This is a genomic window from Candidatus Kosakonia sp. 282A-S69 (assembly GCF_029433855.1).
Lineage (GTDB): Bacteria > Pseudomonadota > Gammaproteobacteria > Enterobacterales > Enterobacteriaceae > Kosakonia > Kosakonia cowanii_A.
This window is the reverse complement of record NZ_JAROAU010000005.1, coordinates 6,947-64,617: the sequence shown is the minus strand read 5'-3', so window position 1 is coordinate 64,617 and position 57,671 is coordinate 6,947. Positions and strand designations below refer to the sequence as shown.

54 protein-coding genes and 5 tRNA genes (1 of these 59 cut by a window edge) are annotated in these 57,671 nt (G+C 55.0%); 15 read left to right on the top strand and 44 right to left on the bottom strand.

Annotated features, from left to right (window positions below):
- Positions 1–738: the 5' portion of a phospholipase A gene (gene pldA / locus PU683_RS21115; RefSeq protein ID WP_277174555.1), read on the bottom strand. It extends 132 nt beyond the left edge of the window; 738 of the gene's 870 nt are visible here — the first part of the coding sequence; the start codon lies at positions 736–738; its stop codon lies off the left edge, out of view.
- A 159-nt stretch (positions 739–897) separates the two neighbouring features.
- On the opposite strand from pldA, the gene yigI reads away from it, so the two are divergent.
- From yigI to PU683_RS21095, 4 genes are read left to right on the top strand one after another with little or no spacing between them, the layout of a single operon-like run.
- Entirely contained in the window at positions 898–1,365 is a 468-nt protein-coding gene (gene yigI / locus PU683_RS21110) for an acyl-CoA thioesterase YigI (protein WP_277174554.1), read from the top strand.
- A 55-nt stretch (positions 1,366–1,420) separates the two neighbouring features.
- Entirely contained in the window at positions 1,421–2,317 is an 897-nt protein-coding gene (gene rarD, locus PU683_RS21105; protein WP_277174553.1) for an EamA family transporter RarD, read from the top strand.
- A gap of 58 nt (positions 2,318–2,375) precedes the next feature.
- Complete coding sequence (locus tag PU683_RS21100) at positions 2,376–2,852, top strand: hypothetical protein (protein ID WP_277174552.1); 477 nt, start codon at positions 2,376–2,378, stop codon at positions 2,850–2,852.
- 31 nt (positions 2,853–2,883) lie between these two features.
- Positions 2,884–3,276, top strand: a complete 393-nt coding sequence (locus tag PU683_RS21095) for a DUF2628 domain-containing protein (protein ID WP_277174551.1) — start codon at positions 2,884–2,886, stop codon at positions 3,274–3,276.
- 41 nt (positions 3,277–3,317) lie between these two features.
- Here PU683_RS21095 and corA read toward each other — a convergent pair whose 3' ends face one another.
- The 8 genes from corA to lptM all read right to left on the bottom strand — a co-directional run bounded on the left by corA (position 3,318) and on the right by lptM (position 10,308).
- Positions 3,318–4,268 carry a magnesium/cobalt transporter CorA gene (gene corA, locus PU683_RS21090; protein ID WP_023479615.1) on the bottom strand — a complete coding sequence of 317 codons (951 nt, stop codon included), beginning with the start codon at positions 4,266–4,268 and terminating at the stop codon, positions 3,318–3,320.
- 153 nt (positions 4,269–4,421) lie between these two features.
- Complete coding sequence (gene ysgD / locus PU683_RS22485) at positions 4,422–4,478, bottom strand: YsgD/CorL family protein (RefSeq protein ID WP_353656052.1); 57 nt, start codon at positions 4,476–4,478, stop codon at positions 4,422–4,424.
- Between the two features lie 148 nt (positions 4,479–4,626).
- Positions 4,627–6,789: a DNA helicase II gene (uvrD, locus tag PU683_RS21085; protein WP_277174550.1), complete on the bottom strand. Its 2,163-nt coding sequence runs from the start codon at positions 6,787–6,789 to the stop codon at positions 4,627–4,629.
- Between the two features lie 135 nt (positions 6,790–6,924).
- Positions 6,925–7,641 carry a 5-amino-6-(5-phospho-D-ribitylamino)uracil phosphatase YigB gene (yigB, locus tag PU683_RS21080; protein WP_277174549.1) on the bottom strand — a complete coding sequence of 239 codons (717 nt, stop codon included), beginning with the start codon at positions 7,639–7,641 and terminating at the stop codon, positions 6,925–6,927.
- Positions 7,641–8,543, bottom strand: a complete 903-nt coding sequence (gene xerC, locus PU683_RS21075) for a tyrosine recombinase XerC (protein ID WP_277174548.1) — start codon at positions 8,541–8,543, stop codon at positions 7,641–7,643. Before xerC ends, yigB begins: the two co-directional genes overlap by 1 nt.
- Positions 8,540–9,247: a DUF484 domain-containing protein gene (locus tag PU683_RS21070; RefSeq protein ID WP_042714298.1), complete on the bottom strand. Its 708-nt coding sequence runs from the start codon at positions 9,245–9,247 to the stop codon at positions 8,540–8,542. The genes xerC and PU683_RS21070 overlap by 4 nt, the downstream gene beginning before the upstream one ends.
- Entirely contained in the window at positions 9,244–10,068 is an 825-nt protein-coding gene (dapF, locus tag PU683_RS21065) for a diaminopimelate epimerase (protein WP_277174547.1), read from the bottom strand. Before dapF ends, PU683_RS21070 begins: the two co-directional genes overlap by 4 nt.
- Before the next feature lie 36 nt (positions 10,069–10,104).
- The gene (lptM, locus tag PU683_RS21060; RefSeq protein ID WP_187800552.1) at positions 10,105–10,308 is read right to left on the bottom strand and encodes an LPS translocon maturation chaperone LptM; all 204 of its coding nucleotides are present in this window, start codon (positions 10,306–10,308) and stop codon (positions 10,105–10,107) included.
- 136 nt (positions 10,309–10,444) lie between these two features.
- Between lptM and cyaY the strand changes: the two genes are divergently transcribed.
- Complete coding sequence (cyaY, locus tag PU683_RS21055; RefSeq protein ID WP_200135337.1) at positions 10,445–10,765, top strand: iron donor protein CyaY; 321 nt, start codon at positions 10,445–10,447, stop codon at positions 10,763–10,765.
- Between the two features lie 31 nt (positions 10,766–10,796).
- Here the strand turns inward: cyaY and cyaA are convergent, their stop codons facing one another.
- A complete protein-coding gene (gene cyaA, locus PU683_RS21050) occupies positions 10,797–13,340 on the bottom strand; it encodes a class I adenylate cyclase (RefSeq protein ID WP_277174546.1) in 2,544 nt (847 codons plus the stop codon).
- Positions 13,341–13,697: 357 nt separating this feature from the next.
- Between cyaA and hemC the strand changes: the two genes are divergently transcribed.
- The 4 genes from hemC to hemY are packed head-to-tail and all read left to right on the top strand — an operon-like array spanning position 13,698 to position 17,760.
- Complete coding sequence (gene hemC, locus PU683_RS21045; protein ID WP_277174545.1) at positions 13,698–14,639, top strand: hydroxymethylbilane synthase; 942 nt, start codon at positions 13,698–13,700, stop codon at positions 14,637–14,639.
- The gene (hemD, locus tag PU683_RS21040) at positions 14,636–15,376 is read left to right on the top strand and encodes a uroporphyrinogen-III synthase (protein WP_277174544.1); all 741 of its coding nucleotides are present in this window, start codon (positions 14,636–14,638) and stop codon (positions 15,374–15,376) included. The genes hemC and hemD overlap by 4 nt, the downstream gene beginning before the upstream one ends.
- Before the next feature lie 21 nt (positions 15,377–15,397).
- Positions 15,398–16,561, top strand: a complete 1,164-nt coding sequence (gene hemX, locus PU683_RS21035; RefSeq protein WP_277174543.1) for a uroporphyrinogen-III C-methyltransferase — start codon at positions 15,398–15,400, stop codon at positions 16,559–16,561.
- A gap of 2 nt (positions 16,562–16,563) precedes the next feature.
- Complete coding sequence (gene hemY, locus PU683_RS21030) at positions 16,564–17,760, top strand: protoheme IX biogenesis protein HemY (protein WP_277174542.1); 1,197 nt, start codon at positions 16,564–16,566, stop codon at positions 17,758–17,760.
- A 574-nt stretch (positions 17,761–18,334) separates the two neighbouring features.
- Here the strand turns inward: hemY and PU683_RS21025 are convergent.
- The 18 genes from PU683_RS21025 to trxA form a co-directional block, all read right to left on the bottom strand.
- Positions 18,335–18,411 (bottom strand) — tRNA-Pro (locus tag PU683_RS21025).
- 38 nt (positions 18,412–18,449) lie between these two features.
- Positions 18,450–18,536: transfer RNA gene (locus tag PU683_RS21020), tRNA-Leu, on the bottom strand.
- A 30-nt stretch (positions 18,537–18,566) separates the two neighbouring features.
- Positions 18,567–18,642: transfer RNA gene (locus tag PU683_RS21015), tRNA-His, on the bottom strand.
- 69 nt (positions 18,643–18,711) lie between these two features.
- A tRNA-Arg gene (locus tag PU683_RS21010) sits at positions 18,712–18,788 on the bottom strand.
- A gap of 103 nt (positions 18,789–18,891) precedes the next feature.
- A complete protein-coding gene (thrP, locus tag PU683_RS21005; RefSeq protein WP_277174541.1) occupies positions 18,892–20,277 on the bottom strand; it encodes a bifunctional threonine/serine APC transporter ThrP in 1,386 nt (461 codons plus the stop codon).
- Positions 20,278–20,533: 256 nt separating this feature from the next.
- Positions 20,534–21,274 (bottom strand): lipopolysaccharide N-acetylmannosaminouronosyltransferase, encoded by a 741-nt coding sequence (gene wecG / locus PU683_RS21000; RefSeq protein WP_277174540.1) that lies wholly within the window; start codon positions 21,272–21,274, stop codon positions 20,534–20,536.
- A gap of 12 nt (positions 21,275–21,286) precedes the next feature.
- Complete coding sequence (wzyE, locus tag PU683_RS20995; protein WP_277174539.1) at positions 21,287–22,639, bottom strand: ECA oligosaccharide polymerase; 1,353 nt, start codon at positions 22,637–22,639, stop codon at positions 21,287–21,289.
- Complete coding sequence (locus PU683_RS20990) at positions 22,636–23,715, bottom strand: TDP-N-acetylfucosamine:lipid II N-acetylfucosaminyltransferase (protein ID WP_277174538.1); 1,080 nt, start codon at positions 23,713–23,715, stop codon at positions 22,636–22,638. Before PU683_RS20990 ends, wzyE begins: the two co-directional genes overlap by 4 nt.
- Positions 23,712–24,962 carry a lipid III flippase WzxE gene (gene wzxE, locus PU683_RS20985; RefSeq protein WP_277174537.1) on the bottom strand — a complete coding sequence of 417 codons (1,251 nt, stop codon included), beginning with the start codon at positions 24,960–24,962 and terminating at the stop codon, positions 23,712–23,714. Before wzxE ends, PU683_RS20990 begins: the two co-directional genes overlap by 4 nt.
- A gap of 1 nt (position 24,963) precedes the next feature.
- Positions 24,964–26,094, bottom strand: coding sequence for a dTDP-4-amino-4,6-dideoxygalactose transaminase (rffA, locus tag PU683_RS20980; protein WP_277174536.1), 1,131 nt, complete (start codon positions 26,092–26,094; stop codon positions 24,964–24,966).
- A gap of 4 nt (positions 26,095–26,098) precedes the next feature.
- Positions 26,099–26,776, bottom strand: a complete 678-nt coding sequence (gene rffC / locus PU683_RS20975; protein ID WP_277174535.1) for a dTDP-4-amino-4,6-dideoxy-D-galactose acyltransferase — start codon at positions 26,774–26,776, stop codon at positions 26,099–26,101.
- Positions 26,777–26,785: 9 nt separating this feature from the next.
- Entirely contained in the window at positions 26,786–28,048 is a 1,263-nt protein-coding gene (gene wecC / locus PU683_RS20970) for a UDP-N-acetyl-D-mannosamine dehydrogenase (protein WP_277174534.1), read from the bottom strand.
- Positions 28,045–29,175, bottom strand: a complete 1,131-nt coding sequence (wecB, locus tag PU683_RS20965) for a non-hydrolyzing UDP-N-acetylglucosamine 2-epimerase (RefSeq protein WP_277174533.1) — start codon at positions 29,173–29,175, stop codon at positions 28,045–28,047. Before wecB ends, wecC begins: the two co-directional genes overlap by 4 nt.
- Before the next feature lie 55 nt (positions 29,176–29,230).
- Entirely contained in the window at positions 29,231–30,277 is a 1,047-nt protein-coding gene (wzzE, locus tag PU683_RS20960) for an ECA polysaccharide chain length modulation protein (RefSeq protein WP_277174532.1), read from the bottom strand.
- A gap of 13 nt (positions 30,278–30,290) precedes the next feature.
- Positions 30,291–31,394, bottom strand: a complete 1,104-nt coding sequence (gene wecA / locus PU683_RS20955; RefSeq protein WP_277174531.1) for a UDP-N-acetylglucosamine--undecaprenyl-phosphate N-acetylglucosaminephosphotransferase — start codon at positions 31,392–31,394, stop codon at positions 30,291–30,293.
- A 241-nt stretch (positions 31,395–31,635) separates the two neighbouring features.
- Complete coding sequence (rho, locus tag PU683_RS20950; protein WP_023479599.1) at positions 31,636–32,895, bottom strand: transcription termination factor Rho; 1,260 nt, start codon at positions 32,893–32,895, stop codon at positions 31,636–31,638.
- Positions 32,896–32,982: 87 nt separating this feature from the next.
- The gene (locus tag PU683_RS20945; RefSeq protein WP_277174691.1) at positions 32,983–33,093 is read right to left on the bottom strand and encodes a rho operon leader peptide; all 111 of its coding nucleotides are present in this window, start codon (positions 33,091–33,093) and stop codon (positions 32,983–32,985) included.
- A 148-nt stretch (positions 33,094–33,241) separates the two neighbouring features.
- Entirely contained in the window at positions 33,242–33,571 is a 330-nt protein-coding gene (gene trxA, locus PU683_RS20940; protein ID WP_277174530.1) for a thioredoxin TrxA, read from the bottom strand.
- 144 nt (positions 33,572–33,715) lie between these two features.
- Here trxA and rhlB point away from each other — a divergent pair, with 144 nt between their 5' ends.
- Positions 33,716–34,987, top strand: coding sequence for an ATP-dependent RNA helicase RhlB (gene rhlB / locus PU683_RS20935; RefSeq protein ID WP_277174529.1), 1,272 nt, complete (start codon positions 33,716–33,718; stop codon positions 34,985–34,987).
- A gap of 5 nt (positions 34,988–34,992) precedes the next feature.
- Positions 34,993–36,477, top strand: coding sequence for a guanosine-5'-triphosphate,3'-diphosphate diphosphatase (gene gppA, locus PU683_RS20930; RefSeq protein ID WP_277174528.1), 1,485 nt, complete (start codon positions 34,993–34,995; stop codon positions 36,475–36,477).
- Positions 36,478–36,536: 59 nt separating this feature from the next.
- On the opposite strand, the gene PU683_RS20925 is transcribed toward gppA, so the two are convergent.
- The 7 genes from PU683_RS20925 to rep form a co-directional block, all read right to left on the bottom strand.
- The gene (locus PU683_RS20925) at positions 36,537–38,165 is read right to left on the bottom strand and encodes a class I SAM-dependent methyltransferase family protein (RefSeq protein ID WP_277174527.1); all 1,629 of its coding nucleotides are present in this window, start codon (positions 38,163–38,165) and stop codon (positions 36,537–36,539) included.
- A 67-nt stretch (positions 38,166–38,232) separates the two neighbouring features.
- Positions 38,233–39,177, bottom strand: coding sequence for a hypothetical protein (locus tag PU683_RS20920; RefSeq protein ID WP_277174526.1), 945 nt, complete (start codon positions 39,175–39,177; stop codon positions 38,233–38,235).
- Positions 39,178–39,207: 30 nt separating this feature from the next.
- Positions 39,208–39,948: a 3-oxoacyl-ACP reductase FabG gene (gene fabG / locus PU683_RS20915; RefSeq protein ID WP_277174525.1), complete on the bottom strand. Its 741-nt coding sequence runs from the start codon at positions 39,946–39,948 to the stop codon at positions 39,208–39,210.
- Between the two features lie 12 nt (positions 39,949–39,960).
- Positions 39,961–40,737: a MaoC/PaaZ C-terminal domain-containing protein gene (locus tag PU683_RS20910; protein ID WP_277174524.1), complete on the bottom strand. Its 777-nt coding sequence runs from the start codon at positions 40,735–40,737 to the stop codon at positions 39,961–39,963.
- On the bottom strand, positions 40,734–42,008 hold the full coding sequence (locus PU683_RS20905; protein WP_277174523.1) for a beta-ketoacyl-[acyl-carrier-protein] synthase family protein: 1,275 nt from the start codon (positions 42,006–42,008) through the stop codon (positions 40,734–40,736). The genes PU683_RS20910 and PU683_RS20905 overlap by 4 nt, the downstream gene beginning before the upstream one ends.
- Position 42,009: 1 nt before the next feature.
- Entirely contained in the window at positions 42,010–42,261 is a 252-nt protein-coding gene (locus tag PU683_RS20900) for a hypothetical protein (protein ID WP_277174522.1), read from the bottom strand.
- Positions 42,262–42,540: 279 nt separating this feature from the next.
- Entirely contained in the window at positions 42,541–44,562 is a 2,022-nt protein-coding gene (gene rep / locus PU683_RS20895; RefSeq protein ID WP_277174521.1) for a DNA helicase Rep, read from the bottom strand.
- Positions 44,563–44,707: 145 nt separating this feature from the next.
- Between rep and ppiC the strand changes: the two genes are divergently transcribed.
- Positions 44,708–44,989 carry a peptidylprolyl isomerase PpiC gene (gene ppiC / locus PU683_RS20890; protein ID WP_001140255.1) on the top strand — a complete coding sequence of 94 codons (282 nt, stop codon included), beginning with the start codon at positions 44,708–44,710 and terminating at the stop codon, positions 44,987–44,989.
- A 57-nt stretch (positions 44,990–45,046) separates the two neighbouring features.
- Here ppiC and ilvC read toward each other — a convergent pair whose 3' ends face one another.
- Positions 45,047–46,522 (bottom strand): ketol-acid reductoisomerase, encoded by a 1,476-nt coding sequence (gene ilvC, locus PU683_RS20885; protein ID WP_277174520.1) that lies wholly within the window; start codon positions 46,520–46,522, stop codon positions 45,047–45,049.
- 153 nt (positions 46,523–46,675) lie between these two features.
- Here ilvC and ilvY point away from each other — a divergent pair, with 153 nt between their 5' ends.
- Complete coding sequence (gene ilvY / locus PU683_RS20880) at positions 46,676–47,566, top strand: HTH-type transcriptional activator IlvY (protein WP_277174519.1); 891 nt, start codon at positions 46,676–46,678, stop codon at positions 47,564–47,566.
- Here the strand turns inward: ilvY and ilvA are convergent.
- The 6 genes from ilvA to ilvL all read right to left on the bottom strand — a co-directional run bounded on the left by ilvA (position 47,563) and on the right by ilvL (position 54,243).
- The gene (ilvA, locus tag PU683_RS20875) at positions 47,563–49,107 is read right to left on the bottom strand and encodes a threonine ammonia-lyase, biosynthetic (RefSeq protein WP_277174690.1); all 1,545 of its coding nucleotides are present in this window, start codon (positions 49,105–49,107) and stop codon (positions 47,563–47,565) included. The genes ilvY and ilvA overlap by 4 nt on opposite strands.
- A 2-nt stretch (positions 49,108–49,109) precedes the next feature.
- On the bottom strand, positions 49,110–50,960 hold the full coding sequence (gene ilvD, locus PU683_RS20870) for a dihydroxy-acid dehydratase (RefSeq protein ID WP_277174518.1): 1,851 nt from the start codon (positions 50,958–50,960) through the stop codon (positions 49,110–49,112).
- A 186-nt stretch (positions 50,961–51,146) separates the two neighbouring features.
- Entirely contained in the window at positions 51,147–52,076 is a 930-nt protein-coding gene (locus PU683_RS20865) for a branched-chain amino acid transaminase (protein WP_076770438.1), read from the bottom strand.
- A gap of 17 nt (positions 52,077–52,093) precedes the next feature.
- Positions 52,094–52,363 (bottom strand): acetolactate synthase 2 small subunit, encoded by a 270-nt coding sequence (gene ilvM / locus PU683_RS20860; protein ID WP_023479554.1) that lies wholly within the window; start codon positions 52,361–52,363, stop codon positions 52,094–52,096.
- Positions 52,360–54,006, bottom strand: a complete 1,647-nt coding sequence (ilvG, locus tag PU683_RS20855; RefSeq protein WP_277174517.1) for an acetolactate synthase 2 catalytic subunit — start codon at positions 54,004–54,006, stop codon at positions 52,360–52,362. Before ilvG ends, ilvM begins: the two co-directional genes overlap by 4 nt.
- A gap of 138 nt (positions 54,007–54,144) precedes the next feature.
- Positions 54,145–54,243, bottom strand: coding sequence for an ilv operon leader peptide (gene ilvL / locus PU683_RS20850; protein WP_032229281.1), 99 nt, complete (start codon positions 54,241–54,243; stop codon positions 54,145–54,147).
- Between the two features lie 319 nt (positions 54,244–54,562).
- Between ilvL and PU683_RS20845 the strand changes: the two genes are divergently transcribed.
- On the top strand, positions 54,563–56,083 hold the full coding sequence (locus PU683_RS20845) for a YifB family Mg chelatase-like AAA ATPase (RefSeq protein WP_277174516.1): 1,521 nt from the start codon (positions 54,563–54,565) through the stop codon (positions 56,081–56,083).
- Between the two features lie 25 nt (positions 56,084–56,108).
- On the opposite strand, the gene PU683_RS20840 is transcribed toward PU683_RS20845, so the two are convergent.
- Entirely contained in the window at positions 56,109–56,447 is a 339-nt protein-coding gene (locus PU683_RS20840) for a MaoP family protein (protein ID WP_023479578.1), read from the bottom strand.
- 118 nt (positions 56,448–56,565) lie between these two features.
- Here PU683_RS20840 and hdfR point away from each other — a divergent pair, with 118 nt between their 5' ends.
- Entirely contained in the window at positions 56,566–57,387 is an 822-nt protein-coding gene (hdfR, locus tag PU683_RS20835; protein ID WP_277174515.1) for an HTH-type transcriptional regulator HdfR, read from the top strand.
- 124 nt (positions 57,388–57,511) lie between these two features.
- Here the strand turns inward: hdfR and PU683_RS20830 are convergent.
- Positions 57,512–57,587, bottom strand: a tRNA-Trp gene (locus tag PU683_RS20830).
- Positions 57,588–57,671 lie beyond the last annotated feature (84 nt).

Here is a 57,671-nt window from a genome sequence, read left to right as displayed (position 1 = left end):
GCCGATCTCTGCGCCGCCGTAGCCGGTATTCCAGTTGTACTGCCCTTTCGCGCTGAGGATCGCATCACCAATTTCGTAACCGATTTTCAGCTGGTAGTAACCCATATATTTGGTGATATCCGGGTTGTCATCGGTCGAGCCTACGACATACCAGGGCTTCACTTCCACCATCCAGTTACCGTTTTGCGCCATCAAGCGGGTGTAAGCGCGGTTCCAGCTGCGCGAGGTCGGATCGGAGCGGCCGTTTGAGTCATGGTTAAAACCAACCTCGATGTCGCGCAGCGTCCAGCCTGCAAATTTGTAATCCGTGGCGAAACCGAGGAACAGCTGCGGTTCATAGTTGGTTTCACGGAAGGGAGAAGACTCGCCGCTGTTGGAGAGCTGCCACCAGGATTTTTGCGTATAGGAGCCGCCTAATACCGAGTTTGGCCCCAGGATGCCGCGCCAGAAAGGGAAGGCCAGGCTTATCTGGAACTTCACTTCATCTTTACGCGCGTTGTCAGCCCAGTTGTAGGAGCGGATCGCTTCCTTATTCAGATCGCTGGTATCGGTATAGATCACGTAGTTGGATTCATACGGATAGAGCGTGAAGGGATTATCATGCTCCTGCAACATATTCGCGATGATGCTACCGCGCACGGCGGGCGCATCATGAACTTCTTTGATGGTTGCTTCTTGTGCGAGTGCCATGAACGGCAGTGCCAGCACTGCGAAAATATACCCCGGCCAGGTGCGCATCGGTTTAAGCTCCGAATTATTGTTGAGTTAGTTAATAGTCTTATCCGCACGTATTCTACATATTTCCTGCGCCGCTGCTCGTCTATCGCTCTTAAAGTAGCAATCAACAAACATTGAGCATAAAATTAACACTCCATTAACTCATCGGATCAGATTGATATGTCAGCCGTTCTTACCGCCGATCAGGCTCTGCAAATGGTGGGCGAAATTTTTGTCTATCACATGCCATACAACCGTGCGTTAGGCCTTGAGTTGGGGCGCTATGAAAAAGCATTCGCAGAACTCCATTTCACTAACCAGCCGATGATGGTCGGTAACTGGGCGCAAAGCATTCTGCATGGTGGCGTGATTGCTTCCGCGCTGGATGTCGCCGCAGGCCTGGTGTGCGTCGGCAGCACCCTGACCCGCCATGAAACCATCAGCGAAGAGGAGCTTCGCCAGCGACTGGCGCGTATGGGAACGATCGATTTACGTGTCGATTATCTGCGCCCGGGACGCGGCACGCGCTTTACTGCCAGCAGCAGTTTGCTGCGCGCCGGCAATAAGGTCGCCGTTGCGCGCGTGGAGCTGCATAACGAGGAGCAGGTGCATATCGCCAGCGCGACCGCTACCTATATGGTGGGGTGAGCAGGCCTGCGAAATCGGGTACCATGCGGTTACATTTTCGCAACGAGTCTTTCTGATGGATGCAAAGCAGACGCGGCTTGGCGTGTTACTTGCGCTCGCCGCTTATTTTATCTGGGGTATTGCGCCCGCCTATTTCAAAGTAATCTGGTATGTTCCCGCCGATGAGATCCTCACTCACCGCGTCATCTGGTCCTTCTTTTTTATGCTGGCGCTGATAAGCGTAAGCCGTCAGTGGAAGAGCGTGAAAGCGCTGCTGCAAACACCGAAGAAGATTTTACTGCTGGCGGTCTCGGCGGTGCTGGTGGGGGGCAACTGGCTGCTCTTTATCTGGGCGGTCAACCATAACCATTTGCTGGAAGCGAGCCTCGGCTACTTTATTAACCCGCTGGTGAATATTCTGCTGGGGATGCTTTTCCTGGGTGAGCGTTTCCGCCGCATGCAGTGGCTGGCGGTGATCCTCGCCGCGCTGGGCGTACTGGTGCAGCTCTGGACTTTTGGCTCGCTGCCGGTGATTGCCCTCGGCCTGGCCTTTAGCTTCGCCTTCTACGGCCTGCTGCGAAAGAAAATTGCCGTTGAGGCGCAAACCGGCATGCTGATAGAGACCTTATGGTTACTGCCAGTGGCGGCCATCTGGCTATTCGGCATTACCGATAGCCCGACCAGCCATATGTCGCAAAACAGCCTGTCGCTCAATCTACTGCTGATGGCGGCAGGGGTGATCACCACGGTGCCGCTGCTCTGCTTTACCGGGGCGGCAACGCGTCTGCGCCTCTCAACGCTCGGTTTCTTCCAGTACATCGGCCCGACGCTGATGTTCCTGCTGGCGGTGACCTTTTACGGCGAGCATCCCGGCGCGGATAAGATGGTGACCTTTGGTTTTATCTGGGTGGCGCTGGCGATCTTCGTAATGGATGCCCTCTATACCCAGCGTGCGTTGCGTAAAACACCCTAATTCCATTTAGGGAACAAATCAGGCGGGCGAACTCTTCGCTCGCCACCTACAAATATTCGTGGGTTATTCGATCACCGCATCGCATATTAATCTGCTGAATGGTATGTTCGCCGCTTTATTATTACGCTATTCAGGACGACCCGGAAAAATGATCCGCAGGATTTTTTGGCCAACAGGCAAGGCATGCCTCGCGCGTAAGCCCTATTTCCTTATTTTTATGCTTCTGCATATTCTTTTTTTAATTGCCATGGTTAGCGTGGCGAAGCTTCCCATACTGCCACTGCTCTGCCTGCTGGTTTACACATGGGTAAAAATCAATATCAATGCGCAGCGCTGCCGGGATAGTGGATTAAAGGGGCGTTATGTTGTCATTCTGTCGATCCTGGTTTATCTCATTTCGCCAGTGGTCTCGGCGGCCGGTTTCGTGCTGGATGATGAATATCTGCTGCTTGGCGCTCAGATCTATATTTGGTTCGACGGCCTGGTATTTTTTATGCTTATGTTCGCGCCAACGGAAGTAAAAACAGCTAATTAGTTTAAAAGACAGGGTTTTTCAGGAGAGGAAAATGAGCACTATCAACGACTATGACTACCAGAAAGATGAATCGCTGAGCGATAAGTGGAAGTATCGTTTCGCATTTTTTGAAAAGAATGGTTATCCCGGATTCTGGCGCCCTACTCCGGCGTGGAAACAAGCGTTTAAGCAAATGACATTTGGGGAGAAAGTAACAGTTAACCAAAACTTCTACGCACTCTTCTTCGGCTGTATTTATCTCTTTATCCTGGGCCTGTGGAAGAAAGCGCTGACCTCTATTGCGCTGAACGTACTGGGATTATTAGTCGCCGCTCTTATAGGTTTCCCTTTCCTCTCCTTTATCGTACCCATGCTTATCATGATGCGAACGAATGTCTGGTATCACGAATATAAGGTTAAAGGCATTCAGACCTGGGGCCTGTAAAGAAAAAAGGTTCAGCGCAGGCTGAACCTTTTTTTATGACGTCAAAGCCAGTTACGGCGTTTGAAGTAGAGGTAGGGAGCAAGGCCGGCGAGGATCATAAAGATAATCGCGCCGGGATAGCCGAAGCTCCAGTGCAGCTCGGGCATAAACTCAAAGTTCATCCCATAGCTTGATGCCACCAGCGTTGGCGGCAGGAACACCACCGAAACGACCGAGAAGATCTTGATGATTCGGTTCTGCTCGATATTGATAAAACCCATCGCCGCCTGCATCAGGAAGTTCACCTTCTGGAACAGGGATTCGTTATGCGGCAGCAGCGACTCGATATCGCGCAGGATCTCGCGCGCCTGCTCAAGCTGGCCCGCCGGTAAGCGCGCTTTGCGCACCAGGAAGTTCAGCGCGCGCTGGGTATCCATCAGACACAAACGCACTTTCCAGCCGATATCTTCCTGCTCCGCAAGCGTCGAGAGCGCTTCGTCATACTCATCGCCCTGCTGCCCTTCCATAATGACGCGGCTGAGCTTTTCCAGATCGCTGTAGATGTTCTCGATCTCATCCGCCAGCTGTTCGATTTTGGTTTCGAAGAGATCGAGCAGCAGCTCATAGGCGTTGCCATCGACCATCTCCTGGCTGCGGGCGCGCATACGGTAGAGGCGAAACGCGGGCAGCTCGCGCTCGCGCAGGGTAAAGAGACGCCCTTCGCGAATGGTGAATGCTACCGTTGAGTTGCCTGCGTGATCCTCCGCATCTTCATAAAAGAAGAAGGAGTGAATGTGCAGACCATCTTCGTCTTCGAAAAAACGCGCCGAGGCTTCGATGTCTTCCAGTTCAGGTCGCGTAGCCAGATTCTGGCCCAATTCCGTTTGCACGCGGGTACGTTCATCATCGTCCGGCTCGACTAAATCAACCCAAACCGAGCTGGCGAGGTGTTTGATTTCGTCAGCCTCAAGACGGCTTAAACGATTGTTTTCCAGTTGAAATGCGCTCAGCATGGCCGGGACTCCCAATGCAAAAAATATCGGACAGTTCGCAGGGCACACAAGAAACAATTGGGGTTTCAGACCATTAAACAGTCTGACTCAGCGCGACGGGGGATGAAGCGGGTCGCCGACAACCACTAAGGCCATCAGCGTGAGGAGAAAGCCTTAGGAGTTGTTCCTGAAATCCAGGAAATTGAGCCAGCATCTACTGGGTGTGTCCAAGGCGAATGTCCTCTTAGCGTGATCGTGCGCGCATGTTACGCCAGCACTCAGAAGGCGTCAACACGCAACGAAACGCTAAAGAGCAATATTTGCCCTTCAGCGTATAAGGCTAGCAGAATATTACAAAATGATGATATTTTTCTGAAGGTTACACGGTTTCGAGCTTCGCATAGGCGGCGACTAACCACTTAATGCCCTGCCCCTGGAACGCCACCTGCAAGCGGCTGTGCTCGCCGCTGCCTTCCATATTCACCACCGTGCCTTCGCCAAATTTGGCGTGGCGCACGCGCTGACCAAGCTTGTAGCCCGTATCGCTCTGCGCCACCGGGGTGCCCATCCGCTGATGGCTGACCGGGCGGCTGATGCTGGCGCGCAAACGCACCTCTTCAACGCACTCTTCCGGCAGTTCGCCGATAAAGCGCGAAGGGCGGTGATAGACCTCTTTACCATAGAGCCGACGCGTTTCCGCGTAGGTTAAGGTCAGCTTTTGCATCGCGCGCGTGACGCCGACATAGGCCAGACGACGCTCCTCCTCCAGACGACCACCCTCATCAAGGGACATCTGGCTTGGGAACATCCCCTCTTCCATACCGACAATAAATACCTGCGGGAACTCAAGCCCCTTCGCTGAGTGCATGGTCATTAACTGCACCGCGTCCTGCCAGGTATCCGCCTGCCCTTCGCCCGCTTCCAGCGCCGCATGGGAGAGAAACGCCTGCAGCGGCATTAAATCCTCTTCTTCTTCGTTGTAGCTGAACTGCCGCGTTGCGGTAACCAGCTCCTCTAAGTTTTCGATACGCGTCTGGCCTTTTTCGCCCTTCTCCTGCTCGTACATCGCGCGCAGGCCGGAATCGCTGATCACCCGGTCGGTTTGCACATGCAGCGGCATATCCGCCGTCTCCTGCGCCAGCGCGTCGATTAGCTCAAGGAAACGCTGTAGTGCGCCCGCCGCTCGTCCCGCCAGCGCTCTCTCCTGTAACAGCTCGCGGGTCGCCTGCCACAGCGTCAGCTGACGTTCACGGGAGGTCTGGCGAACAACGTCTAAAGTGCGATCGCCAATACCGCGCGTCGGCGTATTAACTACGCGCTCATATGCTGCGTCATCATTACGGTTAGCAATCAGGCGCAGATAGGCGAGCGCATCTTTGATCTCCTGACGTTCGAAGAAGCGCATGCCGCCATAGATGCGATACGGCATGCTCGCCTGCAGTAACGCCTCTTCCAGCACGCGCGACTGGGCGTTGCTGCGATAGAGAATGGCGCACTGCGTGAGCTGGCCGCCGTTGTCCTGCCAGGTTTTGATGCGATTGACGACAAAACGCGCCTCATCAAGCTCGTTAAACGCGCAGTAGAGGGAGATCGGCTCGCCGTCGGACCCTTCGGTCCACAGTTTTTTCCCCAGACGCCCATTGTTGTTCTCAATCAGGGCGTTAGCAGCGCTCAGAATATTGCTGGTGGAGCGGTAGTTCTGCTCCAGACGAATGGTTTGCGCACCGGGGAAATCGGTGAGAAAGCGCTGGATGTTCTCCACCTGCGCACCGCGCCAGCCGTAGATTGACTGGTCATCGTCGCCGACGATCATCACCTTGCCGGTATCGCCCGCCAGCAGGCGGATCCAAGCGTACTGAATGTTGTTGGTATCCTGGAACTCATCAACCAGGATATTGGTAAAGCGTTCGCGATAGTGCTGCAGAATATGCGGTTTGTTCAGCCACAGTTCATGGGCGCGCAGCAGCAGTTCAGCAAAATCGACCAGCCCGGCGCGATCGCACGCCTCCTGATAGGCCTGGTAGACCTTCTGCCAGGTCTGCTCCACCGGATTGCCGAAGCTTTGAATATGGTGCGGGCGAATGCCTTCATCCTTCTGACCGTTGATGTAGTACATCGCCTGGCGCGCCGGCCACTGCTTCTCATCGAGGTTCATCGCTTTGATCAGGCGCTTGAGAAGGCGCAGCTGATCTTCGCTATCGAGGATCTGGAAATCCTGCGGCAGTTTCGCATCCATATGGTGTGCGCGCAGCAGCCGGTGCGCCAGCCCATGGAAGGTACCGACCCACATGCCACCCTGGGTCGTACCCATCAGCTGGCCAATACGGTGGCGCATCTCCGCCGCCGCTTTGTTGGTAAAGGTGACCGCCATAATCGAGAAAGGCGAGCAGTTCTCAACGGTCATCAGCCACGCGATACGGTGCACCAGCACACGCGTCTTGCCGCTTCCCGCTCCCGCCAGCACCAGCATATTGCTGCGTGTCGCCGCTACGGCGTCGCGCTGTTTGTCATTGAGGCTGTCGAGCAGATAAGAAACGTCCATAGGTACCGTCGCGTAGTCATCAGGAATTGAACAAAACGCCGGGGGCGCTTCGCTTACCAGGGTTCGATTTGCGTGGACGCATTCGCGCCGCGCCCGCCACCAAAACCCTGGTATTTTATACAGAACAATGGGTGATTATATCAGCGTAGTGAGGGATGCCAACCGCGAAATTTCCATATGCGGCAACAGGCGGCTGTCGCTGGCTTGCAGGAGATCTGCGCCCTCGGGTTTGATCCAGCAAGCCTGCATGCCGCAGCGGATCGCGCCCGCTACGTCGGTCGTGAGATCGTCGCCAACGTGCAAGATGTTGCCAATCGGCACGCCAAGACGCTCAGCGGCGCGGTGATACATATCGCTGAAGGGTTTTGAGCGCCCGTCCGGCCCGGCGCGCAGAACGAATTTAAAATAGTCGCCGAGCCCGAAGAGCTCCGGCTGCGCATTGCCGTTAGTGATCGCCACCAGCGGCCACTTTTCCGCCAGCTTCGCCAGCGTGTCGTGGGTCTCGTCCGGCACATCAATGCGGCTGCGCCAGTGCGCAAAGTTGGCCATTGCGGCTTCTGCACCGGCCGCGGCCTCTGCTGCCGTCAGGCCGGCATCCAGCATGGCACGCTCGACGGCGCGTCGCCGCCACTCGGTGACATCGTGATAGATATCCGGCTCAGTTTCGCGCAGCGACTGGCGCAGACGCTTGAATTCGCTGTTCTCCAGGGTGCTGAGCGCCGGATGGTAGCCCTGCAAAAAGGCCAGCGACTCCTGCTCTGTTCGCTGGATCACCAGCCGGTTGTCATAAAGGGTATCGTCCAGGTCGAAGGTGATCGCAGAGATCTCGCCTGGTGGGCGGTAAAAACGCATTATTTCCCCCGTTTTGCGCGCGGATGCGCCGCATCGTAGACCGAAGCAAGGTGTTGAAAATCAAGATGGGTATAGATCTGGGTGGTGGAGAGATTGGCATGCCCGAGCAGCTCCTGCACGCCGCGCAGATCGCCGCTCGACTCCAGCATATGGGTGGCAAAGGAGTGGCGCAGTTTATGCGGATGCACATGGCTATTCAGCCCCTGCTTAATCCCCCATTCAGCAAACCGTTTCTGCACATTGCGCGCCGAGATGCGCTTGCCGAGCTTTGAGAGGAAGAGCGCATCGTCCTGCGCGCCAAACAGCTCGCGCAGATCGAGCCAGTGCTCAACCCAGCTCACCGCATTGCGGCCTATCGGCACGCGGCGCTCTTTGCTGCCTTTACCGAGCACCCACACTTCGCCGCTCTCCAGATCGAGGTGTTTGATATCGAGATTGACCAGTTCCGACAGACGCAGACCCGCGCCGTACATCACTTCCAGCATCGCGCGGTCGCGCACCGCCAGCGGATCGTTAATGTCGATCTCCAGCAGACGGTTTACATCATCGACATCGATATTTTTCGGCAGATGGCGCGCGGCTTTCGGCGCGGAGACCCCTTTCGCCGGGTTGGCAGGCAGCTCGCCCTGGCTCACCAGCCAGTCGAAGAAGCTGCGCAGGGCGGAGAGCCGTAGCGCGAGACTCGCCGCCCCCAGCCCTTTGCGACGGCTGCGGGTGGCAATCGAGCGCACCGTCGCAGCATCGCACTGTCGCCAGCTTTTGAGGCCAAGATCGTCTGCCATCGCCATAATGGTCTCCAGCTGACGCTGATAGTTGCGCAGGGTGATCGGGCTGAGCTGGCGCTCAACGCCCAGATAACGCAAAAAGCGGGTGACGAGCGGGAAAAGCGGCGAAGCGGTCATGCGCGCGCGATCCAGCGCTCAAGCAGATCCGGCAGCATCTGCGCGATCTCCTCCAGCAGCTGGGTGCCCTGGCCATGTTGATAATGGTGCGGATCGCGGCTGCTGAACAGCACCACGCCGAGCGAGCCATCTTGCCCCATCAGCGACATCGCGACTGAACCGATGGCTTTCGCCTCGGGCAACAGCAGCAGCAGCTCAGGCCCGTTGAGCGATCCCAGATAGTGATGCTGGTGACCAAGGCGCTGAATGCGCAGCGGCTCAAAGGCCTGCCGAGAGAGTGAGAGATGGGTATAGCGCGAAGGCGCGCCGAGACGCCAGCGATCCGGAAAGAGGCGCACCGTGGCGCCCGCCAGCCCCAAATCGCGCGCCCAGCGGTGCAGGCGGTTCAGCATCTCATCCAGGCTTGGCGCGGAAGCCAGCCGACTTTGCAGGCGCAGCAGGCGATAAAAGAGCCCTTCATTAGCGCTCGCCTGCTCCATCAGCAGCGTCATGTTCTCTTCCAGCGCGTTGATGTGGTTGCGCGAGCGCGCCATATGCCACTCCACCAGAGAAACCGTGTCGCGCACCGCATGCGGCACGCGCATCTGTTCCACCAGCCGCGCGTTACGGATAAAGAAGTCAGGATGGCGCACCAAATAGTCGGCGACGGTCTGATCTTCCAGTTCCGTCAGCGTCTCCTGCAATTCTTCCCCTGGTTGCTTCATAGATGAATAAACCCGTCATAGACATGTGCCGCCGGGCCAGTCATGTACAGCGGTTGGCCCGGGCCTTTCCAGGCGATATCAAGTCGACCACCCGGTAACTCCACACGAACGCTTTCCGCCAGCAAGCCTTGCTGAATGCCGACGGCAACGGCTGCGCAGGCACCGCTTCCGCACGCCTGCGTTTCACCTGCGCCGCGCTCGAAAACGCGCAGGCGGATATGATCGGTTTTGACGACCTGCATAAAGCCGATATTGGCGCGTTCAGGAAAGCGCTCATGGCTCTCCAGCACCGGCCCCAGCATCTCTACCGGCGCGTTTTCCACGCTATCTACCTGGATAACACAGTGCGGGTTGCCCATCGATACGACGCCGCAGAGCACGGTTTGTTCCGCCGCGCGCATAATATAGGTCTTCTCAGCTTTGTTGGCGCGAAACGGCACCTGCGACGGTTCGAAGTTCGGCTCACCCATATTGACGCGCACCAGTTCATCTTCCGTTACGCTCAATACCATACGCCCATTTGCCGTACTGACGCGAATGTCACGTTTATTGGTTAAACCTTTCAGACGCACAAAGCGGGCGAAACAGCGCGCGCCGTTGCCGCATTGCGCCACTTCGCTGCCGTCAGCATTAAAAATACGGTAGTGAAAATCGAGTTCAGGATCGTAAGGAGGCTCAACCACCAGCAGCTGGTCAAAGCCTACGCCAAGATGGCGATCCGCCAGACGACGGATCAACTCCGGGGAGAAAAAGAGATTCTGCGTCACCGCGTCGACGACCATAAAATCGTTGCCAAGGCCATGCATTTTTGAGAACTGCATTATCTACTCCATTTACGCGGGTACAGAGCGGTAACGTCAATAATTCACCTGGGTCGGCGAGCCGGTATCGCCCCGATCGTTACTATCCGGAATAGTAGGCTGAATCGTGCTCTCCTGCGTTTTGGTTGGCGGCGGCGCGGTTTTATCGGCCGGCGGGAAGTAGAGCGGCCCTTTCAGACCACAGCCCGTCAGGCTGAACAGAGTCAGCACTACGGCCAGCGTGCGAAACAGATCTTTCATTATCGTTGCCTGTGAGTTCATTCTTACTGCGCTCTATCATCGCAGGAGAAGACACAAAAGCAAGAGTTTGCACGTTTAGGGCAACGGGAAATGTTTCGCGTTATACTGCGGCCATCATAAAAAACAGGAAAGCAGAATGAACGATTCAGAATTTCATCGCCTCGCCGACGGCCTGTGGCTCACCATCGAAGAACGCCTGGATGACTGGGACGGCGATAGCGATATCGACTGTGAAATCAACGGCGGCGTCTTAACCCTCAGCTTTGAGAACGGCAGTAAGATCATCATTAACCGTCAGGAGCCGCTGCACCAGGTGTGGCTGGCGACAAAACAGGGCGGTTACCATTTTAATCTCAAAGGGGATGAGTGGGTCTGCGATCGCAGCGGCGAAACCTTCTGGGATCTGCTGGAGCAGGCGGCAAGCCAGCAAGCCGGCGAAAGCGTGACCTTCCGCTAAGACGCACTGCCCGGGAGACCGGGCAGCAGCATCAGGAGAAGTACTGCTGCAGCAGCGGTGCAGCGTTATCCTGATTGGCCGGCGATGCGGTGCTGATCGCCTGGTTGCGGAACGGGATCACCTGCGCGCGCCCTTCAATATTCACAATCTGGTAGAACTGCGGCAGGTTGAAGTTGATAAAGCTTGAGCCGTAGGTAAAACGATCGTGGGAGGAGGAGAAGAAGCGGCTTACGTCGCGTACCAGCTCCTCTTTGCTGCCTTCACAGTGGTGATACACTTCGGCGCGGTTGCTCTCATCCAGAATATAGATGTTGAAGCCCTCTTCCCCCGCCTCTTCAAAGAAGAACTGAATAATCCCTTCGCTGGCAAAACCATCCACCACTGCCGGTAATTCGACGTGGTTGGTCTCTACCTGCACCGACAAACCGTGCAGCTTGTTGTGGGAGATCGCGCCATAAAACTCGATGGCGTTTTCCAGCTTCTGCACCGAGACGTTCACGCGCTCGAAGAACAAGCCCCATGTTTGCCCCGCCACGCGCAGCGCTTTAAAGCGGCCGGTTTCGTGACGCGTCGTCGAGAGGCGCAGCTCAATACATTCAGAGACCAGCTGCTGCACACGAGTGCGGATCAGCCCACGCAGATGCTGGCTGTAACAGAAAACTTCGACGCTGTCCGGCGGCGCGGCATCCTGGTGCATTTTGCCGAGAATGGTTTTCAGCGCTTCAATCATCGCCTGCTCGCCGTTGAAGTGCAGGGTACGCACTTCGTTCCACGAGTTGCGATAGAGCAGATCGACGCTGCCCACCAGGCAGTTTTGCTGCTCGCCGAAGCTAAAGACATCAAGCTTACGGAAATCAAAGTGCACCACCTGATTGCGGAACGCCGCCGTCGGGTCGTACTCCAGGTTGACGATAATCGCCAGATGGCGGATCTCGCAGGGGCTGTAGAGCGCTTTCGGCGTCGGCGCAGGCAGGCGCAGCGGGAAGTGGTGCGAGACATCAGCAACCATCTCCTGCAGCTTCGGCAGATCGACAATGCCGTTGCCCTTAATAAACAGGCGCGTACGCGACGTCAGCAGGCCGTTAAACCACGCCCAGGCCACCAGCTTATTCAGGTAACGGTTATACTCCAGCGGCTGATGGCTGACGATGGAGTCCATGTTCGGCGCACGGTTGTAGAGATACCAACCGGTACGGTTGGCGCGACCCGGCGGCACATGTATAAAGGTTAAATTCGGTTCGGAGAGATCCGGTGAAATCTGCGGATTCACCAGCGTCACTTTGCCCGGCAGCGCTTCAAACGCCGCGTAGAGTTTACGGGTTAAGACCCCGATATCCTGCGGGCTGGCAGAGACGCTAAGGTTGTTACGGCGGGCAAAGCGGATCAGGTTGCGGTAGCTCTGCATCATCGCATCGAGCAGCTCATTGTGCGCTTCGCGCACCTGATCGATTTTCCAGTTGGCGCGGTTATCGAGCATCGCGAGGCGTGCTTCGTCCCAGCCCCACTCTTTCACTAACTGCGTGATCACTTCGCGACGCCAGCCGACGCAGGCGCGTTCGCGGCTCAGCTTTTCGCACACTTTTAAGTAGAAACATCGACGCACAAGGTCAAGACGCGTTGGATCGTCAATGGCTTCAAGATAGTGCGTTACGCGCTCAAGCATCATGCAGTAGTGATCGAGACCAAATGAGACGATCTCACCATCGTGCAGGCGCTGCTTGATATCTTTCGCCAGCAGGCGGGTATTAGGATATTCCCAGGAGTAGGCTTCGAGCAGCAGGGTTTTCAGCACCGCTTTATAGGGCGAGTCGATACTCTTATAGAGCTGCCACAGGCTGGCGCCAAAATACTCCTCCGCCGAGAGCGAGCTTAAGCCGCCCAGATCGAGCCACTCGTTTGGGGTCAGCACGCCCTGGGCATAGAGCGTCATGACGTAGTCGTCGTAATTCTCCTCTTCGTCGCCTGGCACCATATTCCACAGAATACGTTTACCAGCCAGACGTACGGCGGTGCGGTAGAACTCATCAAGCAATAAAATGTGCTGCGTTGAGCCGCAATCTTCGCCGCCGAGGCTGCCGCTTTCATTATGGCGGAAGCGGTTTTCATCAATCAGGAAGAAGCTCACTTCCACGCCAAGGGAGGCCGCCCAGCTCTCAAGCAGGCTGCATTTACGCTGTAGCAGCTGGCGCTCGTCGTTATCGAGCCAGGATTGGTGACAGACCCAGATATCCAGATCTGAAGAGCAGCTCTGCCCAACCGAAGAGGTGCTGCCCATGGAGTAGACGCCGGTGATCGGCAGCTCGCCGGTCGGCGCGTTCTGCGCTGGCAGGCCACGGTTCAGCTCAAGTTCGTTCAGGTAGTGGAGTTGGTTTTCATCAGGCGTGTAGAGGCAAATGCCATTGGGAACGTTACCGTCAAGGTAGCCAGGCATCAGCGGATGGTGATAGTGCAGTAATGTCGGCAGCAGACTGTAAACCTGCTGAAAAGCAGGGCCCATGGCAGCAAGCGCGCGATCCACACGCAGTTGATTAATGGCATCCAGTCGCTGTTTCAGCGTCTCAATATAGAGGTACAAGACATATCGCCTGATGTTTTATACACACCTTCATGCTGATGTTTTGTAGGCTGCAGCTTGAAAAGGGGTGCGTAGACAGAGAATCCAAAAGTAGCCGTTGCCCTTTTTTCGTCGTTATCGTTATGGGAGGACAGACGAAAAAATGGTCTAAAACGTGATCAATCTAACACCTTGCTCATTGACCGTAAAGAAAGATGCGCTACAAACCAGTTTAGCATTAAACGCACTCTGTAAATTCCGAATTACAGCCCGCGCTGCGCCTGTTGCGCGGGGCAGAGACCGCAATCGACCGTGAACACTGACACCCTAATGCAACAGTGTTAGGATGGTCAACGGACGAAATTGACGGTATCAAGCATGGTAGACAATGTTTTAAGAATTGCCACACGGCAAAGCCCGCTTGCGCTCTGGCAGGCACATTATGTAAAAGCGCGCCTTGAAGCGAGCCATCCAGGGTTAACAGTTGAACTGGTACCGATGGTCACGCGCGGCGATGTGATCCTTGATACGCCGCTGGCGAAAGTGGGCGGCAAAGGTCTGTTCGTCAAAGAGCTTGAGCGAGCGCTGCTCGAAAATTACGCCGACATTGCCGTGCATTCGATGAAAGATGTGCCGGTCGACTTTCCCGACGGACTCGGCCTGGTGACGATTTGCGAACGCGACGATCCGCGTGATGCCTTTGTATCTAACCGCTATACGTCGCTGGACGAACTGCCCGCAGGCAGCATTGTCGGCACCTCCAGTTTACGTCGCCAGTGTCAGCTGGCTGCACTGCGCCCCGATCTGGTGATCCGCTCGCTGCGCGGCAACGTGGGTACCCGCCTGAGCAAGCTCGATAACGGCGAATACGATGCAATTATCCTCGCCGTCGCCGGTCTTAACCGCCTGGGTCTTAGCGATCGCGTACGCTGGGCACTGCCGCCGGAAATCTCACTCCCGGCCGTAGGTCAGGGCGCGGTAGGCGTTGAGTGCCGCCTCGACGATGAGCATACCCGTGCACTGCTGCAGCCGCTGAATCATGATGAGACCGCGATTCGCGTCAACGCTGAGCGGGCGATGAATACCCGTCTTGAAGGCGGATGCCAGGTGCCGATCGGCAGCTATGCTGAACTGATTAACGGCGAACTCTGGTTACGCGGGCTGGTTGGTGCGCCGGATGGTTCGACGATGATACGCGGTGAGCGTCGCGGCCAGCCGGAAGATGCAGTAAAGATGGGCATCTCGCTGGCAGAAGAGCTGCTGGATAACGGCGCGCGTGCCATTCTTGCTGATATTTACAATGGAGAAGCCCCTGCATGAGTATCCTGGTCACCCGCCCCTCGCCCTCCGGGGAAGCATTAGTGAGCCGACTGCGCACGCTGGGTTTGGTGGCCTGGAGCTTTCCATTGATTGAATTCACGCCGGGTCGTGAGCTGCCTTCATTGCCTGAGCGGCTCGCCAGGCTCGGCGCGAATGACCTCGCGTTTGTCCTGTCACAGCAAGCTGTCTCCTTCGCGCACGCCCGTTTGCAGCAGGCGGGGATCGCCTTCCCAACAGAGCCTGCATGGTTTGCTATCGGGCGCACCACCGCGCTTGCGCTGCATACGGTTAGCGGCATTGATGTGCGCTACCCTCACGACCGGGAAATCAGCGAAGTGTTGCTACAATTACCTGAATTGCAAGATGTTCAGGGCAAGCATGCGCTAATCTTACGGGGCAACGGCGGGCGCGAACTGTTGGCGGAAACGTTGACCGCGCGCGGCGCACAGGTTGAATTTTGCGAGTGTTATCAACGCAATGCAAAATTTTATGACGGTGCAGAAGAAGCGATGCGCTGGCATACGCGGGGTGTCTCAACGCTGGTGGTTACCAGCGGCGAAATGCTGCAGCAACTTTTTTCACTTATTCCTCCCTGGTACCGGGAGAACTGGTTACTTCGTTGCCGCCTGGTGGTGGTAAGCGAACGTCTGGCGCACCTTGCCCGGGAACTGGGCTGGCAAGACATTCGGGTCGCTGACAATGCCGACAACGATGCGCTGCTTCGCGCATTACAATAACTCTCATAATGGGAAGCCATAATGACGGAACACGAAAACTCCTCCGCCGTGGTTGAAGAGACCAAAGCGGCTGACGGCGTAACGCCGCCGCCGGAGAAAGCAGAGAAGAAGAGACGCGCTACCAGGACCAGCCTCGCGCTAAGCGCGATCGCCATCGCTATTGCGCTGGCATCGGGCGCCGGGCTTTATGGCTGGGTGAAGCATCAAAATAAAACCCTGCAAACCACTAACGGCGAAATTGCTGACCAGCTGATCGCGCTGCAACAGACGCAGGATAAGCAGCGTACTGAGCTGGAAGGGGTGATTAAACAGCAAGCGGATGCGCTGGCAGCAGAAAAACGCCAGAGCGAAGCGCTGGCGAAGCAGCTTGATGAAGTGCAACAGAAAGTCGCGACCATCTCCGGCTCCGATGCCAAAACCTGGCAGCTGGCGCAGGCCGATTTCCTCGTCAAACTGGCGGGTCGTAAGCTGTGGAGCGATCAGGATGTCACCACTGCAGCCGCGTTGCTGAAAAGCGCTGACGCCAGTCTGGCGGATATGAACGATCCGAGCCTGATTACTGCGCGCCGCGCCATCACTGACGATATCGCCACTCTCTCATCCGTAACCCAGGTCGATTATGACGGGGCGATCCTTAAGCTGAACCAGCTCTCTAATCAGATCGATAACCTGCGGCTGGCTGACAACAACGATGATGATTCGCCGATGGATGCCGACAGCGGCGAACTCTCAAGCTCAATCAGCGAGTGGCGCGTCAATCTGCAGAAAAGCTGGCGGAATTTTATGGACAGCTTTATTACCATTCGCCGCCGCGATGAGACCGCCGTGCCGCTGTTAGCGCCGAATCAGGATGTCTATCTGCGTGAAAACATTCGTTCGCGCCTGCTGGTTGCGGCACAGGCCGTGCCGCGTCATCAGGAAGAGACCTACAAACAGGCGCTGGATAACGTGTCGACCTGGGTTCGCGCCTATTACGACACCGACGATGCGGCCACCAAAGCGTTTCTCGAAGAGGTGGATAAGCTCGGCCAGCAATCTATCGCCATGGAGCTACCTGAATCGCTCCAGAGCCAGCCTATTCTGGAAAAATTGATGCAGACCCGCGTGCGCAACCTGCTCGCGCAACCCGCTGTAACGTCTGATCAGGCGCCATCCGCGCCCGCCGATGCAGCGCAGGGAGAATAATTATGCTGAAAGTATTATTGCTCTTTGCACTGCTTCTTGCCGGTATTGTGCTTGGCCCAATGCTCGCAGGGCGCCAGGGCTATGTGCTGATCCAGACAGATAACTACAACATTGAAACCAGCGTGACGGGTCTGGCGATAATGCTGGTGCTGACGCTGGTCGTCTTCTTTGCACTTGAGTGGCTGCTGCGTCGGATCTTCCGTACCGGTGCGCATACCCGCGGCTGGTTTATGGGCCGTAAGCGTCGTCGTGCGCGCAAGCAGACAGAACAGGCGTTGCTGAAGCTGGCGGAAGGCGATTATCAGCAGGTTGAGAAGCTGATGTCGAAAAATGCCGATCACGCGGAGCAGCCGCTGGTTAACTATCTGCTGGCAGCGGAAGCCGCACAGCAGCGCGGCGATGAAATGCGCGCTAATCAGCATCTTCAGCGTGCCGCCGAGCTGGCAGAGAACGATCCGATCCCGGTCGAGATCACCCGCGTTCGCCTGCAACTGGCGCGCAATGAGAACCATGCTGCGCGTCACGGCGTCGATAAACTGCTGGAGATCGCGCCGCGCCATCCGGAAGTGCTGCGTCTGGCGGAACAGGCCTATATTCGCACCGGCGCGTGGACATCGCTGCTCGACATCATTCCTTCAATGGCGAAAGCCAACGTTGGCGATGAAGAGCACCGTGACATACTGCAACAGCAAGCGTGGATCGGCATTATGGATCAGGCTCGCGCCGATCAGGGCAGCGATGGTCTGAAGAGCTGGTGGAAGAATCAGAGCCGTAAAACGCGTCACCAGGTGGCGCTGCAGGTGGCAATGGCGGAGCACTTAATTGAGTGCGACGATCACGACACCGCGCAGGAGATCATCCTCGACGGTCTGAAACGGCAGTATGACGATCGTCTGGTGCTGGTGATCCCACGCCTGAAAACCAATAACCCGGAACAGGTTGAAAAAGTGCTGCGCCAGCAGATCAAAACGCAGGGCGATCGCCCGTTGCTATGGAGCACGCTTGGTCAGTCGCTGATGAAACATGGCGAGTGGCAGGAAGCGACAATTGCGTTTCGCGCCGCGCTGAAACAGCGCCCCGATGCGTTTGACTACGCGTGGCTCGCTGACTGCCTCGACCGTCTGCGCCAGCCTGAAGAGGCCGCAACGATGCGCCGCGACGGCCTGCTGCTCACCCTGCATAACAACCCGCCAGCTTAAGTCTTTTCCTTCGCGCTACAGAGCTTCTCTGTGGCGCGAAGCCTCTCTTCTCGCCATAAAAAAACGCCTGTCAGCATACACTGACAGGCGTTAAAACAGGTCTTTGACAACTAATGGGTGCTTCACTCAACGTTATGCCCATGGTGTTTGATGAGGCCGAAGCGACATCTCTCGGTGGACGATAAGCACCATAAAACGGCTCTGCGTCATTCCTGAGTTTATGAGGCCAGAAGGCGAACATAAGAGATGGAATGAGCATCTACGCGTTTATTATTGCACATAGCGTGCCAACCTTGCATTAAGAAATGTTACATCACGCAACCTTTTAAGAAACCTCTATATTCAGGCGGCTGGCGGACAGCGAATACGTCTCTTATGCCTCTGCGCAGATGCAGTGTGTCGCTGAAGGACGACACAACAATGGACTTTTAACTAAACCCTTTTGAATCATAAATTTAAGTGTAGCTGATAGGCGACAACGCATGATGAGAATGTCGCTGAAGAACAACAGAGGAGATCGGGAAAAAGCTGAACCGCAGAAAACAAAAAACCCCGCTTACGCGGGGTTCAAAATTGGTCGGCGAGAGAGGATTCGAACCTCCGACCCACTGGTCCCAAACCAGTTGCGCTACCAAGCTGCGCTACTCGCCGTTTTTACTGCTTTTTGACTTTTTGTTCAATCAAAGTTGTGGTGCGAGGGGGGGGACTTGAACCCCCACGTCCGTAAGGACACTAACACCTGAAGCTAGCGCGTCTACCAATTCCGCCACCTTCGCATCGCCACGAAACTTTTTACTGCTAAATAATGGGGTGGCTAATGGGACTCGAACCCACGACAACTGGAATCACAATCCAGGGCTCTACCAACTGAGCTATAGCCACCACTGTAAATTTGTTCACGCGGTATCGTGATAACTCACGAACCACCGCAGCTCAAGCGCCGGGTTAAAATGGCGCGCCCGACAGGATTCGAACCTGAGACCTCTGCCTCCGGAGGGCAGCGCTCTATCCAGCTGAGCTACGGGCGCGTAGCGCCGTTGCGGGGGTGGATAGTACGGACTTCGGGGGCAGCTGTCTAGTGCTTTTTTGAAGAAAAATGCGCGTTTGGTTATGCTTTGCGCACTTTGTCTCTTATTCACCCACCTGAGGCGTTGCTGCACGGCGATCGAAGCCAAAGACCTTATACACGAGAGCCACGGCAGCAAGGAAGATCACGCCGACAAACAGCGACATACGGGTGTCTTCATTGAATCCCATACCAATCAGCACGCACACCAGGAAGGCCATTGTGAGCCAGTTCGCCCATGGGAATAGCATCGAGCGGAACGGATGGCTGGCAATCGCCTCTTTGTGGGTCTTGCGAAAACGCAGCTGGCTAATCAGGATCACGAACCATGGCACCATACCCGGCAGCACACTGGCGCTATAGACATAGACAAACACGCGCTGCGGGTTAGGAATGATGTAGTTCAGGCACGAGCCGATCAGCAGGATGATAATCGAGAGTGTCACGCCCACCGCCGGTACGCCGTTTTTAGAGACTTTGGCTACCGCTGCCGGTAACTGACGGTTCTTCGCCAGCGCATAGAGCATACGGCCGCAGCTGTACATCCCGCTGTTACAGCCGGAGAGCGCCGCGGTCAGCACAACAAAGTTAATAATCCCTGCCGCCGCGGTAATACCGATTTTGGCGAAGGTCAGCACGAATGGGCTGCCGTTGGTACCAATTTCATTCCACGGGAAGATGGTGACGATAACGAAGATCGCGCCGACATAGAAAATCAGGATGCGCCAGAGCACCTTGCTTACCGCGCTACGCAGCGTGACCTGCGGGTTTTTCGCTTCACCCGCGGTAATGCCAATCAGCTCAACGCCCTGATAAGACGCGACCACAATACAGAGCGCGGTCAGGAACCCTTTCCAGCCGCCGGCGAAGAAGCCGCCGTGCTCAGTGAGATTGCTAAAGCCGATGGAGTGCCCGCCATTACCGAAGCCGAAGAAAATCACGCCCAGACCCACAACGATCATCACAATGATGGTGGTGACTTTGATCATGGCAAACCAGAACTCAATCTCGCCATACAGGCGCACCGCCGCGAGGTTCGCCAGCGCGACCAGCCCGACGGCAATCAGGGCCGGTATCCACTGAGCAAGATCCGGGAACCAGAACTGGACATAGACGCCAATGGCAGTGATTTCCGAAATCCCCACCGCCATCCACATAAACCAGTAAGACCAGGCGGTGAGATAACCAAAGAAGGGGCTCATGTAACGATGAGCGTAGACCGCGAACGACCCGGCGACAGGCTCGAGGAAGAGCATTTCGCCCATCGAACGCATAATAAAGAAGACGAAAAGACCGGCAATAATGTAGGCCAGCAGGACTGACGGGCCAGCCCACTTCAGGGTACTGGCGGCCCCCATAAACAGGCCAACGCCGATGGTGCCGCCAAGGGCAATTAATTCAATGTGACGAGACTCCAGCCCACGCTGAAGTTCGGGTTGTTTTTCGGCCATAAATCCTCTGTTGTATTTGCTTCTTGCTTCGCCCGCATCGCGGGTTATTGTTATGAGTTTCCCTCACCTCATAACAGGCCATACGGCTCTGCCCCACGAGAGGGAGGGCGCAAAAACCGCGCGGCGCTGCAATGAGAGAGCGAATGGTTTCTTAAATCGACGGAAATGGCAAACGATGTCTATAAAAAATCCGAACTGTGCGCAATAAAAGAGCAGCCGGAGGGGGAAAAGGCAGCGCATTGCGCCGCCGGAAGGATCAGAGTTTTCCGCTGTAGTGCCAGCGTAAATAACGTAGCAGACGAAGTTGGCGCTTCAGCCGCGAAGGCTGCGACAGCAGGCGGTATAGCCACTCCAGGCCGAGGTTCTGCCAGAATTTTGGCGCGCGCTTAACGTGCCCGGTAAAGACATCGTAGGTACCACCGACGCCCATATAGAGCGCATCGGGGTAAGTGAGGCGGCAGTCGCGCATAAAAATCTCCTGCCGCGGCGAGCCCATCGCCACGGTGACGATCTGCGCCCCGCTGTCGCGGATAGCGGCAAACAGTGCCTCGCGCTGCTCGGGTTTGAAGTAACCATCCTGGTGCCCGACCACATTTACCTGCCACCGATCACGCAGTTTCTGCACCGTTTGCGCCAGCACGTCCGGCTTACCGCCCACCAGGAAGACCGGCGTGCCCGTCTCCCCTGCCCGCGCCATTAACGCTTCCCACAAATCGGCACCCGCCACGCGGGAAACCTGCGCCTGAGGAAACTTTTTGCGTATTGAGCGCACGACGCTGATGCCATCAGCATATTTGAACTCCGCCGCGTCAATCAGAGCGCGAACTTCGCTATCATCTTCCAGCGTCAGCATCTTTTCGGCATTGATCGCCACCAGCGTGCCATGCTTTACGCTGCCGTTAGCGAAGAGATGACTCATCGCGTGGGGCATATCGCGCCAGCCAATCAACTTCAGCCCGCGCAGGTCATACAGCGGTGCCGCCGTCTTATCCGTCATGTTTGATCCTTTTTACAACTGGGAGAGCGGTTTGACCGCGCGCGTACCGCGACGCTGTATCAACCCGGCGCTATCGAATAGCCAGTACAACAGTTTCGCCGCCAGCAGGCAGAAAGCGAAAACGGCGAGGAAAAAGACCACACGAGAGGCGAATGCATCCAGCCCTTCACGCGCGAGCACGATCATGTTGAAGATCGCCCCGAAGCAGAAGCTGTGTAGGATTGCCGCCTTGTAGCGGTTTGTTTCCCGGTTACCCAGGGTATAAATCCAGTCGAACCATTTGATAATCAGTCCCACCGCTACCGCGCCCAGCGGAATAAACCACGCACCGCCCATTACTACTAACGAGCCAATCAGCGTCGGCGAAATCGCCAGCCCTGAGTGGTTATTCAGCACTTCCCAGGTAAAGTAGTTAGCCGTGTTAAGCACAACCCCCGGGCGCGATGACCAAAGCCAGGTGGGGATAAAGACGTAGAAGTCGCGCACGATCGGTGCCAGCCCCTGGAACTCAATCTTGTCGTAATTTTGTAGCAGCAATGCCAGGTTTTCCCACGGCGAGAAGGTGTCGCGCGTCAGGTAGAGGAAGGTATAAAACGCTTCATCACCGCGCACATCCAGCCCGTAGCGTTTCAGCGCCAGCCAGAACATCCCCACAATACCGAGCACGCCCGCCGCCGCCAGCATCCACAATGAGATCCAGCCGCGAATAATGCCGATAAACAGGAAGATGGCGAAGGCAATGATGATATTGGCGCGCGTACCGCCAACAATCATGTAGGTCAACAGGCCAAACGCCACGGTGCTAACCAAAAAGAAGAGCCAGGTCTGGGCACTCTGCCGCAGGAAGTAGACCACCAGCATCGCCGGGATAAAGAAATAGAAGAAGCGCTTCAGCGCCACGCCGGAGACTTCGCTGGAGAAGATCTGGCTATAGGAGTGCAGCCGGAAGAGTAAAAAACCGTTGTGCATAAAGAAGATGCCGACGCTTACCAGCGCGATGACCATCAGGATCACCCACGTCAGATGCGCCTCTACCCGGTTAATGGTGAAAAGCGGACGACGCGGCGTAAGCGACGACGATGCCCGCAGCCGCGTTTTATAGGTGACATAGTAGATGCCATAGAAGCCGGTCGCCGCCAGCAGCGTCTGCATCAGGATATCGGGCGGTGCAACGCCGACGTTGAAGCGGAACACCAGCACGCTGGTCAGCGGAAAACCGAAGAAGAAGGTCAGCAAAAAGAGCAGCGAGAAGAAGACGTTAAAGTTAAAACGTACGCGGCGAAATTCGAACCAGGTGAGCGTGCCGATAAACAGCGTCGCCAGCAACCAGATAACAAATAATCCGCAAAATTCGAGTGGGCTCATCCGTTGATCCCCGCAGCGTTAAGGAGCGCTTTGTGCCACAGCGTTTCATAGTTCGGGCTGAAAAAGGCGATAGCATTTTTATCCACCGCTAACAGCTGGCGGCGGGCCTCGCGGATCACCGCCTCATCCAGCGCATCGCCAGTAAAGAGGACGGGGATCCCTTCCGCCACCATATCACGCCAGAAAGGATTTTCACGGTTCAGCACACAAGGTACGCCCGCCTGAATCAGCAGACACATCGTGCCGATCCCCTGTTGACGGGCAAAAATGAAGTAACCCAGATCGCACTGCGCGAGCAGCGCCAGATAGGCATCAAAATCCATTTTCTCATCAAGAATACGCAGGTTGTCAGCGCTAAAGAGCGCCAGCCCGGCGCTGCGAACCGCGGCGATATAAGCGTCGTTATTTGCCGGGTAGCCCATCGGCACAATGATATTGACCGTATCGCCAAACTGGCGGTGGATCGCCTGCAGAGCAGCAATATGCTCATTGCTCGCATCGCCGGAGTTACCGACCAGAATCGTCAGCTTGCCCGCCTGCGGGCGTTCATGCGCCATTGTATTCAGCGCCGGATCCATACGCGTTGGAAAGTAGAGCAGTTCACCAGGCACGCCAGGATGACGTTCGGCAAACCACGCCAGATCGCCGCGGGTTGCGAAGAGACGACCAACGCGACGCTGCGCTAAGCGGCGCAGCGGATAAAAGAGACGGAATTTCAGGCTGCGTGAGACCTCATACAGATCGGCGCCCCAGGCGTGCCAGTAGAACTGTTCGCGCTTGATAGCCCCTTTGAGCAGCGCCAGCCAGAGGTTGAAATTAAACTGCCCGTGGAAGAAGAAGCGTTGCTGACGTTGCGCTTTCGCCCGGGCGATGACCGCCCTTGCCAGCGTCTTTTTGTCGGGATAAAAATGCAGCCTCAGCGCAGGATAGAGCGCCCGCTGCGCCTCGTCGCGCCCGACAACCATAAACTCGCGGGCATACTCTCCCGATGCCGCAAGATGGTCGTTAAAGAAGCGCAGCACAGTCTGGTTATGGTGTGGGATATCCGATCCCAATATGTGAATCAGTGCAGTCATGCCTTTTTACGCCAAATCAAAAAAACGCCGCAACATACAGCGAAATAGATAATGTAGGTGGCCATGTAGGCCTGCGCCGCCCCCGCTGCGCCGTGTGCCGGAATGAGCCAGCGTGCGAAGAGCGTCAGCAGCGCAAACTGGCTTATCTCAGCCAGAATATAGAATCGCAGCGAGGCCTTCGCGATGACTAAATAGCCAAAGACGTAAGCCCCCACTTTTAATACATCCCCGACCAGCTGCCAGGCGAAGAGATCGCGCATGGCGATAAACTTTTCGGAAAAGAGCAGCCAGATTGCCACATCGCGCAGCAGCCAGACGCCAAGGCTCACCGCCGCCACGGCGGGAAGAACAAAGCGCAACGACCGGCCGATTTCACGCGCAATCTCCTGCTTGGTCACCAGCCGCGACAGCGTCGGTAGCAGGTAGACGCTAAACGAGGCGGTAATAAACTGCAGGTAAGCATCGGAAATCGTACTTACACCCTGCCAAATCCCCACATCATCCCAGCTGTAGTGTGCGGCAAGCTGGTTTCGCATCATCACGTATGCCAGCGGCATCGTAAACGAGGTGATCAGCGCCATCAGGGTGAATTTACCCAACTGGCCTGCCAGCGCGCGATCCCACTGTGGCATAAAGAAACGCAGCGGTATCGCTTTGCGTCGTAGCAACATGCCCATCGCCGGGATAACCACCAGCGCGGGCACCAGTGCCAGCCCCAGCAGCGCACCCTGATAGCCGCCGATGCGATAGCAGAGATACCAGGCCAGCACGCCAATGATGCTGCCGATAATCAGCGATAGTGCATTTCCTGCCGCATCGCGGAACCCTTTCATTACCGCCAGCAGCAGGTTGGCCCAGGCGATGCCCATCTGCACCAGCGCGACTAAACGCACAAGGCTCTGATAGTGGGTGTGACCAAACAGCCCCTGGCTGATGGGCGCAGCGGCCAGCAGGAAGAGTAGCGCCAGCAGGGTTGAGAAACCGAGCACCATCGCCGATGAGGTACCAACCACTACCCGCAGACGGGCGGGATCGTCATGAGACTGCGCCACAAACTTCGTGACGCCGTTAAAGATCCCCGCGCCCGCCAGCACGCCTAATACGGTAATCAGCTGGCGGAAGTTCCCTGCCTGCCCGACGCCGGATGGCCCAAACGCCATTGCCAGCAGTTTGACCACCAGCAGACCCGCGCCGATTTTGACCAGCGTACTTGCGGCAGTCCAGAGCGATGCTTTTGCCAGCGACATATCAGCTGAAGTAGCTCAGAAGCGTGCTGATCACCGTTCGCTGATTGACCGACGCCAGGTTGTAGAATAGCGGCAGACGAAGCAACCGCTCACTCTCTTGCGTGGTGTAGCGATCTTCGCCGTGAAACGTGCCAAACCTCTCGCCGGCCGGGGAAGCATGCAGCGGAATGTAGTGGAACACCGCCATAATCTCCGCTTCCTTCAGGAAGGCGATCAGTTTGCTGCGATCCGCTTCGTCGCGCAGCTTAATGTAAAACATGTGCGCGTTGTGGCTGCACTCTGCCGGAATTGAGGGCAGCTCAATGCGTCCGGTTTTTGCCAGCGGGGAGAGCGCATCATAGTAGCTTTGCCACAAGGCCAGCCGCTGCTGGTTGATGCGCTCGGCTGCCTCCAGCTGCGCCCAAAGATAGGCGGCCTGCAAATCGGCCATCAAGTAGCTGGAACCGATATCGCGCCAGGTGTACTTATCGACCTGCCCGCGGAAGAACTGGCTGCGGTTGGTGCCCTTTTCGCGAATCACCTCGGCGCGTTCAACCAGCGCGCGGTCGTTAATCAGCGTCGCGCCGCCTTCACCGCCCGCGGTGTAGTTTTTGGTTTCGTGGAAACTGAAGCAGCCAATATGACCGATGGTGCCTAATGCCCGCCCTTTGTAGGTCGACATCACGCCCTGCGCGGCATCTTCCACCACAAACAACTTATGTTTTTGCGCGATCGCCATGATGGTGTCCATTTCACAGGCAACGCCTGCGTAATGCACCGGCACAATCGCGCGAGTTTTATCCGTAATCGCCGCTTCAATCCGCGTTTCGTCGATGTTCATCGTATCCGGGCGGATATCAACGAAGACAATCTTCGCGCCGCGCAGCACAAAGGCGTTCGCGGTGGAGACGAAGGTATAGCTCGGCATGATCACTTCATCGCCGGGCTGAATATCCAGCAGCAGCGCGGCCATCTCCAGCGATGCGGTGCATGAAGGCGTCAGCAGGACTTTGGCACTGCGAAAACGCTGCTCCATCCACTGCTGGCAGCGGCGGGTAAAACCGCCGTCGCCGCATAATTTCCCGCTGCCCATTGCCGACTGCATGTAGTCAATTTCCGTTCCTACTACCGGTGGTGCATTGAAAGGGATCATAGCGTTACCTGTATAGCCATAAGGCGGTGCTTTCTACGTTCGCGCCGCTCTGAATATATCGTTTAAGTGCGGCAGTATTCCCAAGTTGGGTCGCCACGCGCACGTGCGTTAACTGCCGCGCTCGCGCCCACTGGCACGCCGCCTGCATCAATTTCTCTCCCATGCCGCGTCCACCCAGCAGGCCAATACGCGCCTCATGCTCATTAAGCTGGCGGAGAGAGACAAAACCGCCGATCGCCTCATCCTGCGCACGGAAAAGCAGACACTGGTGGTCGAACAGGCCTTTTACCGCGTTTTCAATCCACTGTGCGTAGAAACGACCGCTCGCATCGGTTGCATACCAGGGCGCGCGAAAGCGGCTCTGGACAAACATTTCTGCTGCCATCATGCGCAGCGCGGGGATATCGCTTTCATCTGCCACACTGGCGACAGGGTCAATACCCTTTGCGGCAACCGGCAGTAGCAGATCGATTTCACCTTCGACCAGTTGAAAACCCTGCTGTTGCAGAGCATCAAGCTGATGGGTTTGCGACGCAGGCAATTTCACCTGCAGACGTTCCCACTGTGCAAAATCTGCGCCAGTGAGCGCAGGCGCGGAAGGATTCAGACGAATAATCGCGCTGCGCAGACCAAAAAAGGCGTTTTCCCATGCCAGCTCTTCAATTGTGCCGTGCACAGCCATGTTATGTCCTCAGCGCCAGACGCCTTTGGTGTCGACGACCCACGGCTGTGAAATGGTAGCGGCATCAACTGCTTTAAACTGCTTATGATCGACCAGCATCACCAGCACATCGGCCTGTGCCAGTGCATCCTGGGTATTAACCAGCGTGCTGTGCCCGGCCAGTTTCTCGGGCAGCGTGTCGATATTCGGTTCCACCACCAGCGTCTGGCCGCTGTGCCACTGCGCGATGTCGTGGGCAATTTCCATCGCCGGACTTTCACGCAGATCGTCAATGTTCGGTTTAAAGGCCAGCCCGAAGCAGGCAATCTTGACCTCGCTGGCGCGCTTACCGCTCGCGGTGAGGCAATCGGCGACGATGGCTTTCACCTGGTTCAACACCCAATGCGGTTTGTGATCGTTCACTTCACGTGCGGTGCGGATAAGCCTTGCCTGATCGGGGTTCTGCGCCACGATAAACCACGGGTCGACCGCAATGCAGTGACCGCCAACGCCCGGACCAGGTTGCAGAATATTGACGCGCGGATGGCGGTTCGCCAGGCGGATCAACTCCCACACGTTGATGCCCTGCTCGGCGCAAATCAGCGACAGTTCGTTCGCGAAGGCGATGTTAACGTCACGGAAGCTGTTTTCCGTCAGCTTGCACATCTCGGCTGTGCGGGCGTTAGTGACCACACACTCGCCTTCAAGGAAGATTTTATAAAGCTCGCTGGCGCGGGCAGAACAGATGGGTGTCATGCCGCCAATCACGCGGTCATTTTTAATCAGCTCCACCATCACCTGGCCCGGCAGTACACGCTCCGGGCAGTAGGCGACATTGACATCCGCATGTTCGCCAGCCTGCTGCGGAAAGGTGAGATCCGGGCGCGCCTCGGCGAGCCACTGCGCCATCTGCTCCGTCGCGCCGACCGGTGAGGTGGATTCGAGGATCACCAGTGCGCCTTTATGCAGCACGGGTGCAATCGATTTGGCTGCGGCTTCAACGTAGGCCATATCCGGCTCGTGATCGCCTTTAAACGGCGTCGGCACTGCAATCAGGTAGGCGTCTGCCGCAACAGGTTGGGTGCTGGCGCGAAGGTAACCGCCCTCCACCGCCGCTTTTACTACGCTATCCAGTTCCGGCTCAACGATGTGGATCTCACCACGGTTAATGGTCTCCACGGCCCGCGCGTTGATATCCACCCCCACGACCTGCTTCTGCCGGGAAGCAAAAGCCGCTGCGGTAGGCAGGCCAATATAGCCGAGGCCAATCACGGAAATGGTTGTAAAGCTCATAGTGTTACCTGATTGTGTTTAAGTGCGTGCAAAATTCGGCCACAAGCCTGCCCATCCCCGTAAGGGTTGTGCGCGCGGCTCATGGTCTGCCATGCTTCATTGTCATTAAGCAGGTGCGTGACCTCATCCACGATGCGCTGGCGATCGGTGCCCACCAGTTTCACGGTCCCGGCCTCTACGGCCTCCGGACGCTCGGTTGTATCACGCATCACCAGCACGGGTTTACCTAATGAAGGCGCTTCTTCCTGAATGCCGCCGGAGTCCGTCAGGATCAGCCAGGCGTGGTTCATCAACCACAGGAAGGGTAAATAATCCTGCGGCTCAATCAAAAAGACATTCTTAACCGGCCCAAGAATGCGGTTTACCGGTTCGCTAACGTTCGGATTGAGGTGCACGGGATAGACGATTTGGACATCGTCATGATGAGCAGCAATATCCGCCAGTGCGTGACAAATTTGTTCGAAGCCCTGGCCAAAGCTTTCCCGGCGGTGGCCGGTAACCAGCACCAGCTTCTTCTTTCCATCCAGAAAAGGGTAGCGGGCTGCCAGTGCCTCATACTGCGTGGGGTTGTTCATCACGCTATCGCGTACCCAGAAGAGGGCATCGATTACGGTATTGCCGGTAACGAAAATGCGCTCATCGGCAACATTTTCCCGGCGTAAATTTTGCCGGGAGTTCTCCGTCGGTGCGAAGTGGTACATCGCCAGGTGGCCTGTCAGCGTACGGTTAGCCTCTTCCGGCCAGGGCGAGGAGAGATCGCCGGTACGCAGCCCCGCTTCCACATGCCCAACGGGAATGCGTTGATAAAATGCAGCAAGGCTTGCAGCAACGGTGGTGGTGGTATCGCCGTGAACCAGCACGACATCGGGGCGGAACGCTTCAAGAATAGGTTTTAATCCCTGCAGGATACCGCATGTAATTTCAGTCAGTCCCTGTCCGGGACGCATAATATTTAGATCGTAATCCGGGACGATAGAAAAGAGGTTCAGCACCTGATCGAGCATCTCCCGATGCTGTGCAGTGACGCAAACTCTTGCCTCAAAGTCAGGATCCTTTGCCAGCGCATGAACCAGAGGAGCCATTTTGATGGCTTCTGGTCGCGTGCCGAATACGGTCAGTACTTTCACAACGATTCTCTTTATTTAGAGGATGGAGGCGCAACGCCCCCATCTCAGACGGCGTTTAGTTCGAACGGCGACGCGCTAACGCCACCCCAGCTCCGGTTAACGCACCGACAATTCCCCACATAATCATCAGGAAAGCACGACGCGGGCTGTCGCGTTTCACCGGCTCTTCCGGTGTACGCAGATATCGATAGGTCTGAAAACGCGGATCCAGCGTCGGGCCGACGTTGAGGGTATTCAACATCGCCCGGTTTTGATCATAGTCCAGATCGTATTGCGGCCCCACCGCCTGCAGGTTTTCAAGACGTGCCTGCAGCATCGGACGACCAAGCATAAAGAGTTCAGAGTCCGGCAGTTCATCCGTCGGAATATCGGTCTCATTGCGCGAGATATTGTGTTGCTCAGCGATTCTCAGCGCCTGCTCAACATTGTGCACACGCCGGTTGTAGATAGCTTTCGCGACCTCTTCCTGACGTTTCACCTGCGCTTTCATCTGAATGGTGCGAGCAGCCCAGGCGCCTTTCAGCTCATCGTTCAGATGGCTGGCGGCGCGCTGGCTGGCGAAAGCAATGTATTGTCGCAGCAGATTATTCGCGTCCGGCGCAGTTTCGGCGATCAGTTTGACGTTGTCATTCTGGTTACGCACGACATCACCTGGCGTGTACTGGATATTATTGATGAGATCATCCAGCATCGCGGCATCCGCTTTGCTGTTGCCAACACGACGCTGCTTGTAATAGTCGGTTTGCAACCAGAAATCGCGACGCGTGTCCCATGCAGCAAGCTGCATGATGAACTCTTTATACGCCTCATCCATGACAGAAACTTGCTCTGCTGGCGCAAGGTTCGCTTTAACATCCAGGTTACGCAGAAATTGCTGCTGGGAGTAATACCCCCCAAGCATATTGACGGTAGGTCGGTCGGTAACAGCGGTTGCTCCCCACTCCTGGGGAGCAAAAAAGGTCCAGATAAGCGCCAGCAATGAGAAGAGCAGCGCTACGCCAGCAATCCAAAATTTTCCTGCCCACAAAGTACGAAACAAACCCCGAATATCCAGTTCATTTTCCGTCACCGCTGAAGGTGCTTCCGACGCTTGTTGAATCATCGCTTTCCCGATTTTACTTGGTTAGTGTTGATTTTTGACCTCTGCTACGGCGCATTCTGCGTTTGATCCGTTTAATAAAACGCGCCACTTTCCATGCGCGCTTAATACAGTAGCCATACAGAAAGAATGCTAGCAAGAAAAATGCCAACATTACCCATTCAGGGACCAAATGCAGGTATTCCGCAACGACACCAATCGTTGCGAGCAGTGCAGCGGCAAGAGTAATAAGAACAAATGCCTGACGAGAGGTAAAACCTGCGCGCATGATCAGGTGGTGAATGTGTTGGCGATCGGGGGAGAAGGGACTCATACCTTTGCGCAGGCGGCGGTACATAATCGCCACCATATCCATCAGCGGAATGGCGATTATCCATAGCGCCGTCACCGGGCTAATAGGGTGAGTTTTGCCCTGCGTAGTTTCCAGTAAAATCCAAATAACGGTAAAACCAATGAGCGTACTGCCGGCATCGCCCATAAAAACTTTATAGCGACGCCCAAGCACACCCAGGTTAAGCAGAATATAGGGCAGGATGGCGGCGATCATGGCGAAACACCACAGCGCGAGGCTGGATTGACCATCGAACCACAGAATGAAGCCAATCGCGGCAAACGACACGCAAGAGAGCCCACCAAGCAAACCGTCAATGCCGTCGACCATATTAAAGGCGTTGATCGCGGCCCACACAGCAAAGAGCGTAAGCAGGTAACCGAACGGGCCGAGCACCATCTCCCATGAGCCGAAGATATAGCCAAGGCTGCTGAGATAGAGTTTACCGACCACCATCATAACGACGGCGACCAGGGCCTGAACAGAAGCACGGAATTTAACGCTGATATCGAAGCGATCATCCAGCGCGCCAATTAACACCAGCGCGCCGGCACAAAGAAGATAGAGAGCGGCGTGAGGAATATAGTAGTTTGTGATCCCAAAGGTAAAGCAGATGCCCGCATAGACCGAGATGCCACCCACAAGCGGTATCAATCCCTGATGGCGTTTACGAAAGTTGGGCTTGTCAACCAGACCGATCCGTTTTGCTACTTTGCGCGCAACAAATAAGAAAAGCATAGTAAACAAAAAAATACTGAATAATTCAGTAAAAGCAGTGAGTAGATTCACAATGCATGCTCTCAGCTAATGTTTATCCTAACAGTATAACGACAGAGCTATGGCCCATAAAAGGAGAAAGCGAGCCTTACGCTGATATAATTTTTTTCTTTTCAACCAGGAGATATTTTGAAGATCAATAAGCTATCCGGTCTCGCCAACCCTGGATAATGCCTGTACCAGAGCCTATAGCGTATAACCCACCAATAAAAAACGCCACGTAAAAACGTGGCGCTTCGGGGGTTTATTTAAATTAAGAGCGCTTCATCATGTCAAAGAACTCATCATTGGTCTTCGTCATGGCCAGCTTGTTGATAAGGAATTCCATCGCGTCAATCTCACCCATCGGGTGAATGATTTTGCGCAGGATCCACATTTTCTGCAGCTCTTCCTGAGTGGTGAGCAGTTCTTCTTTACGGGTACCGGAGCGGTTGTAATCGATCGCCGGGAAGACGCGTTTTTCCGCGATCTTACGGGAGAGATGCAGCTCCATGTTACCGGTGCCTTTAAACTCTTCGTAAATCACTTCATCCATCTTCGAGCCGGTATCGATCAGCGCTGTCGCGATGATGGTCAGGCTACCCCCCTCTTCCACGTTACGCGCAGCACCGAAGAAACGCTTCGGACGGTGCAGGGCGTTCGCATCCACACCACCGGTCAACACTTTACCGGAAGCCGGAACAACGGTGTTGTATGCGCGCGCCAGACGGGTGATGGAGTCGAGAAGGATAATGACATCTTTCTTATGCTCAACCAGACGTTTCGCTTTTTCGATAACCATTTCAGCGACCTGCACATGGCGGGAAGCCGGTTCGTCGAAGGTTGACGCAACCACTTCACCTTTCACCAGGCGCTGCATTTCCGTCACTTCTTCCGGACGCTCATCAATCAGCAGCACCATCAGCACACAGTCAGGATGGTTGTAAGCGATGCTCTGCGCGATGTTCTGCAGCAGCATGGTTTTACCGGCTTTCGGCGGTGCCACAATCAGACCACGCTGACCACGACCAATTGGCGACGCCAGATCGAGAACGCGAGCAGTTAAATCTTCAGTAGAGCCGTTACCCCGTTCCATACGCAGACGAGAGTTCGCATGCAGCGGCGTTAAGTTCTCAAACAGAATCTTATTACGCGCATTTTCCGGTTTATCGTAGTTCACCTCGTTAACTTTCAGCAGTGCAAAGTAACGTTCACCTTCTTTAGGTGGGCGAATCTTACCTGAAATGGTGTCACCGGTGCGGAGGTTGAAACGGCGGATTTGGCTGGGGGATACGTAGATGTCGTCGGGGCCGGCAAGGTAGGAGCTGTCTGCGGAGCGGAGGAAACCAAATCCATCCTGCAGAATCTCCAGCACACCGTCGCCGAAGATGTCTTCGCCACTCTTTGCGTGCTGCTTCAGGATGGCGAAAATGATGTCCTGTTTGCGCATACGGGCCAGGTTTTCCAGCCCCATATTTTCGCCGAGAGTGATAAGCTCAGAAACCGGCGTATTCTTTAATTCGGTAAGATTCATAATGGTGTGGGTTCTTAAACTCGGGGTGATACTCGAACTTAATGTTGTGAATGGTATGGCAGGATCATCCATGCCTGTTAGCGGCCATCAACTCATGTCTAATCGGTGCCTGGTCACAGGAGAGTACGCAGAACTGAAACGATAAGACGGAATGAGCGACAAGCCCGGAATCTGTCTACTTCTTAACGCGGCTGAGATGCTCAGCGGGAAGTATTGGGGTAACGCAAGGTTCAAACAACTATAGATATGTTTAGAACGAAGTCAAAACTAAATTAGCACGGCTGGGGACGGGCGTCCAGCAATCCTGGCAATTTAGGAGAGCTGGCCGCACCGTGAGAGTCCGGGATTACGCCAGGTTAGCGTCCAGGAACTCTTTCAACTGACCTTTGGACAGTGCGCCCACTTTGGTCGCCGCCACTTCGCCGTTTTTGAACAGCAGCAGGGTCGGAATGCCACGGATACCATACTTCGGCGCGGTGCCTGGGTTCTGGTCGATATTCAGTTTCGCAATGGTCAACTTGCCTTCGTAATCACTAGCGATCTCATCCAGAATCGGGGCGATCATTTTGCACGGTCCACACCACTCTGCCCAGAAATCAACGAGCACAAGCCCGTCCGCTTTGAGTACATCCGTGTCAAAACTATCGTCAGTCAGGTGAATAATTTTATCGCTCATATATAACTCCACAGGAATAAGCCTGGCATGTTGGTGTAGCATAAAACAGCAACGTGTTGATGCCACAATAGCCAACTAAAGGTTGACTTTATTTCACCGGATACGCTTTCGTAAAGCAATAGTAAGCTGATATTCTACCACACTATGAGCAAAACACATTTAACAGAACAGAAGTTTTCCGACTTCGCCCTGCACCCAAAAGTGATAGAAGCCCTTGAAAAAAAAGGCTTTCATAATTGCACGCCTATTCAGGCTCTCGCCCTTCCGCTAACGCTGGCGGGTCGTGATGTTGCAGGTCAGGCGCAAACCGGTACGGGTAAAACGATGGCGTTTTTAACGTCAACGTTTCATTATCTCCTCTCTCACCCGGCAATCGAAGACCGTAAAGTTAACCAACCGCGCGCGATTATCATGGCGCCGACACGTGAACTGGCGGTGCAAATTCACGCTGATGCAGAGCCGCTGGCTCAGGCGACAGGCCTGAAGCTGGGTCTGGCTTATGGCGGTGATGGCTACGACAAACAGCTGAAAGTGCTGGAAAGCGGCGTCGATATCCTCATCGGCACCACCGGTCGTATGATCGATTACACCAAGCAGAACCACATTAACCTGAGCGCGATTCAGGTCGTGGTGCTGGACGAAGCCGATCGCATGTACGATCTGGGCTTTATTAAAGATATTCGCTGGCTGTTCCGCCGTATGCCGGCAACCGACCAGCGCCTCAATATGCTCTTCTCCGCCACGCTCTCTTACCGCGTACGTGAACTGGCGTTCGAGCAGATGAACAACGCAGAATATGTAGAAGTGGAACCGGAACAGAAAACCGGCCACCGCATTAAAGAAGAGCTTTTCTACCCGTCTAACGACGAGAAAATGCGTCTGCTGCAGACCCTGATTGAAGAAGAGTGGCCGGATCGCGCCATTGTTTTCGCCAATACTAAACACCGCTGTGAGCAGATCTGGGGCAGCCTGGCCGCCGATGGTCACCGCGTTGGCCTGCTGACGGGCGACGTGGCGCAGAAGAAACGCCTGCGTATTCTTGATGAGTTCACCCGTGGCGATCTCGATATCCTGGTTGCTACAGACGTCGCGGCGCGCGGTCTGCATATTCCTGCGGTTACCCACGTCTTTAACTACGATCTGCCGGATGATTGCGAAGATTACGTTCACCGTATCGGTCGTACCGGTCGCGCAGGTGCCAGCGGCAACTCAATCAGCCTGGCGTGTGAAGAGTACGCGCTGAACCTGCCGGCGATTGAGACCTATATTGGTCACTCTATTCCGGTGAGCAAATACAATCCGGATGCGCTGCTCAGCGAACTGCCGCCGCCGAAGCGCCTAACGCGTTCTCGCCCGGCTAATGGCCCGCGCCGAAGTGGTGGTGGCGCCCCGCGTAATCGTCGTCGTTCAGGTTAATCATTATGCTCGGTTCCGCCTCGCTCTACGCAGCTATTGATCTCGGTTCCAACAGTTTTCATATGCTGGTTGTGCGCGAGGTGGCTGGTAGTATCCAGACCCTGTCGCGCATTAAGCGCAAAGTTCGCCTGGCGGCGGGCCTGAGCCAGGATAATCGCCTCTCTCTGGAGGCGATGGAGCGCGGCTGGCAATGCCTGCGCCTCTTTTCCGAGCGTCTGCAGGATATTCCGCAACAGCAGATCCGCGTGGTGGCAACCGCCACGCTGCGTCTGGCCGTGAATGCGCATGAGTTTCTCGACAAAGCGCAGGAGATCCTCGGCTGCCCTGTACAGGTGATCAGCGGCGAAGAAGAAGCGCGTCTGATTTACCAGGGCGTTGCCCACACTACCGGCGGCGCGGATCAGCGCCTGGTGGTCGATATTGGCGGCGCAAGCACGGAACTCGTTACCGGCACCGGGGCGCAAACCACCTCGCTGTTCAGCCTGTCAATGGGCTGCGTTACCTGGCTGGAGCGCTACTTCACCGATCGTCATCTGGCGCAGGAAAATTTCGACACCGCAGAGCAGGCGGCACGCGAAGTGCTGCGCCCGGTCGCGGATGAGCTTCGCCGCCACGGCTGGAAAGTGTGTGTCGGCGCGTCAGGCACCGTGCAGGCGCTGCAAGAGATTATGATGGCGCAGGGCATGGATGAGCGTATCACGCTAGCTAAACTCCAGCAGCTTAAGCAGCGCGCGATACAGTGCGGGCGGCTTGAAGAGCTGGAGATCGAAGGGCTGACGCTTGAGCGCGCGCTAGTCTTTCCCAGCGGCCTCGCCATCCTGATCGCCATTTTCACTGAAATGAATATTGAGAGCATGACCCTCGCCGGCGGCGCGCTGCGCGAAGGGCTGGTTTACGGCATGCTTCATCTGGCAGTCGATCAGGATATTCGCAGCCGTACCCTGCGCAACATTCAGCGCCGGTTTATGGTTGATATCGATCAGTCCAGACGTGTCTCGATGCTGGCGGAACGATTCGCGCAAAGCGTAGCAACAAGCTGGGATTTAGACGCGTACAGCACTGAAATTTTGCATGTTGCCTGCGAACTGCACGAAATAGGGTTAAGTATTGAATTTAAGCAGGCGCCACTTCATGCCGCCTGGCTGGTGCGTAACCTTGATTTGCCGGGCTTTACTCCCGCGCAGAAAAAGCTGCTCGCCACGCTGCTGCTAAACCAGACTAATGCGGTCGATCTCTCCTCTTTGCATCAGCAAAATGCTGTTCCACCGCGCGTTGCGGAGCATCTCTGCCGCTTGCTGCGCCTGGCGATCATTTTCGCCAGCCGTCGTCGTGATGATTTGCTGCCGGAAATCTCGGTCACCGCGCAGGGTGAACAGCTCACGCTGTCGCTGCCGTCGGGATGGCTGGCAAGCCATCCGCTGGGCGCAGAGCTGATCGATCAGGAGAGCCAGTGGCAAAGCTACGTTCACTGGGCGCTGATTATTCGTTAAGAGCCTGAATCTATTGCCGCGAAACCCTCTCGCGGCAATAAATCAGCCTGTTATTGCCCTCATCTCACCTTTTTTGCCAGCGTAACGCTGAACAACCCCCAGCCATCTACCCGCTGAGTCACTTTGGTAAAACCGGCCCGCTTCACCAGCTGGTCGATCTCACGCTGCGAACGCCGACGTAGTAACCAGAACGCTCCTCTCTTGTGGCTGGGTAAAACGCGCGCCATCAGAGCCAGTTTTGGGTTCCACAGCTTTGTCGTATAGACCAGATACCCCCCTTTCTTCACCGCGTGGGCGAGGCCAGTTAGCGATGCCAGAATCAGGTTGTTATCGCTGAAGAGTTCATAGAACCCTGACACCACAGCCAGAGTACGATCTGCAGGTAAGGTCATGAGATCGACGGGCGAAAAAGCGTCACCCTGCTCGAAACGCGCGCGCTCATTCAACCCTCGCTGCAGCAGAAGACGGTTACCTTCCTCCACGTTGGCAGCATCAAAATCACGCAGCAGAAGGTGCTCTACCGGCGGCTCAATTTTTTCGATAGCATCGAGAATGTAGCGCCCCTGGCCTGCCGCGACATCCAGCAGCCTTACCCCCTGCCCCTGCTGCGTAAGGCGTGAGGCAGCCAGCGCAATGAGCATTTCAACATGCTGTTTGCGCTGCCGCGTACAGCGCCAGCCAAGCGTATTGAGGTAGTAGCGGTCAACTGCTCTGCCCACAGCGCCTCTACCCATCGGTTGATTTTGATAGACATACTCAAGTGAAGCGCCGGAATCGAAGCCGCTCTCCAGGCCGAGCCGGATACCGGAAGAGAGGTGCCCCATGGCGCGCAGCGCAAGATGCGCCAGCATCCAGTAGCCACGCCGTAACAGACGTTTTTCCGGCAAACGTAACGCCTCATACTCTTCCCATGTTGCTCCCTGCTGGTATGCATCAAACAGTGAAGGTACCGGGTGATGCTGAGAGAAGTGCAGCCGCAAAAAGGCACGTGTCTGGGCCTGCACCGCGCTGTCCCAGACCTGATCGGGGCAACCGAAGCCGCTATCCGGCATCATGTATACCGTTTTTGCGCTGCTACCCAGATTGGCATAAAAGGTCATCAGCGTACCCGCAGCGGCTTTGCGATCGGTTTGTGTAATCACGAGCTGCGTTGGCGTCGGCCAGGCAAATGCGCTGCGCAAAACACGCTGGCTGGTATAGCGCAGATCGCGCAGCGTGCCCCACGCCTTTGGCTTTTTGAGCAGCCCAAATAACAGATCGCGTTTGCGCAGCAAAAAGCGCGGCGAGAAGAGCGCCACGGAGCGGATATCCGGGGCGTAATCCACCATCCACGCGGCGATAACCACCGCGCACTCACGATGTGCTATCAGGGCAATATCCTGCGTTCGCAACCCGCACTTCGCGGTGATGTGTTCAATAAATTGCTGAAAATAATAGCTTTGTAGCAAGAGCGCCGATGCACCATCGGGGGCCTCTGCGTTAATCTTGCCGGGTGAGAAATCGACAGCGAAAAAGGTACACTCCGGCATCCCGAGCGCGGCAATTTTCTCACTGTGATCCTCGTTGCGATACAACAGCACAATGGCCGTCGCAGGTCCACTCTGCGAGCGTGCCGGAAAGAGCTGGTAAGGTATTTGCTGATTGTCATGGCTGACAAAGTGCTGCATCTGACTGATCTGCGTCATCATCACTTTTCTGCGTGTTATCGCTGATGCCCAACGCGCGTCAGGCATCAGCGAGAGTAGAACGTTACCCTCAGGCACCTGCGCGAATACGCTGCGCGATCTTCTCTAACAAACGCGGCTCCCACTCGTTGTCCCAGCGTTCGACCAGCGATTTGCGGCGAGCCAGGATCTCCGGCTCTCTGGCATTGAACCCCTCAACAATATATTTTTTCGCCATCTGCTCGCGATACTGATAGGCAACGCTGTGGGTGATCTGCTCAACGGTTAGCTCCTGGTTAAGCATTCTGGCGACATGCAGGGTTGACAGCAGAACCTGGCTGGCGAGCAGGTCGCGGCTGTAGATATGTTGATCGACTAAGGCGCGGGTCCACACTTTCTCCTGATAAATGGTTTCGAACGCTTCAATCGACACGCAGCAGTGTTCCATCTCTTCTGTATAGTGATAGCCCAGTAAGTAGAGCACGCCGAGATTGCCAGACAAATTACTTACCAGTTCAAAGCGGCCGTTTTCGAAAAGGTTTTCAAAGAACGAGAGCCCGGTCATACACACCTGGCTTTCAAATATCGCGATGCTGCGTACCGCCTCTTTAAAAAAAGCCCCCTCAGCTTTTTTGCCGTTGGCCTTATCGCGCTCAATGCCGCTAATAATTGGCTCGGCCATCTCTTTATAAGCGCCGTATAAAAAATCATAAACGCGGGGATGGAATTTCTCCCTGGCTGGTGGGGCGATACCTTTGGTAATAAAGTTATTTAATTTTCGGTGTGCCGCCGCGTGCCGTTTTTCTTGCGTCACAAACACGGCAAAGCGCTCATCCTTTTGCGGCGCCCCCTGAATAAATTCATCGTAGTAATCACCAATGCGCTCACCATAGAATTCGAAAAACTCCAGCACATAGGAGGTACCAAGGCCAATAAGTGAAGAGACGGGGTCGGGGTTCCATTGATAATTAAAATTCTCATTCAACTCCATCACGCCATACACTTCCTGCGGTACCGCTCTTAATTTGAGATCCATACTCTTTTCCTCTTCATTTGAACGTCCTGATCAAATGGACAAACCGCCGTCGATAACAAAGGTCTGTCCGGTGATATGCTTCCCGCCCTTGCCAAGCAGAAAGACAACCATGAGTGCCACATCTTCGGGCTGGCCCAGCTTCCTGAGCGGGGTCATTTTGACAAGCTGCGAAACGGCTTTTTCCGGGAGCGCCGAAAGCATGTCGGTCTTCACCGGGCCCGGGGCGATGCAGTTTACGCGAATATTAAAATTACCCACTTCCCGGGCCAGCGTTTTGGTAAAGCCATACTGCGCAGATTTTGATGCTGAATAGTTCGCCTGGCCGATATTGCCGCGTAAGCCAGCAACGGAATTAATATTAATAATGCAGCCATCCCTCTGCATTAACATGTCATTAAGCAGACAGTGGTTGAGATAAAAGAGAGAATTGAGGTTAGTATTAATTACATCCAGCCAGTCATCCAGGCTCATGGTAAAACTGAGCGCATCTTTGGTAATGCCAGCATTATTAATAATGGCATAGGGGGTGCCATGATTTTTACGTAATGTTTCGCTGAGCGCTTTCACCGACTCAACGTTCGCGACATCACAGTGGTAGCACCAGCAAACCTCATGATTAACGTTAAGCGAATGCATAAGCACGGCCGCAAGTGCGCTATTATTTTTGTAGGTGAAAACAACATGATAATCGTGCCGCACCAACTCTTTGACAATAGCAGCCCCAATGCCACGGCTGCCTGCCGTGACTAAAACCCATTTCTTATTACTCATTTTGTTAATCCTTTAACTGTCCTGCGTACGATCGTAGACTCTGGTTAAACAATCGATGGAGGACTGGAAAGTAATCTCATCATTCTCCAGAACATTAATAGTAAAGGTGTTGTAAGCGGAATCCTTATCGATATAGATATCTTTATCTTCAATCAGATATCTGAGTTCTGAATAATTTAATCTCCCTCCAGAAATTAACCGCTCGCTGATAAACACCTTATTCGCCACATGGTATGTCGTAATATTCTCTAAAGAGTGATGCGAAGCTATTTTCTCAGCCTGATTTATAAAGTAACCCTCTTTCTGATGATTAAAACAGATTGAAAAGAGCAAGGTATCAAGCATCACCCATGGGGTCGTGACGTGTGGGTAATAGAATTTCAGCTGTTCAAGATGAGCCTGGATAGTTTGCTCGCTGACCGCCACCGGCTGAGCGTCCAGTGGTGGATCCGGCGGTTTTTGCGGCAAAACCGCTGCCGTAATCGCGATATTCTGCGGATCATCACCCGCTTTAACCGCGACACTTCTCTTTCCCCCGGCACAGGTCATGCTCAACTCAACATCCCTGTCTATCGGCACCGGCTTCTTAATATAAAAATTGAGCATAGCGGTTTGGTCGAGGCTATCCGCCAGCAGTAACTTCGCATCAAGCAAAACCAGCATGCCCTGCACGATAATATCTTTCAGGCCATTTTTGATAGCAAAAGCTTTATCAAAGTGGACACGATTACGGTCGCCGGAAAATTGCGCCCATCGCTCGATATCCTGCGCGCCATAGCGTCTGATCATGCGGAATACCTCTTCAGCACCAGGCAGCTGTTTGCCCCACCAAAGCCGTAATTCACGTTCATGACGTGATCCAATTTTTGTCCGAAGAGATGGTTATTCGGCACATAGTTGAGATCGCATTTCGGGTCCGGCCGCTGAAGATTTATTGTCGCCGGGATCATCCGTTCGGCAATACTTTTCAGGCAGAAGATCGTTTCCGCCCCGCCAGCCGCGGCAATAAGATGCCCCGTATAGGACTTGGTGCTGGAAACCGGAATAGCATGCGCCCGCTCGCCAAACACCTCTTTCAGCACCAGCGTTTCGTTGTAATCATTCATCGGCGTCGAGGTGCCGTGGGCATTGATATAGTCAATCTCCTCAACCCTAAGCCCGGCATACGCCATCGCCCGCTGGATAGTGGTCACTCTGCCAACGAGGTCGGGCGCAGGCGCGGTGAGATTGACGTAAGCATCGCTGTGATTCGCATAGCCCACCACTTCACCATAGATGGTCGCATTACGCGCCAGCGCATCTTCAAGCCTCTCAAGGCAGACGGTTGCTGCGCCCTCGGAGAGGATGAACCCGCTTCTGTCGAGACTGAAAGGACAGCAGGCTTTAACGACATCCTGCTGCTCTTTCGACAAGGCTCCCAGAATATCGACAGACCAGACGGTGAAAGGCTGCATCAGGCTCTCGCCGCCGCCGGCAATCATCATGCGCGCTTTTCCGCTTTTGATAATTTCATAGGCATCTCCGATCGCAATATTGCCCGTGGCACAGGCGGCAACCGGGCTATTTTGATACCCCCTGAGCTTCCAGTTGACGGTGATAAGAGAGGTGCCGATGCTCGGCATTGAGTGAAAACAACTGTGTGCAGATGCGGTCAGCGAGTGGGGATCGGAATAGGCGTAATAGTTGATGGTTGAACAATCAAACCCTGCCCAGCCGGTACCAAAGATGACCCCGCAGTCGCGCGGATCGTAGTGAGAGAAGATATCTTGTTCATGACCGAAGGCCATGGTGATGGTTTCATCAGCGGCAATAAGACCAAACTCGGCAAAACGCGGCGCATTTTTCAGGACTTTTCTTGAGAAGCGAGAGAGATTAAGGGGAGAATTTACCCGACCGAAGAATTTAGCGCCGACACCTTTTCCCGGATCGTCCCATATTTCATAACCTGTTTTTTTATCGCGTACCGCTTGCCATATTTGTGCGCTATTCTCGCCTAGTGAGCAGATAGCGCCATAGCCCGTAATAACAACGCGTTGTTCATGATATGCGGCAGTAGCCATATTATTCCCCCCGAAAAAAAGTTTGTTGCAAATAGCGGAGTAAATCGCCGTACGTTTCGGGTTGTGACTCAGTTAAAGTATTTAAATCGATATCAATGCCAAGCACCGTTTTCGCTTCAACTTTAATAGTCACAAAGTCAAGACTAACCAGTTCCAGCGCCTCGAGGGGGGTGTCGTGATTAAGCTGTGCGATATCGTAATCTGTCAGCCTGTCAATTAACGACCGAAGAAAAAGATCGAGGTTTTCGCTCATATTCATATCCTTATAAACATGTTTGTATAAATAAATATAGATAAACGACATACAGCTGAGGTTGTCGTATAAATAAACTACAAGCGCTATTTTATAATGTCAAAGATCATCCGGGATATATCTCTCTATTTAACAGGAGTGAGAAGAGCATCACGATTAATAGCGGTGGGAATAAAGCATGCAATAATTATGCTTTATTGAAGAACAAAATTCCGAATAATATTTAAGGAAATAAATACAGAAGCTTCCTGATAATTATTCGGGAAGCTTCCGCTTATTTTATTGGCCCTTCGCTTTTGCCAGCATGGCACGAATATTGGCGACGTTGGCCTGGCCTTTGTGCATCCGCTCTTCAGCGCTGATGACTTTACGCTCCTGCTCCCAAATAAGATCGTCCTGCGGCAGTTCAAGCAAGAAGCGGCTCGGCTCCGGGCGCACCAGTTCACCATACTGGCGACGCTCTTTGCACAGGGTAAAGATAAGCTCTTTTTGCGCGCGGGTAATGCCCACATACGCCAGACGCCGCTCTTCGTCGACGTTATCCTCATCAATGCTGCTCTGGTGCGGTAACAGCCCCTCCTCCATGCCGACTAAAAAGACATAGGGGAATTCGAGGCCTTTCGAGGCGTGCAGCGTCATTAACTGCACCTGATCCGATTCATCATCGCTTTCGCCGCGCTCCATCATATCGCGCAGGGTAAAGCGCGTGACCACTTCAGCCAGCGTCATCGCTTCATCTAACTCGCTGCCTTCGAGCATCTCGGTCATCCAGCCAAACAGCGTATTGACGTTTTTCATCCGCATCTCAGCGGCTTTCGGGCTGGGTGAAGTTTCAAACAGCCAGGATTCGTAATCGATTCCGTGGATCAAATCGCGCACCGCGGCGATCGGTTCTCGCTCTGCCAGACGCTGGATCTCGCCGAGCCACTGGGTAAAGCGCGTTAACGCTTCATAACCGCGCCCGGTGAGCGTCTGGTTGAGACCGACATCAAAGCTGGCGGCAAACAGGCTTTTATTGCGCACCATCGCCCACTCGCCCAGCTTTTGCAGCGTGGCGGAACCAATCTCGCGCTTCGGCGTATTGACGATGCGCAGGAAGGCGCTGTCATCATCGCTGTTGGTAAGCACGCGCAGGTAAGCGAGCAGATCCTTAATCTCCGGCCGCGAGAAGAACGAGGTGCCACCGGAAATTTTGTAAGGAATACGGTTCTGCATCAGGAATTTTTCAAACACGCGCGACTGATGGTTCCCGCGATAGAGAATCGCATAATCCTTATATTGCGTTTTATTGATGAAGTGATGGGCGATTAGCTCGCCAGTAACGCGCTCCGCTTCATGCTCTTCATGGTTGGCGCTGAGCACTTTTAACTCGGTGCCGTAGCCAAGTTCCGAAAAGAGCCGCTTTTCGAAAACGTGCGGGTTATTAGCAATCAGGATGTTGGCCGCTTTCAGAATACGTCCGGAAGAGCGGTAGTTCTGCTCCAGCTTCACCACCTGCAGCGCAGGAAAATCCTGGCTTAACAGGACAAGGTTTTGTGGACGCGCGCCGCGCCAGGAGTAGATTGACTGATCGTCATCCCCTACCACCGTAAAACGCGCCCGCTGACCAACCAGCAGTTTTACCAGCTCATACTGGCTGGTGTTGGTGTCCTGATACTCATCCACCAGCAGGTAGCGGATTTTGTTCTGCCAGCGCTCGCGCACCTCTTCATTACGCTGTAACAGCAGCGTCGGGAGCAAAATAAGGTCGTCAAAATCAAGAACGTTACACGCCTTCATATGCGCGTCGTAGAGGCCATAGCAGTGCGCGAAAATGCGATCCCGCTCGCCCGCGGCCTGCGCGGCAGCCTGTTGCGGCGTCAGCAGATCGTTTTTCCAGTTGGAGATCGTTGAGATCAGCTGTTGCAGCACGACCTTATCGTCATCGATCACCCCCTCGGTAAGATCTTTGAGCAGCGCCACCTGATCGGTATCGTCAAACAGCGAGAAGTTGGCTTTCATGCCCAGCGCGGCATATTCGCGCTTGATGATGGTCAGGCCCAGCGTATGAAAGGTAGAGATCATCAGGCCGCGCGCCTCTTTACGCCCCAGCGTCTGCGCCACGCGCTCTTTCATTTCGCGCGCCGCTTTGTTGGTAAAGGTGACGGCGGCAATATGCTTTGCCTGATAGCCGCAGCCGCGGATCAGGTGGGCGATCTTATTGGTGATCACGCGTGTTTTACCGGATCCTGCGCCCGCAAGCACCAGGCAAGGTCCGGTGACAAATTCGACGGCTTGTTGTTGTCCGGGGTTTAAACGCATAAAGAAACATCACTCAATGAAAGTCAGGGAAAATACACCGATTCGGCAAGGCTACGACGGGCCAACAATGAGGCAGGTTGAAGGCCGAAGTGTATAAAGGCGTGGTAGTATAGCCAGCCTCAATAACCTCACTCAAGGCACGATCATGGCAAAAACCGCAGCTGCACTGCATATCCTTGTTAAAGAAGAGAAACTGGCGCTGGACCTGCTGGAGCAGATCAAAAACGGCGGCGATTTCGAGAAGCTGGCTAAAAAGCACTCTATCTGCCCGTCAGGCAAAAAGGGTGGTCACTTAGGTGAATTCCGTCAGGGCCAGATGGTTCCGGCGTTCGATAAAGTGGTCTTCTCCTGCCCGGTGCTGGAGCCAACCGGCCCGCTGCACACCCAGTTCGGTTACCACATCATCAAGGTGCTGTACCGCAACTAATAAAAAAGCCCGGTAGCATTTACCGGGCTTCTTTGACTGTTCTGCTATCCGCGGAAATTAGCCCGCGACAGCGATACGTTTCATATCTTTCATATATCCACGCAGTTTGTGACCCACTTTCTCAATCTCATGGCTACGAATCGCTTCGTTCACATCGCGCAGCTGCGCGTTATCCACCGCACCTTCAGCAATCGCTTTACCCAGATCGCCGGTCTGCAACGTGGTCATAAACTCTTTCAGCAGCGGCACGCAGGCGTATGAGAAGAGGTAGTTACCATACTCAGCGGTATCGGAGATCACCACGTTCATTTCGTACAGACGCTTACGCGCGATGGTATTGGCGATCAGCGGCAGCTCGTGCAGAGATTCGTAGTAAGCCGACTCTTCGATGATGCCGGAAGCAACCATGGTTTCGAATGCCAGTTCAACGCCCGCTTTCACCATCGCGATCATCAGTACGCCTTTATCGAAGTACTCCTGCTCGCTGATTTTGCCTTCGTACTGTGGCGCGGTTTCAAAGGCGGTTTTGCCGGTCTCTTCACGCCAGGTCAGCAGTTTCTTATCGTCGTTCGCCCAGTCTGCCATCATGCCGGAAGAGAATTCGCCGGAAATAATGTCATCCATATGCTTCTGGAACAACGGAGCCATAATGCCTTTCAGCTGCTCGGAAAGCGCGTAAGCACGCAGCTTCGCCGGGTTAGAGAGTCTGTCCATCATCAGCGTGATACCGCCCTGCTTCAGCGCTTCAGTGATGGTCTCCCAGCCGAACTGGATCAGTTTTTCCGCATAGGCCGGATCGGTGCCTTCTGCCACCAGCTTATCGAAGCAGAGCAGCGAACCCGCTTGCAGCATGCCGCAGAGGATGGTCTGCTCACCCATCAGGTCAGACTTCACTTCGGCAACGAAGGAGGATTCCAGCACGCCAGCGCGATGACCACCGGTCGCTGCGGCCCAGGCTTTGGCAATCGCCATACCTTCGCCTTTCGGATCGTTTTCCGGGTGAACCGCAATCAGCGTCGGGACGCCGAAACCACGCTTATACTCTTCGCGAACTTCGGTGCCCGGACATTTCGGTGCCACCATCACTACGGTGATATCTTTACGGATCTGCTCACCCACTTCGACGATGTTAAAACCGTGGGAGTAACCGAGCGCTGCGCCATCTTTCATCAGCGGCTGTACCGTACGCACAACGTCAGAGTGCTGTTTGTCCGGCGTCAGGTTCACAACCAAGTCCGCCTGCGGGATCAGCTCTTCATAAGTCCCAACTTTAAAACCGTTTTCAGTCGCTTTGCGCCAGGAGGCACGCTTCTCCGCGATCGCTTCCGCACGCAGGGCGTAAGCGATATCCAGACCGGAGTCACGCATATTCAGCCCCTGGTTGAGCCCTTGTGCGCCACAGCCGACGATGACCACTTTTTTACCCTGAAGGTAGCTTGCGCCATCAGCAAATTCTTCACGCGACATAAAGCGACATTTGCCCAGCTGCGCCAGCTGCTGGCGCAGGTTCAGTGTATTAAAGTAGTTAGCCATGGTGTACTCCGTAGATGTTGTGTCGTGCTTATTGTTCGATTCGCTGTTGCGCGAGGTTGAACCCACTATATGTCAGGAAATGCGTTGCTTAAATTGATATATTAACAATGTGACATTGCAATTTTTGCAATGTAATTTTGTGGAGCGGGTCTCATGGATTTACGCGATCTGAAAATGTTTCTGCACCTGGCGGAGAGCCGCCATTTTGGCCGCAGTGCGCGCGCCATGCACGTCAGCCCCTCGACTCTTTCGCGCCAGATCCAGCGGCTGGAAGAAGATCTCGGTCAACCGCTCTTTGTACGGGATAACCGCACCGTCACGCTGACTGAAGCGGGCGAAGAGCTGCGGGTTTTTGCCCAGCAGACGTTATTGCAGTATCAGCAGCTGCGACACACCCTCGATCAGCAGGGCCCATCGCTCTCCGGCGAACTCCATCTCTTCTGCTCGGTGACCGCGGCGTACAGCCATTTACCGCCGATTCTCGATCGCTTTCGCGCGGAACACCCGTCGGTGGAGATTAAGCTCTCTACCGGGGATGCCGCCGATGCGATGGAAAAAGTGGTGACCGGCGAAGCGGATCTGGCGATTGCCGGCAAGCCGGAGACGCTGCCAGGCGCCGTGGCCTTTTCGATGCTGGAGAATCTCGCGGTCGTGCTGATTGCCCCTGCGCTGCCCTGCCCGGTGCGCAACCAGGTATCCCGGCCCGAGCCGGACTGGTCAACGGTGCCGTTTATTCTGCCGGATCAAGGGCCGGTGCGCCGCCGTATTGAACTCTGGTTCCGCCGCCATAAAATCAGCAATCCGTCGATTTATGCCACCGTCGGCGGTCACGAAGCGATGGTTTCCATGGTCGCTCTCGGCTGCGGCGTAGCATTAATCCCGGAAGTGGTGCTGGAGAATAGCCCTGAACCGGTGCGCAACCGCGTGATGATCCTTGAGCGCAGCGATGAAAAAACGCCGTTCGAGCTTGGCGTTTGCGCACAAAAAAAGCGGCTGCATGAGCCGCTTATTAACGCGTTCTGGCAGATCTTGCCGGGCCATTAACCGGCCAGGAAGAAGCGAAACGCCGGGTTATGGGTCTCATCGTGACACTCATAGCCCAGTTCATTGAGACGGGTTTCGAAATCCGGCTCATGCTCGCCCAGTTCAAATGCCGCCAGCACGCGCCCGTAATCGGTGCCGTGGCTGCGGTAGTGGAACAGCGAAATATTCCAGTGCGTGCCAAGCGTATGCAGGAATTTCAGTAGCGCGCCGGGCGACTCGGGGAATTCGAAGCTGTAAAGGCGCTCCTGCAACGGCTTAGAGGGTCGCCCGCCCACCATATAGCGCACGTGCAGTTTCGCCATCTCATCATCGGAGAGATCAACCACGCTGTAGCCGCCTTCATGCAGCAGAGCGAGGATCTCTTTGCGCTCTTCCAGCCCGCGGCTCAGGCGCACGCCGACAAAAATGCAGGCGTCTTTCGCATCTGCGAAACGGTAGTTAAATTCCGTGACCGAGCGGCCGCCAAGCAGCTGGCAGAATTTGAGGAAGCTGCCCTTCTCCTCCGGAATGGTGACCGCCAGCAGCGCTTCACGTTGTTCGCCCAGCTCGCAGCGCTCGGAGACATAGCGCAGACCGTGGAAGTTTACGTTCGCGCCGGAGAGCACATGCGCCAGGCGCTCGCCGCGAATGTTATGTTTGGCGATGTATTTCTTCATCCCCGCCAGCGCCAGCGCACCGGAGGGTTCCGCCACCGCACGAACATCCTCAAACAGATCTTTCATTGCCGCACAGATGGCATCGCTATCGACGGTGATGATGTCATCAAGATAAGTCTGGCAGAGGCGGAAGGTCTCATTGCCAATGCGTTTTACCGCTACGCCTTCGGCAAACAGACCCACACGCGGCAGGTCAACTGGATAACCGGCGTCCAGCGCTGCTTTCAGACAGGCGGAATCTTCCGCTTCAACAGCAATCACTTTGATTTGCGGCATCAGCTGCTTAATCAGCACCGCAACTCCGGCCGCCAGCCCGCCGCCGCCCACCGGCACAAAGATGCGGTCAATATGCGCATCCTGCTGCAACAGCTCCAGCGCCAGCGTACCCTGGCCGGCAATCACCATCGGGTGATCGAACGGCGGTACAAAGGTGTATCCCTGCTGCTGCGAGAGGGCAATTGCTTTGGCCTTCGCCTCGTCAAAGTTTGCCCCGTGGAGCAGCACTTCGCCGCCAAACGCACGTACCGCGTCGACTTTGATATCTGCCGTCGCCACCGGCATAACGATCAGCGATTTGATGCCGAGGCGCGTGGATGATAGCGCCACGCCCTGCGCATGATTACCCGCCGAAGCGGTGATCACCCCGTGGGCTTTCTGCTCTGCGCTCAGACCGGCGATCATTGCGTAAGCCCCACGCAGCTTAAAGCTGTGCACCGGCTGGCGATCTTCCCGCTTTACCAGCACAACGTTATCCAGCCGCGCAGAGATCTTCTCCATCTTCTGCAGCGGCGTCACCTGCGCTACTTCATAGACCGGCGCGCGCAGCACGGCGCGCAGATACTCCGCCCCTTCGGGGGCGGCAGAGAGGGGTTGGGCATCAGCCATCATTAACCTCCCAGTTTGGATTTGTCGCGTACTGCGCCTTTATCCGCACTGGTCGCGAGAGTGGCGTAAGCGCGCAGCGCAAAGGAGACCTGGCGCTCACGGTTGACCGGGGTCCAGGCTTTATCGCCACGGGCTTCCTGCGCTTCGCGGCGGGCCGCCAGATCGCGGTCGCTCAGCTGCAGCTGAATAGCGCGGTTAGGGATATCAATCGCGATGATGTCGCCATCTTCAATCAGACCGATATTGCCGCCGCTGGCGGCTTCCGGTGAAACGTGACCAATTGAGAGGCCAGAGGTGCCGCCGGAGAAACGACCGTCGGTGATCAGCGCGCACGCTTTGCCGAGGCCCATCGACTTCAGGAAGCTGGTCGGATAGAGCATCTCTTGCATGCCCGGCCCGCCTTTCGGCCCCTCATAACGAATAACCACTACATCGCCAGCGACCACTTTTCCACCGAGGATGGCTTCAACCGCTGCATCCTGGCTTTCATACACTTTCGCCGGACCGGTAAAGGTCAGGTTGCTGTCATCGACGCCTGCGGTCTTAACGATACAGCCGTTCTCTGCAAAGTTGCCGTACAGCACCGCCAGACCGCCCTCCTGGCTGTAAGCGTGCTCAAGCGAGCGGATACACCCTTCGGCGCGATCGTCATCCAGCGTATCCCAGCGGCAATTCTGCGAGAACGCCTGGGTGGTGCGAATACCTGCCGGGCCGGCGCGGAACATGGTTTTCACCGCCTCGTCCTGGGTCAGCATCACATCATATTTTTCCAGCGTCTGCGGCAGCGTCAGGCCAAGCACGTTTTTCACGTCGCGATTGAGCAGCCCGGCACGATCCAGCTCGCCCAGAATGCCCAGCACGCCGCCCGCGCGGTGAACATCTTCCATGTGGTACTTCTGCGTGCTCGGTGCCACTTTGCACAGCTGCGGCACATGGCGGGAGAGACGGTCAATATCACTCATGGTGAAATCAATTTCCGCTTCCTGCGCCGCTGCCAGCAGGTGCAGCACGGTATTGGTGGAGCCGCCCATGGCGATATCCAGCGTCATGGCGTTTTCAAAGGCGGCTTTGCTGGCAATAGCGCGCGGCAGCGCGGTTTCATCGTCCTGCTCGTAGTAACGTTTGGTCAGTTCAACAATCCGTTTACCGGCGTTGATAAAGAGCTCCTTGCGATCGGCATGGGTTGCCAGCAGCGAACCGTTACCCGGCTGCGACAGGCCGAGCGCTTCGGTCAGGCAGTTCATCGAGTTAGCGGTAAACATGCCAGAGCAGGAGCCGCAGGTCGGGCAGGCGGAGCGCTCAACCTGCTCGCTTTGATCGTCGGACACTTTCGGGTCGGCACCCTGAATCATCGCATCCACCAGATCGAGCTTGATGATCTGGTCGGAGAGTTTGGTTTTCCCGGCTTCCATCGGACCACCGGAGACAAAAATTACCGGAACGTTCAGGCGCAGAGAGGCCATTAACATCCCCGGGGTGATCTTGTCGCAGTTGGAGATGCACACCATCGCATCGGCGCAGTGGGCATTCACCATATATTCAACGGAGTCAGCAATCAGTTCGCGTGAAGGCAGAGAGTAAAGCATACCGCCGTGACCCATGGCGATGCCGTCATCCACGGCGATGGTATTAAACTCTTTCGCTACGCCGCCTGCGGCTTCGATTTGCTCTGCAACCAGCTTACCGAGATCGCGCAGATGGACGTGGCCTGGCACGAACTGGGTAAACGAGTTTACAACCGCAATAATCGGCTTGCCGAAATCATCGTCGGTCATCCCGGTGGCGCGCCACAGCGCGCGGGCACCCGCCATATTGCGCCCATGAGTGGTGGTAGCGGAACGGTACTTAGGCATGCTCTTTACTCCCGTCTGTCTTATCGATGGGGTGGTGCGTGCCATCCCATATCTATTTGCTATACCCCGAATAATTCAGGTTGCAGGAAGGCGGCAAGCGAGCGAATCCCCAGGAGCTTACATAAGTAAGTCACTGGGGTGAACGGGTGCAGCCAATACACTTACAACCTGAAGTATGGCGGTTATTTATGGATTAACTTGATCCAACCAGCCCCACTTATCTTCCGTTTCACCGGTGAAGAGGCCAAAGAATGCTTGCTGAATACGTTTGGTGACCGGGCCGCAACGACCTTCGCCAACCTGAATACCATCGACGCTGCGCACCGGCGTGATTTCAGCCGCAGTGCCGGACATAAAGACTTCGTCTGCCAGATAGAGTGATTCGCGAGACAGCACCTGTTCGCGCACTTCGATGCCGAGATCTTTTGCCAGCTTGATGATCGCGTCGCGGGTAATGCCCGGCAGCGCGGAGGAGGTGAACGGCGGTGTAAACAGAATGCCGTCTTTCACTTCAAACAGGTTTTCGCCAGCGCCTTCAGAGATATAACCGTGAACGTCCAGCGCGATACCTTCCTGATAACCATGGCGGCGCGCTTCGCTACCGACCAGCAGGGAGGAGAGATAGTTACCGCCCGCTTTCGCAGCAGTTGGAATGGTGTTCGGCGCCACGCGGTTCCAGGAGGAGACCATCGCATCAATGCCCTGATCCAGCGCTTCCGCGCCCAGATAGGCACCCCACGGGAACGCGGCGATGATGACATCGGTGGTGTAGTCTGCCGGTGGGTTAACGCCCATGCCGACATCACCGACAAACACCAGCGGACGGATATAAGCGCTGGTCAGATTATTTTTGCGGATCACCGCGCGGCACGCTTCCATCAGCTCATCGACGCTCTGGGAGACCGGGAAACGGTAGATTTTGGCGGAATCGCGCAGACGCTGCATATGTTCACGATGGCGGAAAACAACCGGGCCTTTATGGGAGTCGTAGCAGCGAATACCTTCAAATACAGACGTACCGTAGTGCAATGCGTGAGACATTACGTGAACTTTCGCGTCTTCCCAACGTACCATCTCGCCATTGGACCAAATGTAGTCTGCTTTTTTCGTCGTCATTATTCTTCCTTTTGCGCTTACGCGCGGATCTGTTGTGATGATGATGATGTAGCGCGCTGCCGGATATCGACCCTGGCAACGTCGACAAGTTTGCTCAACTGGCTAAACAGTAATTCGACAGGCCGCGGGCTGGCAACGGTCAATTCAATATTTATGTTGCGTGCATCGCAGGCCGTTTCCATATTCATGGCGCATACCTGAAAGCCACGATGGCGCACTACGCGCAGCACGCGTTCTAAGGTTTCCGGATTAAAGCGGGCTTCAACAGCGACGTCATGGTGCATCATGATAATTTCTCCAGCATTTGTGAGTTACTGGCACCGGGCGGCACCAGCGGCCAGACATTCTCGAGTTCGTCGATCGAGACATGAAGCAGATAGGGCCCTTTGCTTGAGAGCATTGCGTCGAGTGCCGCTTCAACCTGGTCTTTACGGGTAATGTGTTGGCCTGGAATGCCAAAGGCGTTGGCCAGCATGAGAAAATCGGGGTTATCGGTCAGGGTGGTTTCACTGTAACGTTCATTGAAGAACAGCTGCTGCCATTGGCGAACCATCCCTAATCGCTGGTTATCCAGTAAAACGATCTTCAGCGGTAACTGCTTGCGTTTTACGGTGCCCAGCTCCTGTACGTTCATCATGAAGGAGCCGTCACCGGAGATACAGATTACCGTATCGTCCGGCCGCGCAACCTGTGCGCCTACGGCGGCGGGCAGGCCAAAGCCCATCGTGCCTAAGCCGCTTGAGGTGATGAAGTTTTCCGGGCGGGTAAAACTTAAATGCTGGGCGGCCCACATCTGATGCTGGCCAACATCCGTCGTCACGATGCTGTTTTCCGGTTTGCGATCGGAGAGCTGTTTTAACAGCAGCGGAGCATAGATCGCCTCGCCGGGATGATCGTAGCGCCAGGTATGTTCATGACGCAGATCGGCACAGTGTTGACGCCATTCATCAATCGCAAGGGGCTGTTGCAGCGCAGGCAGCAGCACATTTAAATCGCCCTGCAAGGCAACGTGTGCCTGGCGCAGTTTGCTCATCTCTGCCGGGTCGATATCCATATGGATAACGCGAGCATGGGGCGCGAAGGTATTCAATTTGCCGGTCACACGATCATCAAAACGCGCGCCAACCGCAATCAGCAAATCACACTCCTGTACGGCAAAGTTAGCCGCTTTCGTACCGTGCATGCCCAGCATACCGAGATAGTAGGGGTAATCAGATGCCACTGCGCCTAAACCTTTCAGCGTGCAGGCGATCGGCATTTGCGTCTCTGCCAGAAAGGCGCGCAGCGCAGGAACCGCTTGCGCCATGCCTACACCGCCGCCGACGTAAAGCATCGGCTTTTTCGCCTGGGCAAGCATGACTGCGGCTTGAGCCACCTCAGCCTGAGGAAATGCCACCTCCTCCTGCTCAGTGACAAAGTCAGGTTCCCAGTTACCGACAGCGAGCTGAATATCTTTCGGGATATCAACCAGTACGGGACCTGGGCGACCAGAGTTGGCAATGTGAAATGCTTCGGCCATCACGCGCGGCAGCGAATCGAGGGAGTCAACCAGAAAGCTGTGTTTCGTACAGGAGAGGGACATGCCCAGCACATCCACTTCCTGAAAAGCGTCAGTACCAATCAGCGGCGCAGCAACCTGCCCGGTGATCGCCACCACCGGAACGGAGTCAAGCAGCGCATCCGCAAGACCGGTGATTAAGTTCGTCGCTCCCGGGCCGGAAGTGGCGATACAGACACCGGTTTTGCCTGTTGCACGAGCATAACCGATAGCCGCCATGGCCGCGCCCTGCTCATGCCGACACAATAGGTGTTCCACGCCGCCATCATATAGCGCATCGTAAACCGGCATGATTGCACCGCCAGGATAGCCGAAAACCGTATCGACTTGCTGCGCTCGCAACGCATGTACCACCCATTGTGCTCCATTCATAGCTACATCCCCGTCGAATATCGTGAGGAACAGAATTTTATGCTGATTTTCATTTCTGTTCCCGATCTGCGTTTTTTGGTGATAAAAAAACCCCCGGACCTTTCGGTGCGGGGGTCTTAGTTCGTTAAGACTTGATTTCTAAGCCTTTCCTCGTCCAAGTGCAGCCCCGCACGGTGGGATAATAATCACCACCACGCTAATCACGATAAGGCTAATCACTCGTAGAAGGGCTGTCATAGTTGTTTGTTCTTGCTTCAGGTTCGAAGGAATACCTAAAGAGGTAACACAGATTTGCGACGAGGCACAAGAAAAAATTATGACATCTCTTTCGAAAGTTAAAGGGATTAACTAAAAAGCGTTTGTTTTATATAGCAAAAAAGCTAGTTGAAAATATTTCAGGGATAACTGGCCAGTTAGCAAGCTGCGAACTTGCTTCCAGCGTGGCGAAACACATATGAAATTGCAGCGATATGTTGCAAACAAACGCGTAATAACGATATCTGCCCGATGCAAAAAAGAGGAGGCAGCAAGATAATGCTGTCGCAAAGGGGGGACTATGGCGTTGTCAGTAATTCATACAAGAGCGGTATTAGGCGTTGCTGCGCCGCTTGTGACTGTCGAAGTCCATATCAGTAATGGGCTGCCGGGATTAACCATCGTCGGGCTGCCCGAAACGACGGTGAAGGAGGCTCGCGATCGGGTGCGCAGTGCCGTCATCAATAGCGGTTATGATTTTCCCGCGAAGCGTATCACCATCAACCTGGCACCTGCGGATTTACCTAAAGAGGGTGGGCGATATGACTTACCTATCGCTATCGCGCTCCTGGCGGCCTCTGAGCAGGTAAATGCGACGTCACTCGACCATTACGAATTCGTTGGTGAGTTAGCGCTTACGGGCGCGTTACGCGGCGTTCCTGGTGCTATCTCTTGTGTTATGGAGGCCGTGAAGGCTAACAGGCGAATTGTCATCGCAAAAGAGAACGAAGCGGAAGCGAGCCTGGCTGAAACGCAGGCATGTCTGGTGGCGAATCATCTGCTGGAGGTGTGTGCGTTTCTGGAAGGTAAACAGACATTGTTGAACCCTCATCCCCTGGCTGCGCTGCAAGACGAGCATAAAGAGGATTTGCGGGACATTATTGGTCAGGAGCAAGGGAAGCGTGCGCTGGAAATTACAGCCGCTGGGGGCCATAACCTGCTTCTGATTGGCCCGCCGGGTACGGGAAAAACCATGCTGGCCAGCCGAATGAGCGGTTTACTTCCTCCGCTTTCAAATGCCGAAGCCCTGGAGAGCGCGGCGGTGATGAGCTTAATCAATAGCGCGAGCTTGACCCGTCACTGGAAGCGCAGGCCGTTTCGATCGCCGCATCATAGCGCCTCGCTAACTGCCATGGTTGGCGGAGGATCCATACCCGCACCGGGCGAAATCTCTCTGGCGCATAACGGTGTGCTTTTTCTTGATGAGCTCCCCGAGTTTGAACGCCGTGTTCTTGATGCATTGCGTGAACCGATTGAATCCGGGCAGATCCATATTTCGCGCACGCGGGCAAAAGTCACTTTCCCCGCCCGCTTTCAATTGATCGCAGCAATGAATCCAAGCCCGACCGGGCATTATCAGGGCAAACACAATCGCTGCTCACCCGAGCAAACATTACGTTACCTGGGAAAGTTGTCTGGTCCTTTCCTCGACCGCTTCGATCTCTCCCTGGAGATACCGTTGCCCGTACGCGGGTTGATGAGTGAACCACAACAAGGGGGGGAAAGCAGTGACGCTGTTCGTGCGAGAGTGATTAAGGCACAAGCGCAACAGCATCGACGCCAGCAAAAGCTTAATGCGCGGCTGGAGAGCAGTGAAACCAGGCGCTTCTGTACGCTAACGAAGGAAGATGGGAAATGGCTGGAAGAGACGCTGACACGGCTGGGATTATCTGTACGGGCCTGGCAGCGGCTATTGAAGGTAGCCAGAACCATCGCAGATCTTGAACAGCAGGAGACTATCCGTCGGGAGCATCTGCAGGAAGCGTTAAGTTACCGGGCAATCGACAGGCTACTCATTCATTTGCAAAATATGTTGGCATAAAAAAGGGGCCGTGGCCCCTTTCTGCTTAATCCTCGGATTCAGTGTAATCTTCCGCGCCTTCCATCTGCGGTTTTCCACCTGAGAGGGTATGGAAACGCTTCGGACGTTTAATACGTGCCATATACTTGATCCATACACGTTCAGCTTCCGTGTTAGGTTCACGCTCACCACGACAAACGGCAACAAACTGGTTCTCTTCTTCAGTCACCGGTTCACGCTTGCCGAGTTCCAGCTCGTTAAAAGCATAACCATGACGTTCAAGAAGTTGCGCCTCTTTGATGGTGAAATCACCATGACGGGAGAACCCGCGAGGATAATTTTTATTGTCGAAAAAACGATTAGTCGTCGTAAAGCTTTCCGCCATCCTGCACGCTCCTAATTCTTTGGCCGAGCTATTTATGGCGCGGAGTATTAGTTACGCTTGACAGAGTGTAAAACAAAACATTTAAATCATTACGACAAAAAATTTTGCGGAGAATACAGTGGATACGGAATTGTTAAAAACTTTCCTCGAAGTGAGCAGGACTCGTCACTTCGGGCGCGCAGCGGAAGCACTCTATTTGACGCAATCCGCGGTGAGCTTTCGTATCCGCCAGCTGGAGAACCAGTTGGGGGTTAATCTCTTCACCCGCCATCGTAATAATATCCGCCTGACAGCGGCCGGCGAGAAGCTGCTGCCCTATGCAGAAACGCTTATGAGTACCTGGCAAGCCGCGCGTAAAGAGGTTGCGCATACCTCGCGACATCATCAGTTTTCAATTGGTGCCAGCGCATCGCTCTGGGAGTGTATGCTGAGTGACTGGCTCTCCCGGCTTTACCATTTGCAAGATAACCTTCAGTTTGAAGCGCGCATTGCGCAACGACAGTCTCTGGTTAAACAACTCCATGAGAGGCAACTCGATCTGCTGATAACTACCGAGACGCCAAAGATGGATGAGTTCAGCAGCCAGTTGTTAGGCTACTTCACGCTTGCTCTTTATAGCTCCGAGCCCGAGAAGAAAAAAAGCGATCTTAATTACTTACGTCTGGAGTGGGGGCCAGACTTTCAGCAACATGAGGCTGAATTGATTGCCAGTGATGACGTGCCGACGTTAACTACCAGCTCAGCGGAAGTGGCCCATCAACAATTATCAAAATTGAATGGGTGTACCTGGTTGCCCGTTTCATGGGCTGAGCCGAAAGAGAGCCTATATCGTGTTGTTGATACAGAAACACTTTCTCGCCCGTTATATGCGATCTGGCTGCAAAACAGTGATAAACAGAGTCAGATAAAGGATCTTTTAAAGGTTAACGTTATCGAATAGGGCGTTCTGGAGGGCAAGGATGCTCTTCAGATCTGTTGAAAAGATGCCTGAGAACTAACACAGAAAGGAAACTGCATGAAAAAAAGCAAAAAAAAAATCCTTAGCAGATGCTAAGGATTATTTCTGGCAGGGGCGGAGGGACTCGAACCCCCAACACCCGGTTTTGGAGACCGGTGCTCTACCAATTGAACTACGCCCCTAATTAGGGTGGCGGAACGGACGGGACTCGAACCCGCGACCCCCTGCGTGACAGGCAGGTATTCTAACCGACTGAACTACCGCTC

Excerpts from the sequence above, each read along its gene's own strand:
- PU683_RS21095 (WP_277174551.1), top strand. The coding sequence starts at position 2,884 with ATGAGCACTATCAACGACTATGACTACCAGAAAGATGAATCGCTGAGC.
- hemX (WP_277174543.1), top strand. The coding sequence starts at position 15,398 with ATGACGGAACACGAAAACTCCTCCGCCGTGGTTGAAGAGACCAAAGCG.
- ilvD (WP_277174518.1), bottom strand. The coding sequence starts at position 50,960 with ATGCCTAAGTACCGTTCCGCTACCACCACTCATGGGCGCAATATGGCG.
- ilvL (WP_032229281.1), bottom strand. The coding sequence starts at position 54,243 with ATGACAGCCCTTCTACGAGTGATTAGCCTTATCGTGATTAGCGTGGTG.
- ilvC (WP_277174520.1), bottom strand. The coding sequence starts at position 46,522 with ATGGCTAACTACTTTAATACACTGAACCTGCGCCAGCAGCTGGCGCAG.
- rffA (WP_277174536.1), bottom strand. The coding sequence starts at position 26,094 with ATGATCCCTTTCAATGCACCACCGGTAGTAGGAACGGAAATTGACTAC.
- gppA (WP_277174528.1), top strand. The coding sequence starts at position 34,993 with ATGCTCGGTTCCGCCTCGCTCTACGCAGCTATTGATCTCGGTTCCAAC.
- hemY (WP_277174542.1), top strand. The coding sequence starts at position 16,564 with ATGCTGAAAGTATTATTGCTCTTTGCACTGCTTCTTGCCGGTATTGTG.
- PU683_RS20905 (WP_277174523.1), bottom strand. The coding sequence starts at position 42,008 with ATGGCTACTGCCGCATATCATGAACAACGCGTTGTTATTACGGGCTAT.
- corA (WP_023479615.1), bottom strand. The coding sequence starts at position 4,268 with ATGCTGAGCGCATTTCAACTGGAAAACAATCGTTTAAGCCGTCTTGAG.
- hemD (WP_277174544.1), top strand. The coding sequence starts at position 14,636 with ATGAGTATCCTGGTCACCCGCCCCTCGCCCTCCGGGGAAGCATTAGTG.
- rffC (WP_277174535.1), bottom strand. The coding sequence starts at position 26,776 with ATGGCTGTGCACGGCACAATTGAAGAGCTGGCATGGGAAAACGCCTTT.
- uvrD (WP_277174550.1), bottom strand. The coding sequence starts at position 6,789 with ATGGACGTTTCTTATCTGCTCGACAGCCTCAATGACAAACAGCGCGAC.
- PU683_RS20925 (WP_277174527.1), bottom strand. The coding sequence starts at position 38,165 with ATGATGACGCAGATCAGTCAGATGCAGCACTTTGTCAGCCATGACAAT.
- PU683_RS20920 (WP_277174526.1), bottom strand. The coding sequence starts at position 39,177 with ATGGATCTCAAATTAAGAGCGGTACCGCAGGAAGTGTATGGCGTGATG.
- ppiC (WP_001140255.1), top strand. The coding sequence starts at position 44,708 with ATGGCAAAAACCGCAGCTGCACTGCATATCCTTGTTAAAGAAGAGAAA.
- cyaY (WP_200135337.1), top strand. The coding sequence starts at position 10,445 with ATGAACGATTCAGAATTTCATCGCCTCGCCGACGGCCTGTGGCTCACC.
- ilvY (WP_277174519.1), top strand. The coding sequence starts at position 46,676 with ATGGATTTACGCGATCTGAAAATGTTTCTGCACCTGGCGGAGAGCCGC.
- wecC (WP_277174534.1), bottom strand. The coding sequence starts at position 28,048 with ATGAGCTTTACAACCATTTCCGTGATTGGCCTCGGCTATATTGGCCTG.
- trxA (WP_277174530.1), bottom strand. The coding sequence starts at position 33,571 with ATGAGCGATAAAATTATTCACCTGACTGACGATAGTTTTGACACGGAT.
- ilvM (WP_023479554.1), bottom strand. The coding sequence starts at position 52,363 with ATGATGCACCATGACGTCGCTGTTGAAGCCCGCTTTAATCCGGAAACC.
- rhlB (WP_277174529.1), top strand. The coding sequence starts at position 33,716 with ATGAGCAAAACACATTTAACAGAACAGAAGTTTTCCGACTTCGCCCTG.
- wzyE (WP_277174539.1), bottom strand. The coding sequence starts at position 22,639 with ATGAGCCCACTCGAATTTTGCGGATTATTTGTTATCTGGTTGCTGGCG.
- wzxE (WP_277174537.1), bottom strand. The coding sequence starts at position 24,962 with ATGTCGCTGGCAAAAGCATCGCTCTGGACTGCCGCAAGTACGCTGGTC.
- PU683_RS20845 (WP_277174516.1), top strand. The coding sequence starts at position 54,563 with ATGGCGTTGTCAGTAATTCATACAAGAGCGGTATTAGGCGTTGCTGCG.
- rarD (WP_277174553.1), top strand. The coding sequence starts at position 1,421 with ATGGATGCAAAGCAGACGCGGCTTGGCGTGTTACTTGCGCTCGCCGCT.
- fabG (WP_277174525.1), bottom strand. The coding sequence starts at position 39,948 with ATGAGTAATAAGAAATGGGTTTTAGTCACGGCAGGCAGCCGTGGCATT.
- PU683_RS20900 (WP_277174522.1), bottom strand. The coding sequence starts at position 42,261 with ATGAGCGAAAACCTCGATCTTTTTCTTCGGTCGTTAATTGACAGGCTG.
- dapF (WP_277174547.1), bottom strand. The coding sequence starts at position 10,068 with ATGCAGTTCTCAAAAATGCATGGCCTTGGCAACGATTTTATGGTCGTC.
- PU683_RS21070 (WP_042714298.1), bottom strand. The coding sequence starts at position 9,247 with ATGAAGCAACCAGGGGAAGAATTGCAGGAGACGCTGACGGAACTGGAA.
- PU683_RS20865 (WP_076770438.1), bottom strand. The coding sequence starts at position 52,076 with ATGACGACGAAAAAAGCAGACTACATTTGGTCCAATGGCGAGATGGTA.
- PU683_RS20990 (WP_277174538.1), bottom strand. The coding sequence starts at position 23,715 with ATGACTGCACTGATTCACATATTGGGATCGGATATCCCACACCATAAC.
- lptM (WP_187800552.1), bottom strand. The coding sequence starts at position 10,308 with ATGAAAGATCTGTTTCGCACGCTGGCCGTAGTGCTGACTCTGTTCAGC.
- xerC (WP_277174548.1), bottom strand. The coding sequence starts at position 8,543 with ATGACCGCTTCGCCGCTTTTCCCGCTCGTCACCCGCTTTTTGCGTTAT.
- yigI (WP_277174554.1), top strand. The coding sequence starts at position 898 with ATGTCAGCCGTTCTTACCGCCGATCAGGCTCTGCAAATGGTGGGCGAA.
- wzzE (WP_277174532.1), bottom strand. The coding sequence starts at position 30,277 with ATGATTCAACAAGCGTCGGAAGCACCTTCAGCGGTGACGGAAAATGAA.
- ilvA (WP_277174690.1), bottom strand. The coding sequence starts at position 49,107 with ATGGCTGATGCCCAACCCCTCTCTGCCGCCCCCGAAGGGGCGGAGTAT.
- hemC (WP_277174545.1), top strand. The coding sequence starts at position 13,698 with ATGGTAGACAATGTTTTAAGAATTGCCACACGGCAAAGCCCGCTTGCG.
- rep (WP_277174521.1), bottom strand. The coding sequence starts at position 44,562 with ATGCGTTTAAACCCCGGACAACAACAAGCCGTCGAATTTGTCACCGGA.
- rho (WP_023479599.1), bottom strand. The coding sequence starts at position 32,895 with ATGAATCTTACCGAATTAAAGAATACGCCGGTTTCTGAGCTTATCACT.
- PU683_RS20840 (WP_023479578.1), bottom strand. The coding sequence starts at position 56,447 with ATGGCGGAAAGCTTTACGACGACTAATCGTTTTTTCGACAATAAAAAT.
- yigB (WP_277174549.1), bottom strand. The coding sequence starts at position 7,641 with ATGCGTTTTTACCGCCCACCAGGCGAGATCTCTGCGATCACCTTCGAC.
- PU683_RS20910 (WP_277174524.1), bottom strand. The coding sequence starts at position 40,737 with ATGATCAGACGCTATGGCGCGCAGGATATCGAGCGATGGGCGCAATTT.
- wecG (WP_277174540.1), bottom strand. The coding sequence starts at position 21,274 with ATGACGGATAAGACGGCGGCACCGCTGTATGACCTGCGCGGGCTGAAG.
- thrP (WP_277174541.1), bottom strand. The coding sequence starts at position 20,277 with ATGGCCGAAAAACAACCCGAACTTCAGCGTGGGCTGGAGTCTCGTCAC.
- ilvG (WP_277174517.1), bottom strand. The coding sequence starts at position 54,006 with ATGAATGGAGCACAATGGGTGGTACATGCGTTGCGAGCGCAGCAAGTC.